Annotated in this window: 54 protein-coding genes and 1 tRNA gene (1 of these 55 only partly in view); 20 read left to right on the top strand and 35 right to left on the bottom strand. The window is 61.4% G+C overall.

Annotated elements, in window-relative coordinates:
- Window positions 1-34: 34 nt before the first annotated feature.
- From ACKLNI_RS04250 to dddP, 5 genes are all read right to left on the bottom strand, one after another.
- A complete protein-coding gene (locus tag ACKLNI_RS04250) occupies window positions 35-736 on the bottom strand; it encodes an SDR family oxidoreductase (RefSeq protein ID WP_413717785.1) in 702 nt (233 codons plus the stop codon).
- Between the two features lie 27 nt (window positions 737-763).
- Window positions 764-1,303 carry a helix-turn-helix transcriptional regulator gene (locus tag ACKLNI_RS04255; protein ID WP_413717787.1) on the bottom strand — a complete coding sequence of 180 codons (540 nt, stop codon included), beginning with the start codon at window positions 1,301-1,303 and terminating at the stop codon, window positions 764-766.
- 11 nt (window positions 1,304-1,314) lie between these two features.
- Window positions 1,315-1,839 (bottom strand): cytochrome b/b6 domain-containing protein, encoded by a 525-nt coding sequence (locus tag ACKLNI_RS04260; RefSeq protein ID WP_413717788.1) that lies wholly within the window; start codon window positions 1,837-1,839, stop codon window positions 1,315-1,317.
- A gap of 65 nt (window positions 1,840-1,904) precedes the next feature.
- Window positions 1,905-2,159 carry a PepSY domain-containing protein gene (locus ACKLNI_RS04265; RefSeq protein ID WP_413717789.1) on the bottom strand — a complete coding sequence of 85 codons (255 nt, stop codon included), beginning with the start codon at window positions 2,157-2,159 and terminating at the stop codon, window positions 1,905-1,907.
- A 189-nt stretch (window positions 2,160-2,348) separates the two neighbouring features.
- On the bottom strand, window positions 2,349-3,689 hold the full coding sequence (gene dddP / locus ACKLNI_RS04270; protein WP_413717790.1) for a dimethylsulfonioproprionate lyase DddP: 1,341 nt from the start codon (window positions 3,687-3,689) through the stop codon (window positions 2,349-2,351).
- A 108-nt stretch (window positions 3,690-3,797) separates the two neighbouring features.
- Here dddP and ACKLNI_RS04275 point away from each other — a divergent pair, with 108 nt between their 5' ends.
- Complete coding sequence (locus ACKLNI_RS04275; protein ID WP_413717792.1) at window positions 3,798-4,598, top strand: heme-dependent oxidative N-demethylase family protein; 801 nt, start codon at window positions 3,798-3,800, stop codon at window positions 4,596-4,598.
- 1 nt (window position 4,599) lies between these two features.
- Here the strand turns inward: ACKLNI_RS04275 and ACKLNI_RS04280 are convergent, their stop codons facing one another.
- The gene (locus tag ACKLNI_RS04280) at window positions 4,600-5,028 is read right to left on the bottom strand and encodes a hypothetical protein (protein WP_413717794.1); all 429 of its coding nucleotides are present in this window, start codon (window positions 5,026-5,028) and stop codon (window positions 4,600-4,602) included.
- A gap of 216 nt (window positions 5,029-5,244) precedes the next feature.
- On the bottom strand, window positions 5,245-7,860 hold the full coding sequence (clpB, locus tag ACKLNI_RS04285) for an ATP-dependent chaperone ClpB (RefSeq protein WP_413717795.1): 2,616 nt from the start codon (window positions 7,858-7,860) through the stop codon (window positions 5,245-5,247).
- 181 nt (window positions 7,861-8,041) lie between these two features.
- Here clpB and pyrF point away from each other — a divergent pair, with 181 nt between their 5' ends.
- Both pyrF and ACKLNI_RS04295 read left to right on the top strand, forming a co-directional pair.
- A complete protein-coding gene (gene pyrF / locus ACKLNI_RS04290; protein ID WP_413717796.1) occupies window positions 8,042-8,761 on the top strand; it encodes an orotidine-5'-phosphate decarboxylase in 720 nt (239 codons plus the stop codon).
- A gap of 206 nt (window positions 8,762-8,967) precedes the next feature.
- Window positions 8,968-9,606 (top strand): Hint domain-containing protein, encoded by a 639-nt coding sequence (locus ACKLNI_RS04295; protein WP_413717797.1) that lies wholly within the window; start codon window positions 8,968-8,970, stop codon window positions 9,604-9,606.
- Here ACKLNI_RS04295 and ACKLNI_RS04300 read toward each other — a convergent pair.
- The 9 genes from ACKLNI_RS04300 to ACKLNI_RS04340 form a co-directional block, all read right to left on the bottom strand.
- The gene (locus ACKLNI_RS04300) at window positions 9,585-10,667 is read right to left on the bottom strand and encodes an NAD(P)/FAD-dependent oxidoreductase (protein ID WP_413717798.1); all 1,083 of its coding nucleotides are present in this window, start codon (window positions 10,665-10,667) and stop codon (window positions 9,585-9,587) included. The two genes, ACKLNI_RS04295 and ACKLNI_RS04300, sit on opposite strands and share 22 nt — an antisense overlap.
- Entirely contained in the window at window positions 10,667-11,590 is a 924-nt protein-coding gene (locus ACKLNI_RS04305; protein ID WP_413717799.1) for an aldo/keto reductase, read from the bottom strand. The genes ACKLNI_RS04300 and ACKLNI_RS04305 overlap by 1 nt, the downstream gene beginning before the upstream one ends.
- Window positions 11,591-11,688: 98 nt before the next feature.
- Entirely contained in the window at window positions 11,689-12,771 is a 1,083-nt protein-coding gene (locus ACKLNI_RS04310; RefSeq protein WP_413717800.1) for a BMP family ABC transporter substrate-binding protein, read from the bottom strand.
- A 36-nt stretch (window positions 12,772-12,807) separates the two neighbouring features.
- Window positions 12,808-13,740 (bottom strand): ABC transporter permease, encoded by a 933-nt coding sequence (locus tag ACKLNI_RS04315; protein WP_413717801.1) that lies wholly within the window; start codon window positions 13,738-13,740, stop codon window positions 12,808-12,810.
- Window positions 13,740-14,825, bottom strand: a complete 1,086-nt coding sequence (locus ACKLNI_RS04320; protein WP_413717802.1) for an ABC transporter permease — start codon at window positions 14,823-14,825, stop codon at window positions 13,740-13,742. Before ACKLNI_RS04320 ends, ACKLNI_RS04315 begins: the two co-directional genes overlap by 1 nt.
- Window positions 14,822-16,357, bottom strand: a complete 1,536-nt coding sequence (locus ACKLNI_RS04325) for an ABC transporter ATP-binding protein (protein ID WP_413717803.1) — start codon at window positions 16,355-16,357, stop codon at window positions 14,822-14,824. Before ACKLNI_RS04325 ends, ACKLNI_RS04320 begins: the two co-directional genes overlap by 4 nt.
- Window positions 16,354-17,298, bottom strand: coding sequence for a xanthine dehydrogenase accessory protein XdhC (gene xdhC / locus ACKLNI_RS04330; protein ID WP_413717804.1), 945 nt, complete (start codon window positions 17,296-17,298; stop codon window positions 16,354-16,356). The genes ACKLNI_RS04325 and xdhC overlap by 4 nt, the downstream gene beginning before the upstream one ends.
- On the bottom strand, window positions 17,295-19,637 hold the full coding sequence (gene xdhB, locus ACKLNI_RS04335; protein WP_413717805.1) for a xanthine dehydrogenase molybdopterin binding subunit: 2,343 nt from the start codon (window positions 19,635-19,637) through the stop codon (window positions 17,295-17,297). The genes xdhC and xdhB overlap by 4 nt, the downstream gene beginning before the upstream one ends.
- Window positions 19,634-20,989, bottom strand: coding sequence for a xanthine dehydrogenase small subunit (locus ACKLNI_RS04340; protein WP_413717966.1), 1,356 nt, complete (start codon window positions 20,987-20,989; stop codon window positions 19,634-19,636). Before ACKLNI_RS04340 ends, xdhB begins: the two co-directional genes overlap by 4 nt.
- A gap of 205 nt (window positions 20,990-21,194) precedes the next feature.
- Between ACKLNI_RS04340 and yghX the strand changes: the two genes are divergently transcribed.
- Both yghX and ACKLNI_RS04350 read left to right on the top strand, forming a co-directional pair.
- Window positions 21,195-22,082, top strand: coding sequence for a YghX family hydrolase (yghX, locus tag ACKLNI_RS04345; RefSeq protein ID WP_413717806.1), 888 nt, complete (start codon window positions 21,195-21,197; stop codon window positions 22,080-22,082).
- A gap of 105 nt (window positions 22,083-22,187) precedes the next feature.
- Entirely contained in the window at window positions 22,188-22,691 is a 504-nt protein-coding gene (locus ACKLNI_RS04350; protein WP_413717807.1) for a DUF6647 family protein, read from the top strand.
- A 5-nt stretch (window positions 22,692-22,696) separates the two neighbouring features.
- Here the strand turns inward: ACKLNI_RS04350 and map are convergent, their stop codons facing one another.
- On the bottom strand, window positions 22,697-23,563 hold the full coding sequence (gene map, locus ACKLNI_RS04355; protein ID WP_413717808.1) for a type I methionyl aminopeptidase: 867 nt from the start codon (window positions 23,561-23,563) through the stop codon (window positions 22,697-22,699).
- Between the two features lie 17 nt (window positions 23,564-23,580).
- Complete coding sequence (sfsA, locus tag ACKLNI_RS04360) at window positions 23,581-24,288, bottom strand: DNA/RNA nuclease SfsA (RefSeq protein ID WP_413717809.1); 708 nt, start codon at window positions 24,286-24,288, stop codon at window positions 23,581-23,583.
- Window positions 24,289-24,334: 46 nt separating this feature from the next.
- Between sfsA and ACKLNI_RS04365 the strand changes: the two genes are divergently transcribed.
- From ACKLNI_RS04365 to ACKLNI_RS04375, 3 genes are read left to right on the top strand one after another with little or no spacing between them, the layout of a single operon-like run.
- Window positions 24,335-25,066: a competence/damage-inducible protein A gene (locus ACKLNI_RS04365; protein ID WP_413717810.1), complete on the top strand. Its 732-nt coding sequence runs from the start codon at window positions 24,335-24,337 to the stop codon at window positions 25,064-25,066.
- Window positions 25,063-25,794 (top strand): GNAT family N-acetyltransferase, encoded by a 732-nt coding sequence (locus ACKLNI_RS04370; RefSeq protein ID WP_413717811.1) that lies wholly within the window; start codon window positions 25,063-25,065, stop codon window positions 25,792-25,794. Before ACKLNI_RS04365 ends, ACKLNI_RS04370 begins: the two co-directional genes overlap by 4 nt.
- On the top strand, window positions 25,791-26,717 hold the full coding sequence (locus ACKLNI_RS04375; RefSeq protein WP_413717812.1) for an OmpA family protein: 927 nt from the start codon (window positions 25,791-25,793) through the stop codon (window positions 26,715-26,717). The genes ACKLNI_RS04370 and ACKLNI_RS04375 overlap by 4 nt, the downstream gene beginning before the upstream one ends.
- A gap of 6 nt (window positions 26,718-26,723) precedes the next feature.
- Here ACKLNI_RS04375 and ACKLNI_RS04380 read toward each other — a convergent pair whose 3' ends face one another.
- The gene (locus tag ACKLNI_RS04380; protein WP_413717813.1) at window positions 26,724-27,227 is read right to left on the bottom strand and encodes a TetR/AcrR family transcriptional regulator; all 504 of its coding nucleotides are present in this window, start codon (window positions 27,225-27,227) and stop codon (window positions 26,724-26,726) included.
- A gap of 109 nt (window positions 27,228-27,336) precedes the next feature.
- Here ACKLNI_RS04380 and ACKLNI_RS04385 point away from each other — a divergent pair, with 109 nt between their 5' ends.
- Complete coding sequence (locus ACKLNI_RS04385; protein WP_413717814.1) at window positions 27,337-27,726, top strand: hypothetical protein; 390 nt, start codon at window positions 27,337-27,339, stop codon at window positions 27,724-27,726.
- Window positions 27,727-27,801: 75 nt separating this feature from the next.
- Here ACKLNI_RS04385 and ACKLNI_RS04390 read toward each other — a convergent pair whose 3' ends face one another.
- From ACKLNI_RS04390 to ACKLNI_RS04420, 7 genes are all read right to left on the bottom strand, one after another.
- Complete coding sequence (locus tag ACKLNI_RS04390) at window positions 27,802-28,707, bottom strand: LysR family transcriptional regulator (RefSeq protein ID WP_413717815.1); 906 nt, start codon at window positions 28,705-28,707, stop codon at window positions 27,802-27,804.
- A 146-nt stretch (window positions 28,708-28,853) separates the two neighbouring features.
- Window positions 28,854-30,170 carry a serine hydroxymethyltransferase gene (locus ACKLNI_RS04395; RefSeq protein WP_413717816.1) on the bottom strand — a complete coding sequence of 439 codons (1,317 nt, stop codon included), beginning with the start codon at window positions 30,168-30,170 and terminating at the stop codon, window positions 28,854-28,856.
- A gap of 56 nt (window positions 30,171-30,226) precedes the next feature.
- Window positions 30,227-32,245 carry an FAD-dependent oxidoreductase gene (locus ACKLNI_RS04400; RefSeq protein WP_413717817.1) on the bottom strand — a complete coding sequence of 673 codons (2,019 nt, stop codon included), beginning with the start codon at window positions 32,243-32,245 and terminating at the stop codon, window positions 30,227-30,229.
- 156 nt (window positions 32,246-32,401) lie between these two features.
- Window positions 32,402-36,934: a glutamate synthase large subunit gene (gene gltB, locus ACKLNI_RS04405; RefSeq protein WP_413717818.1), complete on the bottom strand. Its 4,533-nt coding sequence runs from the start codon at window positions 36,932-36,934 to the stop codon at window positions 32,402-32,404.
- On the bottom strand, window positions 36,931-37,359 hold the full coding sequence (locus ACKLNI_RS04410; RefSeq protein WP_413717819.1) for a GFA family protein: 429 nt from the start codon (window positions 37,357-37,359) through the stop codon (window positions 36,931-36,933). The genes gltB and ACKLNI_RS04410 overlap by 4 nt, the downstream gene beginning before the upstream one ends.
- Window positions 37,359-38,069 (bottom strand): hypothetical protein, encoded by a 711-nt coding sequence (locus tag ACKLNI_RS04415; protein WP_413717820.1) that lies wholly within the window; start codon window positions 38,067-38,069, stop codon window positions 37,359-37,361. The genes ACKLNI_RS04410 and ACKLNI_RS04415 overlap by 1 nt, the downstream gene beginning before the upstream one ends.
- 86 nt (window positions 38,070-38,155) lie before the next feature.
- The gene (locus ACKLNI_RS04420) at window positions 38,156-39,574 is read right to left on the bottom strand and encodes an NAD(P)-dependent oxidoreductase (RefSeq protein WP_413717821.1); all 1,419 of its coding nucleotides are present in this window, start codon (window positions 39,572-39,574) and stop codon (window positions 38,156-38,158) included.
- Between the two features lie 212 nt (window positions 39,575-39,786).
- Here ACKLNI_RS04420 and ACKLNI_RS04425 point away from each other — a divergent pair, with 212 nt between their 5' ends.
- Window positions 39,787-40,590 carry an undecaprenyl-diphosphate phosphatase gene (locus ACKLNI_RS04425; RefSeq protein ID WP_413717822.1) on the top strand — a complete coding sequence of 268 codons (804 nt, stop codon included), beginning with the start codon at window positions 39,787-39,789 and terminating at the stop codon, window positions 40,588-40,590.
- Here the strand turns inward: ACKLNI_RS04425 and ACKLNI_RS04430 are convergent.
- A complete protein-coding gene (locus ACKLNI_RS04430) occupies window positions 40,587-41,567 on the bottom strand; it encodes a complex I NDUFA9 subunit family protein (RefSeq protein WP_413717823.1) in 981 nt (326 codons plus the stop codon). The genes ACKLNI_RS04425 and ACKLNI_RS04430 overlap by 4 nt on opposite strands.
- Before the next feature lie 129 nt (window positions 41,568-41,696).
- Here ACKLNI_RS04430 and ACKLNI_RS04435 point away from each other — a divergent pair.
- The 7 genes from ACKLNI_RS04435 to ACKLNI_RS04465 all read left to right on the top strand — a co-directional run bounded on the left by ACKLNI_RS04435 (window position 41,697) and on the right by ACKLNI_RS04465 (window position 45,617).
- Window positions 41,697-41,783: transfer RNA gene (locus ACKLNI_RS04435), tRNA-Leu, on the top strand.
- A 26-nt stretch (window positions 41,784-41,809) separates the two neighbouring features.
- Window positions 41,810-42,421: a ribonuclease D gene (locus tag ACKLNI_RS04440; protein ID WP_413717824.1), complete on the top strand. Its 612-nt coding sequence runs from the start codon at window positions 41,810-41,812 to the stop codon at window positions 42,419-42,421.
- Window positions 42,422-42,435: 14 nt separating this feature from the next.
- Window positions 42,436-43,050, top strand: coding sequence for an LPS export ABC transporter periplasmic protein LptC (lptC, locus tag ACKLNI_RS04445; RefSeq protein WP_413717825.1), 615 nt, complete (start codon window positions 42,436-42,438; stop codon window positions 43,048-43,050).
- The gene (gene lptA / locus ACKLNI_RS04450) at window positions 43,047-43,556 is read left to right on the top strand and encodes a lipopolysaccharide transport periplasmic protein LptA (protein ID WP_413717826.1); all 510 of its coding nucleotides are present in this window, start codon (window positions 43,047-43,049) and stop codon (window positions 43,554-43,556) included. The genes lptC and lptA overlap by 4 nt, the downstream gene beginning before the upstream one ends.
- Entirely contained in the window at window positions 43,556-44,314 is a 759-nt protein-coding gene (gene lptB, locus ACKLNI_RS04455) for an LPS export ABC transporter ATP-binding protein (RefSeq protein WP_413717827.1), read from the top strand. The genes lptA and lptB overlap by 1 nt, the downstream gene beginning before the upstream one ends.
- Before the next feature lie 219 nt (window positions 44,315-44,533).
- Complete coding sequence (gene hpf / locus ACKLNI_RS04460) at window positions 44,534-45,103, top strand: ribosome hibernation-promoting factor, HPF/YfiA family (RefSeq protein WP_413717828.1); 570 nt, start codon at window positions 44,534-44,536, stop codon at window positions 45,101-45,103.
- A gap of 49 nt (window positions 45,104-45,152) precedes the next feature.
- On the top strand, window positions 45,153-45,617 hold the full coding sequence (locus ACKLNI_RS04465; RefSeq protein ID WP_413717829.1) for a PTS sugar transporter subunit IIA: 465 nt from the start codon (window positions 45,153-45,155) through the stop codon (window positions 45,615-45,617).
- On the opposite strand, the gene ACKLNI_RS04470 is transcribed toward ACKLNI_RS04465, so the two are convergent.
- The 7 genes from ACKLNI_RS04470 to cysQ all read right to left on the bottom strand — a co-directional run bounded on the left by ACKLNI_RS04470 (window position 45,605) and on the right by cysQ (window position 54,013).
- Window positions 45,605-47,050 carry a nodulation protein NodH gene (locus ACKLNI_RS04470; RefSeq protein WP_413717830.1) on the bottom strand — a complete coding sequence of 482 codons (1,446 nt, stop codon included), beginning with the start codon at window positions 47,048-47,050 and terminating at the stop codon, window positions 45,605-45,607. The genes ACKLNI_RS04465 and ACKLNI_RS04470 overlap by 13 nt on opposite strands.
- Before the next feature lies 1 nt (window position 47,051).
- Window positions 47,052-48,749, bottom strand: a complete 1,698-nt coding sequence (locus ACKLNI_RS04475) for a DUF5927 domain-containing protein (RefSeq protein ID WP_413717832.1) — start codon at window positions 48,747-48,749, stop codon at window positions 47,052-47,054.
- Window positions 48,746-49,756, bottom strand: a complete 1,011-nt coding sequence (locus tag ACKLNI_RS04480; RefSeq protein WP_413717833.1) for a glycosyltransferase family 2 protein — start codon at window positions 49,754-49,756, stop codon at window positions 48,746-48,748. The genes ACKLNI_RS04475 and ACKLNI_RS04480 overlap by 4 nt, the downstream gene beginning before the upstream one ends.
- A gap of 44 nt (window positions 49,757-49,800) precedes the next feature.
- Window positions 49,801-50,964: a glycosyltransferase family 4 protein gene (locus ACKLNI_RS04485; protein ID WP_413717834.1), complete on the bottom strand. Its 1,164-nt coding sequence runs from the start codon at window positions 50,962-50,964 to the stop codon at window positions 49,801-49,803.
- Window positions 50,965-51,002: 38 nt separating this feature from the next.
- Window positions 51,003-51,899 (bottom strand): UTP--glucose-1-phosphate uridylyltransferase GalU, encoded by an 897-nt coding sequence (galU, locus tag ACKLNI_RS04490; protein ID WP_413717835.1) that lies wholly within the window; start codon window positions 51,897-51,899, stop codon window positions 51,003-51,005.
- 75 nt (window positions 51,900-51,974) lie between these two features.
- Window positions 51,975-53,216, bottom strand: coding sequence for a glycosyltransferase family 2 protein (locus ACKLNI_RS04495; RefSeq protein WP_413717836.1), 1,242 nt, complete (start codon window positions 53,214-53,216; stop codon window positions 51,975-51,977).
- A complete protein-coding gene (cysQ, locus tag ACKLNI_RS04500; protein WP_413717967.1) occupies window positions 53,216-54,013 on the bottom strand; it encodes a 3'(2'),5'-bisphosphate nucleotidase CysQ in 798 nt (265 codons plus the stop codon). Before cysQ ends, ACKLNI_RS04495 begins: the two co-directional genes overlap by 1 nt.
- A 50-nt stretch (window positions 54,014-54,063) precedes the next feature.
- Here cysQ and ACKLNI_RS04505 point away from each other — a divergent pair, with 50 nt between their 5' ends.
- On the top strand, window positions 54,064-54,954 hold the full coding sequence (locus ACKLNI_RS04505) for an ABC transporter permease (RefSeq protein ID WP_413717837.1): 891 nt from the start codon (window positions 54,064-54,066) through the stop codon (window positions 54,952-54,954).
- Window positions 54,954-55,607 carry a peptide-binding protein gene (locus ACKLNI_RS04510; RefSeq protein WP_413717839.1) on the top strand — a complete coding sequence of 218 codons (654 nt, stop codon included), beginning with the start codon at window positions 54,954-54,956 and terminating at the stop codon, window positions 55,605-55,607. Before ACKLNI_RS04505 ends, ACKLNI_RS04510 begins: the two co-directional genes overlap by 1 nt.
- Here the strand turns inward: ACKLNI_RS04510 and ACKLNI_RS04515 are convergent.
- On the bottom strand, window positions 55,579-56,196 hold the full coding sequence (locus ACKLNI_RS04515) for an alpha-ketoglutarate-dependent dioxygenase AlkB (RefSeq protein WP_413717840.1): 618 nt from the start codon (window positions 56,194-56,196) through the stop codon (window positions 55,579-55,581). The genes ACKLNI_RS04510 and ACKLNI_RS04515 overlap by 29 nt on opposite strands.
- A gap of 185 nt (window positions 56,197-56,381) precedes the next feature.
- Here ACKLNI_RS04515 and dnaK point away from each other — a divergent pair, with 185 nt between their 5' ends.
- A protein-coding gene (gene dnaK / locus ACKLNI_RS04520) for a molecular chaperone DnaK (RefSeq protein WP_413717841.1) crosses the window boundary here: on the top strand, window positions 56,382-56,553 show its start. 1,745 nt of this gene lie beyond the right edge of the window; the window shows 172 of its 1,917 coding nt (coding positions 1-172); the start codon lies at window positions 56,382-56,384; the stop codon falls past the right edge of the window.

Below are 56,553 nucleotides of genomic sequence, written 5' to 3' on the forward strand. Positions count from 1 at the left end.
CCCCCCCTCGGTCGGCGCCGAAGGCGGCGAAACCTCAGACCGAACGCGTCAGCCCGCCGTCGATCCGCCAGTTCTGGCCCGTGACATAGCCGCCATCCTCCGACGCCAGCCACGAGACAAGCGACGAAACCTCGCCCGCGCGCCCGTAGCGCCCAAGTGGAATGCGCGACCGGCGCTCCTCGGTCTCGGGCAGGCTGTCGATGAAGCCGGGCAGGATATTGTTCATCCGGATATTGTCCGCCGCGTAACGGTCGGCGAACAGCTTGGTGAAGGAGGCCAGGCCAGCGCGGAACACGCCCGAGGTCGGGAACAGCGGATCCGGCTCGAATACCGCGAAAGTCGAGACGTTGATGATCGAACCGCCGCCGGCCGCCTGCATGTGCGGCGTGACCAGCCGCGTAGGCCGGATCACGTTCATCAGATAGACCTCCATGCCCCGGTGCCAGTCGTCGTCGCTGATCTCCAGGATCGGGCCTTTGGGTCCGTGGCCGGCGGAATTGACCAGGACGTCGATCCGGCCCCAGCGCTCCACCGCGCCGTCCATCAGCCGCTTCAGATCGGCCTCTTCGAGGTTCGACCCCGTCACCCCGAAACCGCCCAGTTCCACGCCCAGCGCCTCGCCCTTGCCGGAAGAGGACAGTATCCCGACCTTGAAGCCGTCCGCCGCAAGCCTCCGCGCCGCGTCCGCTCCCATCCCGCTGCCGCCAGCAGTCACCAGTGCAACCTTGTGTGCCATGCCATTCCTCCGATTGACGGGACAGGTCTAGCCGGTTGCGGTCTCTTCGGAAACCTGCGGAACGTTCTCCAGCCTCTTGCCCAGCAACCGGTCAATCAGAACGCTCAGAAGTTCGGTCCGGCTGTGCACACCGGCCTTTCGGAAGATGGCATTGAAATGCGCCTTGATCGTTCCCTCGGCGCTGCCGCGAATCCCCGCGATATCCTGCGTGCCTAGTCCCTTGACCAGAAGCATCGCGATATCCGTCTCGGCCGGAGACAGATCCCATTCGGCGAACTGCTCGACAATGACCGCGTGCACTTCGCCGCTCGCATCCGCAAGGCTTTTCTCCAGCGACGCCTTCCGGTGCCAGAGGTCGCGCAGCAACCGCGCCTCGAACCAGATCGCTGCCAACAGGCTCAGTGTCGCGGCAGTCTCGATCAGCAGGTGAATGTCGATCTGGCCACCGCCGCCTTCTTCCATGAAATCCTGCGCGGCATCGGCAACGAAGAACACCGCGCAGACAAGTTGCACCGCCATCAGGGCCAAAAGACCGGTCGGCAGCTTTATGGAATCAGTCTTTCTCATACCCCAAGGTGTCAGCCTTCGGGTAACTCCTTGCAACCCGTCACCATGGCACGCGGCAAATTCACGCTGGTGCGCCAGCTTTCAAAGAAGACGGCGGCGATATGGAGGACAACAGAGATTTCCGCCCAGGCCACTGAGGCTTCATGCAGTTCTTCCGGCCATTCGACACCCCAGAACGCATCTGTCGTCATCAGGTATCCGGATACGCCGATGACCAGCATCGACAGAAGAAGATTGTAGATCATCAGCGCGCCGAGCGGCGTGTGTCCAACATGAATGCGGCGCAGCCCGGTCAACATCTCGCGAAGCTGACCCATGGCGCCTGCGATGCTTGGCGGAAAGGATGCAAAGCGGGCGTATCGCGTTCCGATGACGCCCCAGAGAATACGAGAGGCAACCAGGGCGACCACGACGTACCCAACCCATTGGTGGAGCTTCCCGTCGTCGTCGATGAACAGGGCATTGGCCGCGAAGGCCGCGACAAGCGACCAGTGAAACAGACGGACGAAAGGGTCCCAGACCTTGAGGCGTTGCATGGGAAATCTCCTTTTTTTGGGGGAGCCGCAGGCCATGGGATGGGGTGGCCTGCGGCATTTCGAAATCAGTCGTCCTTTTCAATATCGACGATCTCGAACTCGGCGTTCAGGAAGACTTCGTAGCGCTGGCCGTCCTTCTTGGCGTAGGCCTCGTACATGCCGTCTTCGAGCTTGATCTTGGCGACCTCGTAGCCTTCGGCGGTCAGCAGGGTGCGAATCTGTGCAGTGTTCTCATCCGTCAGTTCAACGACACCGGCGGCGTGCGCAGCGCCCGAAAGAGCGACGGCAATGGCGAGAGGGGCAACTATGGTCTTCAGCATTGGGGGTCTCCTTTGACATGAAGCCGGGCTTTCGGGATGGCGCCCGGCGACATGCACATTCGGGAAAACCCGGAGCATTGAAACTAATCCCAAGGTCAATCGTCCGGTCGGTTTCCGAGAGTTTATGCCAATATACCTTGGGATTAGTCCAAACTGGCAAGCCCTTGCCCAGCGTCGGCAAAGCGGCGCTCAACCACCCATCAACACGGCGTCGAAAGGATAGGTCGTCAGATTTTCGTATCCCGTCCCGGTTACGAGAACCTGATCTTCGAGCTTGACCGAAAAGTCGCCGCCCTCCTCGCTCAACAGCACTTCGACACAAAGAACCATGCCCGGCTCAAGTTCATAGTCGAAGGCTCCCGGCACCATCTGGTCGGGATAGGCCACCAGCGGCCATTCGTCACAAAGTCCGACGCCGTGCATCAGGCAACCGTATTTCAGGTTCTGGAACTTGTCGTGCAAGCGGTGGCAGTTCCGGCTGATATCCTCGATCCGGGCCCCTGGACGGATCATCTCCATATTGGTCCGGATGTGTTCGATCCCATGCAGCATGGCGTCGATCATGTCCTGGCGGGGCTTGCGGTCACCAATCCACCAAGTACGGCTGATATCGACGCAGATGCCATAACTGCCGATCAGGTCGGTATCGAAGGCGACGATCTCATTGTTCTGCACGATCCGCCCGCCGCACTCCTGAAACCAGGGATTGGTGCGCGGACCCGATGTCAGGAGCCGCGTCTCGATCCATTCGCCGCCGCGCCGGATATTCTCGGCATGCAGAACCGCCCAGATGTCATCTTCGCTGACAGTGCCGCCGGGGACCGTGGCGCGGGCGAAATTCTCCATGGCGCGCACTGAGGTCTCGCAGGCGTGCGACGCGCAGCGCATGGCCCTGATCTCGTCCGGCCCCTTGACCGAACGGGACTTCTCGGTGACCTCCTCGCCCTCCATGATCTGGAACCCGGCCTCGGACAACGCGCGATAGGCATGCATCATGGGTTTGTCGACCGCGAGGCGCATGTTGCCGCCGCCGTGCTCGGCGATCAGGTCACGGATCTGCGCGGCAAAGACCTTCGCGGCATCGAACGCCTTGTCGCCGCGGTCGAAGTAGAAGAAATCCGCGCCCGACCGCGCCTCGCGCACCAGCGGGTTGAACGACGCCAGGAAAGGCGAGTTCTTGTAGTCCCAGATCACCATGTAGCCATCGGCGCACAAGAGCACCGCCCGGAACGGGTTATGGGTGTTCCAGAGCTGCATGTTGGTCGAATCCGTCGCGTAGCGGATGTTCAGCGGGTCGAACATGAGAAGCCCGCCATAATCCCGCGCGACGACGTGGGCGGTCAGCCGCGCCCAGCGATAGCGGCGCATTTCCTGCAGGTCAGGCAACTCCAGCCCGGCCCCGGCCCATTCGCGGTAGGCCAGCTGCGTCGGCCCGATCTCGATCCGGTCGGCGTCGTTCGGGGTATTGTCGCCCAACACGGCACCACGCGTCGGGTCGATCTTGCGGCGTTCGCTGTAATGCTCGTTCATCTGACGCGGGCCTCCCTGCACAGCGTCCGCCACAACACAGGGTTCGTCCGGCAGATTTGCGACACGAGATATATTCCCTTGCGACAGTTGAGACGCTAACCCGGTTCCATGGATGAGACTGTTCTTCACGACCGGCTGGCCCTTGCCCCCTGGATGGACCCGGTTCTCTGGCGCCTGCCGGGAGTCAAACCTCTGGACCCGGACGAGTGGCTGATCCGCGATGAGGCATTCGGAGGTCAGATGGCTCTACGCGATCATTTGATCGCAACCATGCCCGAAGCCGTGCACGCGATGACCGCTCGCGCGCTGGAGCCTGCGCGGGAATGTCTGGACTTGGTTCTGGAGGCGCTGGCCCGCGACCAAGGCTACCACCTGGAGGGCGAAACGGTGACGCGCCCCGACGGCGTCTTGGTCGGCATCGATCTGGATGCGCCGCTGCTGACCCTCGGTCGGCTTATCCAAGCCGATGTTTGCTTGATGCAGGAGGGATCGGCCGAACATGTCCTGACCGGCGCGATACTGTGTTTTCCTGGTTCATGGACATTGGCCGAAAAGATGGGCCGCCCGTTGATGGCGATCCACGGGCCTGTGGCCAAGTATGACGATGGAATAGGTCAGCGCGTGCAACGGCTGTTCTTTGGCATCCGGCCTGACAAGCTGCTTGTCCGCGCAAATGCGCACCGGGTCCATCAGCCAGTCTTGTTCCATCCACGCAGCGAAACCGATCCGCCGTCTGTCCGGCACGAACCGCCCGGTGGTCTCTACCTGAGATCCGAGCGTCAGGCCCTGCGGAAGCTTCCGCAAACCGGGGCCGTGATCTTCACGATCCACACGACGATGATCCCGTTGGAACGCCTGACTGATGCCCAAAGGGCAGCGATGGCCGATACCTATCTGGGCGACCCCTAGATCAGAGCACCGAAAACAGCCGCGCGCCGCCCTCGGTCGAGGCCAGAGCCATGAACAGACCGGTCAGCGCCATGGTATGCGCCGTGGTCCGCAAGTTTTCGCCACCGAGTATGTTCAGGCAAAGCAGCGCCAGCCCGACCGGCAGGGTAAAGACCATGACGATCGCGTTCATGACGTAAACCGTCAGCCGTGCCGTGAAATCCTGGTGCTCGGCCCGCTTTCTGGGTTCGAAAACGTCCTCGATTGCGGAATCGTGCGACAGCGCGATGCTCTCGGCCCCGAAAATATGACTCTTGTGACGGCGAAGTCTTTCCTCTGCCGGCTCAAGGTCCGGGAGAAGTTCTCTGCCGTGCGCGAATTCTTCCTCTCCCCCGGCCACCGGGGCGACCCGCGAGATTTTCAGGCCTGCAATTCGATGTACCTTGCTCATGTGTGCTTGCGCCCATTCTGATTTGCCTGCCCCCTCCACAAATCGGACGCTCTGCCATGATTGTGAATACAATACGGCGGCATTGTGCCAACGCGCGTCACAATTGCCCAATGGCAGAACTTTGCTCAGAGAACCGCGCCGGCCCGTCGACAATCGAATTTGTCGGCTTGAACTGTTTCCGAAAATGAAAAGCCCCGCCGAAGCGGGGCTTTTCCATTAGTGAACCACGGCATCCTGTGGCGGCTGCCGGTTGGACGAGGAGACGCGATCTCCGATGAGCAAGCCATCGGCCCCTGCGGTGACATGAACCGTCCCGCCATCGCTCACTTCGCCGGCCAGCAGCATCTCGGCCAACTGGTCCTGAAGCGAGCGCTGGATCACCCGCTTCAGCGGACGTGCGCCATAGACCGGATCGTAGCCCTCGTCGGCCAGCCACTTCATCGCAGCCTCGTCCAGCTCAAGCGAGATGTTCCGCTTGGCCAGGCGCTTCTTCAGTCGCGCAAGCTGGATATCGACGATGCCGCCCATGTCGCCCCGCGTCAGCCTGTCGAAGACGATCATGTCGTCCAGACGGTTCAGGAACTCGGGCCGGAAATGCGCGCGCACCGCTTCCATCACGTTGCGTTTGGCTTCACCTGCGTCCGCGCCTTCCGGCAACTGGCTCAGCGCCTGCGACCCGAGGTTCGACGTCAGGATGATCAGCGTCTGCTTGAAGTCGACGCGGTGTCCCTGACCGTCGGTCAGCACGCCATCGTCCAGAACCTGAAGCAAGACGTTGAACACTTCGGGGTGCGCCTTCTCGACCTCGTCGAACAGCACGACCTGATAAGGCCTGCGCCGAACGGCTTCGGTCAGAACGCCGCCTTCGTCATAGCCGACATAGCCCGGAGGCGCGCCGATCAGACGGGCGACCGAGTGCTTCTCCATGAACTCGCTCATGTCGATCCGCACCATCGCGCTTTCGTCGTCGAACAGGTACTCGGCCAGCGCCTTGGTCAGCTCGGTCTTGCCGACGCCGGTTGGTCCAAGGAAAAGGAACGAGCCGAGCGGCCGGTTCTCGTCCTGCAGACCCGCCCGCGCGCGGCGTACCGCGTTCGAGACGGCCACGACGGCCTGACGCTGTCCGATGACGCGCTTGCCCAGTTCGTCTTCCATGCGAAGAAGCTTTTCGCGCTCGCCTTCCAGCATCTTGGAGGTCGGGATACCCGTCCAGCGCTCGACCACCTCGGCGATCTGCTCGGGACCAACCGCTTCTTCGACCATGACGTCGCCTTCGGCTTCCTCGGCTGATTGAAGCTGTTTTTCCAGTCCAGGGATCACACCATAGGACAACTCACCCGCACGCTGCAGATCACCTGCGCGCTTGGCCTGCTCCAGCTCGGCGCGGGCGTGATCCAGCTTTTCCTTGAGATCACGGGCCGATTCCAGCTTGTCACGCTCGGACTGCCACTGAGCAGTCATTTCGGCAGATCGCTGTTGGAGGTTCGACAGTTCCTTTTCCAGCTTCTCCAGCCGGTCCTTCGAGGCCTTGTCGTCCTCTTTCTTCAGCGCCTCGGCTTCGATCTGCTTCTGCAGGATCTCGCGGTCCAGCGCGTCCAGTTCCTCCGGTTTGGAGTCTACTTCCATGCGCAAACGCGACGCGGCCTCGTCCATCAGGTCGATGGCCTTGTCGGGCAGGAACCGGTCGGTGATATAGCGGTGCGACAGCGTTGCCGCCGCCACCAGCGCTGCATCCGAGATGCGCACGCCGTGGTGCAGTTCGTACTTTTCCTTGATGCCGCGCAGGATCGAGATCGTGTCGGTCTCGCTCGGCTCGTTCACCATCACAGGCTGGAACCGCCTGGCAAGGGCCGCGTCCTTCTCGACGTGCTTGCGATACTCGTCCAGCGTCGTGGCGCCTACGCAGTGCAGTTCACCCCGCGCCAGCGCCGGCTTCAAAAGGTTCGAGGCATCCATGGCGCCTTCGCTTTTGCCCGCGCCGACCAGCGTGTGCATCTCGTCGATGAACAGGATGATCTCGCCCGCGGCCGCTGTCACTTCGGACAGAACGGCTTTCAGACGCTCTTCGAACTCGCCGCGATACTTCGCGCCCGCGATCAGGGAGCCCATGTCCAGCGCCAGAAGCTTCTTGTTGCGCAAGGACTCCGGGACGTCGCCGTTGACGATCCGCAGCGCCAGTCCTTCGGCGATGGCGGTCTTGCCGACGCCCGGCTCGCCGATCAGAACCGGGTTGTTCTTGGTGCGCCGCGACAGAACCTGCATCGTGCGCCGGATCTCGTCGTCACGCCCGATGATCGGGTCGATCTTGCCCTCGCGCGCCGCCTCGGTCAGGTCGCGGGCGTATTTCTTCAGCGCGTCATAGCCTTCCTCGGCCGACGCGGTGTCAGCAGTCCGGCCTTTGCGCACATCGTTGATCGCGGCGTTAAGGCCCTGCGCCGTGACAGCACCAGCATCCAGCGCATCCTTGGCCTTGGACTTCACCACGGCCAGCGCCGTCAGAATTCGTTCAACCGGCACGAAACTGTCGCCGGCCTTTTTCGCGATCTTCTGAGCCTCGTCCAGCACCTTGGCGGTCTGCTGGTCCATATAGGTCTGGCCCGCATCGCCGCTGACCTGCGGAATCTTCGCCAGAGCCTGGTCCACAGACTCGACCACGCGCTCGGGCGATCCACCAGCGCGTTTGATCAGGTTGCTTGCCAGCCCCTGTTCATCGTCCATCAAAGCTTTCAGCAGGTGTTCGGGCGCCAGTTTCTGGTGGCTCTCCCGCATTGCGATCGTCTGGGCTGCCTGCAGGAAACCGCGCGACCGCTCGGTGAACTTCTCCAAGTCCATCGTATTCTCCTTTCATAAGCGCCCGCATCCCGTGGCACCCGCTTGGCGGCATGCCCCTCTCGGGCCTTGGGCTATATCTGGGTGCTGCACTTCGGCTCTGCAAGGGCCTCGGCATGCCACGCTTGCATCCGGATTTGCACCAGAGTACCCCGCTGGCCAGACAGCACAGGAGAGGCCCGACATGACCGCAGACGACCGACTGATCGTGGCTCTGGATGTCCCCAACGCTTTGGACGGCCTGGCCCTGACCGAGCGGCTGGGCGACACCGTTTCCTTCTACAAGATCGGCCTTGGAATGCTGACCGGCGGCGGCCTGGCCCTGGCACAGGAACTGAAGGAGGAGCATGGCAAGCGCATCTTCCTCGACATGAAACTGTTCGACATCGGCGCCACCATCGAGGCCGCCGTTCGCGGGTTGGCCCGGTTCGACCTCGATTTCCTGACCGTTCACGGCGATCCCTATGTCGTGCGCGCGGCGCGGGAGGGCGCGGGCGACAGCGACCTGAAGATCCTTGCGGTGACGATCCTGACGTCGCTCGACCGCGAGGATCTCGACGGTGCCCAGATCCGGGCTGGAGATATCCCAGGGATCGTGACGGAACGCGCTGCCCGCGCGTTCGAGGCCGGCGCCCACGGGGTGATCAGTTCGCCGCAGGAAGCCCACCTGATCCGCGCCCTGCCTCAGGCCGAGGGAAAACTGATCGTAACCCCAGGCGTACGCCCTGCAGGGGCCGATCACGGCGACCAGAAGCGCGTCATGACACCGGCCCAGGCCATCGCCGCAGGGGCCGACCACGTGGTCGTTGGCCGGCCGATCCACAAGGCGCCCGACCCAAGGCTTGCGGTGCAGGGCATCGTCGCCGAACTGAACTCTCCACAGGCCAACTTCGCCAACGGATAATGTGGTGAATTCTCGCTGATTGATCACCGCCTTTGTCGCGGATATCTGCCCAATGAGGCGTTTTCTTCAAAATTGTATACGGATTGGCAGCAATTAACCGTCAAAATGTGGCGGTATCGCGGATTCTCCACGCCCACTCCCTAATGTGGTCACATTTGATTGTTGGCTTGGTGTAACTGTCCGATGCGCTGCCACAGGGTCTGCCAATGACACTCGCCAAGACGATCACCGATGGAACCGTTGTCAAAGCCGGGGTGCGAGGTCTGTGCGCCGGAGCAAACGTGCGAACGCCCTGCGGCCCGCGCCGGATCGAATTCGTGCGCAAGGGCGACCTGATCGTCACCCGCGACAATGGCCTGCAACCGGTCCGCATGATCTGGACGCGCACAATCACCGCTACCGAGATGGCTGCGGACCCGTCACTTTCGCCCGTTGTCCTGAAGCCGCGCGCCATAGGCCCGATGATGCCGCAAAAGGAACTGGCCGTGGGCCGCGCCCATCGCCTGCTGATCCCCGGATGGCGCCTGGAGGACGAAGACGATGCGACAAGCTGCCTTGTCCCCGCACGCGACGTTGCCGGTATCAACGACAACGCCTTCGTCGAACGGCAGGAAGCAGACGTTACCTATTACAACATCGTCTTCGACGAACCGCAGGTGTTCTGCGCCAACGGCCTTCCGATCGAAAGCTTCTCACCTGATGACGAGACGATGTCGGAAACCCCGGACACCGTGCTGCAGCAGCTGCGGGAGACCTTCCCCGATCGGTCTCCCGGTTTCGCCGACTATCCCGCGCCACGCTACAAGAAGCGCGAAAGGGTCAGCTACACGCCCGATTTCGCCTGACCGAACCGGGCTGGCGAAAGCGCCTCCAGCACCGAATCGGGCAACTTAGGGTTCAGCCCCAGAACCGTGTCGGCCAGAAGTCGCGAGGCGGCGGGCGCGGTCTGAAACCCGTAGCCGCCCTGTCCCGCCATCCAGAAAAACCCCTCCGCCACCGGGTCAGCCCCGATTACAAGCGTCCGGTCCGGTGCAAAGGTGCGCAGCCCGGCCCAATTCGACTGAACCCGCGTGACCGGCTCGGTCACATGCGCCTCATAGCGCGCCAGCCCTTCCGCGAGCACCATGTCGTCCGCCCATGCGTCCATCGGCTCGCTCGGGTCCTCCTCTGCGGGCGAGACGATCCAGCCGCCCGCATCCGGCTTGGCGTACCAGCTTTCGCCAGGACCGAAGAGCATGGGCCAGTCCCGCACGTCATGGCCCCCGGGCGCGGGCAGGCGCGCCATCGACCGCCGATAGGGCTTAAGCCCTAGCTGCTGCACGCCGGCCAAAGCCGCCACGCGGTCGGCCCAGGCTCCGGCGGCGTTGACGACCACATCGAAACCGGCCAAGCCCTCCCGGGTCTCGACCTGCCAGCCGCCTTCCCGACGCGAAAGTCCGACGACTTCTGCCGACTTGACGATGCGTCCGCCCGCCTCCGTCACACTGCGCGCGAAAAGGTCCAGCACGCGCCCCGTGTCGATGTCGCTGGCGCCTTCGTGTATCGCGGCCCGCAGGATGGATGGAGACAGGATCGGCACGCGCGCACGCGCCTCGGCCAGAGAAAGCTCCTCCATGCCCATGTCCGTCAAATCAGTCTCGAATAAGGGGATTTCAGCCTCCAGCGCGACAAGCATGATCCCGCGCGGAGACAACACGCCCGAGGTTTCGAACCAGTCCTTCGAAGCACGGTTCAGGGCCCGGACAGCAGCGTTGCCGTAGTTCTCCTCGTACATCGCCGCGGACCGGCCGCTGGTGTGATAGCCCAGGTGCGCCTCTGCCTCGAAAACCGTGACCTTGGCATCAGGAGCAAGCCGGGCGGCCGCCGACAGCCCGGCAATACCACCGCCGATGACGGCGACGCGCATCACGCTTCTTCGGTGCGGTCGTTATAGGGCGGAGGCGTAGGTGTCAGGGCCGAGATCCTTGCATAGAGCTCGTCGCTCATGTCGAAACCGATCGCGTTGAGCGATGGACGCAACTGCTCGACCGAGCGCCCCGAGATGATGGGCCCCCAGACACCCGGATTCCGTGCCACCCAGGCGACGGCCAGGGTAGCGGCATCGGTGCCCAATTCCGCCGCGAGATCGTTCAACCCCCGCGCCGCCTCGAACATCCAGGCATCGGAATAGCGGCGCGCGTACATCTGGTCATCGCGAATTCGACCGCCATCGCCCCGCGCGTACTTGCCGGTCAGCAACCCGCCGCCCAAAGGCGAATAGGGGCAGACGGCAAAACCCTCGCTGGCCGCCATCGGCAGCAACTCGATCTCGGCGGTGCGTTTGACGAGGTTGTACATCGGCTGAAGCACGTGGATGTCAAATCCCATGCTCCGCGCGATACCGCGCGCCTTCATCGTGGCCCAGGCCGAATGGTTCGACAGACCCACATGGCGCACCGCGCCCGCTTCCACGTAAGGGCGCACCGCCTCCAGCGAGACCTCAAGCGGCGTCACAGGGTCCGGCTGATGGATGTAGAGCAGGTCCACGGTCTCTTGTCCCAGCCGCTTCCGGCTTTCGGTGAACTCGCGGTCGATGACCTCTTTCGTGGCGGTCTTGCCGTTGGCCGCCTTTGTCGCGATGAACACATTGTCACGTTCGCCGCCCACCAGACGGCCGAGAATCTGCTCGGACGCACCGCTGGTATAGGCCCATGCCGTATCGAAGAAATTGATGCCTGCCTCGCGGCAGGCGGCGTACATGGCGCCGCTCTCGGTCTCGTCCGCCTTGCCGCCGAACTGCATGGTTCCAAAACTGAACCGGCTGACATTTTGCCCGCTGATCGTCTTCATATCCCCTCCCGATGTCTCTTTCTGCAACTAGGCACATCCAAACCCGGAAAAGTCAAAGGCCGCCCGACGGCGGCCTTCGCTCAGTTTGGTATCGGGTATCAGTTCGGGATGTCGCCCGTCAGACCTTCGACATAGAAGTTCATGCCCGCAAGCGTGCCGTCATCCGCGATTTCGCCCTCGGCCAACCAGGCTGACCCGTCCTGCTTGTTCAAGGGGCCAGTGAACGGATGGTAGGAGCCATTGGCTATCGCCTCCTTCATCGCCAAAGCTTCCGCTTTGACATCGTCTGGCACCGCACTGGAGATCTCACCGATTCCAACCATGCCAGGACCGATCCCGTCCCAAGTAGCCTTGCTTTCCCAAGTACCGTCCATAACCGCCTGCACACGGGCAATGTAATAAGGCGCCCAGTCGTCGATGATTGAGGAGACCCTCGGCATAGGCGCATACTCGGACATGTCCGAGGCCTGTCCAAATGTGATGACATTCCCCTTTGCCTGAGCTGCAGCATGAGGCGCAGTAGTGTCGGTGTGCTGGAGAATAACGTCCGCACCCTGTTCAATTAGAGCATTTGCGGCGTCGGCTTCCTTACCCGGATCAAGCCAAGTAAATGCCCAAATCACCGCGAACTCGACATCTGGGTTCGCCTTCTTGGCGTGGATATAAGCACTGTTGATGCCCCGGATCACCTCCGGAATCGGGAAGGACGCAATGTAACCGATCTTGTTGGTCTTCGTCATCTTTCCGGCAATATGGCCCTGGATTGCGCGACCCTCGTAAAAACGTGCCGAATAATTCGACACGTTGTCGGCCAACTTGTATCCAGTTGCGTGCTCAAACTTCACATCGGGAAATTTGGCTGCAACATTTATGGTCGGATCCATGTAGCCGAAGGATGTGGTGAAGATGATATCGGCACCTTGAAGCGCCATCTGCGTCATGGCCCGCTCAGAATCGGCTCCCTCCTGCACGCTCTCTTGATAGACAAGTTCCACCTTGTCTCCAAAATGCTCGGCCATCTGGGTGGCCGAATGGTGGTGCGCCTGGGTCCAGCCCCCATCGTTGATCGGACCGACATAGATGAAACCGACCTTGACCGGCCCGTCACCGTGGCTTCCGCCGAAGGCGGCGGTCGCCATGGCAGCGGCAGCGACCGTGGCCAGGAATGTACGTTTTTTCATGTTTCAGGTTCTCCCCATTGGTAAACACAGACAGCCTCAATTTGAGGCATGGAAGGATCGTCCAAGCGATGCCGGCGCGTTAGCCGCGGCCCGGCGCTTGTCGGACGAGATGATGACCAGCACAAGGATGGTTATCAGGTACGGCGACATGGACAAGAGTTCGACGGGAATGGCAAACCCCGCCGCTTGCAGGTTCAACTGCAAGACGGTGACACCGCCGAAAAGATAGGCGCCCAGCAAAACCCGCCACGCCTTCCACGACGCGAAGACGACGATCGCCAGAGCAATCCAGCCACGCCCCGCGGTGATGCCTTCGGTCCATTGCGGCACGATCACCAAGCTCATGAAAGCGCCGCCGAGTCCGGCGCAAGCTCCCCCAAAAGCAATTGCGGCAAAGCGCGTGCCGATTACCGAATAGCCAAGAGCGTGGGCAGCATCGTGGTTCTCCCCGATAGCCCGAAGGATCAAGCCTGAACGAGAAAACCGCAGGAACCACCAGACTCCCAAAACCAGAGCGAGAGACACATAGACCATCCCATTCTGATGAAACAAGATTGGGCCGATAATCGGCAGTTCACTCAATCCAAGAAACTCCAAACGTTGCAGTGAGGGCGGGCGCATCCCGACGTATTCTTGCCCCATCAGCGAGGACACGCCCAGACCGAAAAGGGTCAGGCCAAGACCCGTCGCCACCTGGTTTGACAGCAGAAGCTGGGTCAGCACGCCGAACAGAAGCGCAAGTATCGCCGCCCCTGCCGCCGCCGCGACGAAGCCCAGGGCGGGCGAGCCGCTTTCCACGGCGACGATGAAGCCACTGATCGCGCCCACGATCATCATGCCTTCGACGCCAAGGTTAAGAACGCCCGAGCGCTCCACCACCAGTTCGCCCATCGCCGCCAGCAGGATCGGAGTCGAGGCGACCATCAGCGAGGCAAGCAAAAGGACGGGATTGATTGATCCGAAATCCATTATGCGTGGGCCTCCCGCCCGAGTTTGATGCGGAAGTTCGTCAGCACATCGAATGCCAGCAGGAAAAACAGCAGCATGCCCTGGAACGCCTGGATTGCTGCAGCGGGCAGGCCCAGCGTCGCCTGGGCCGCTTCGCCACCGATATAAGTCAGGGCCATCAAGAGACCCGCCAGAAGAATGCCGACAGGATGCAAACGGCCCAGAAAGGCCACGATGATCGCGGTGAAGCCGTAGCCGACGTTGAAATCGATGCTGATCTGTCCGGCCGGTCCCGCCACCTCGAACACGCCCGCCAGCCCCGCCAGCGCGCCGGAGAGGCCCAGACAGAACAGGATCAGCCGCGTCGGGTTCACGCCCGCGAAACGCGCCGCGCGGGGGCTTTGGCCCGCCAGCCGGATGTTGAACCCCATGATGTGGCGCGACAGCAGGATGTACCCCAGGATCACCGCGATAAACGCTGCGACGACGCCCCAGTGCATGCCCCAGCCCGCGATCAGTTCATTGTTCGCGGCGCTGTCATACTGCCGCAGGTTCCGCGACCCCGGAAATCCGGCACCGTCGGGGTTCCGCAAGGGCCCCAGCGCCGTCCAGGCCAGGATCTGCTCGGCCACGTAGACCAAAAGCAGCGAGACAAGGATCTCGTTGGTGTTGAACTTCGTCCGAAGGATGCCCGGGATCATCGCCCACAGGTACCCGCCAAGCGCACCCGCAAGGATCATCAGCGGAAAGATTAGCCAGCGCGCCTCCATCGGATAGAACGCCAGCCCCACCGCCGCGCCACAGATCGCGCCGATGATATACTGGCCCTCGGCGCCGATGTTCCAGATACCCGCCCGGAAGCCCATCGCCAGGCCGACCGCGATCAGGATCAGCGGCCCGGCCTTCACCAGAAGCTGGCCGCGATAGTAAAAGGCGAATTCGCCAAAGACCGGATCCCAGAAGATGGTGCGAATGGCCACCAAGGGGTCCGTGCCCAGCGCCCCGAACAGAAGCCCCCCTGCGATCATCGTCGTCAGAACGGCGACCACCGGCGTCGCCCAGGACCATGCGCGGGACGGCTGCGGGCGTTTCTCCAGCCGGATCATGACGTGGCCTCCTCGTGGATATGCGCCACTTCCATGCCGTGGGCGCCGCCCAGCATCAGGCCGATCTCGTCGATCGTCAGGCCCGCTGCGGGGCGCGGATCACTGAGCCGCCCCTCGTTCAGCGCGGCGAAGCGGGTGGAAATCTCCATCAGTTCGTCAAGGTCCTGGCTGATCACGATGACCGCGGCCCCATCCGCCGCAAGATCGAGAAGCGCCTGCCGGATCGCTGCCGCTGCGCTGGCGTCCACGCCCCATGTCGGCTGGTTGACGACCAGAACATCGGGTTTCTGAAGGATCTCGCGCCCGATCACGAATTTCTGCAGGTTGCCGCCCGACAGCGACCGCGCCGCGTTGCCCGGGCCGGGAGTGCGCACGTCGAACGCGGAAATCACCTCTTCGGCAAAGCCCTTCGCCTTGCCCCAGTCGACAAACCCGTTGGAAACGATGCCCTTCCTGACCCATCCCGAAAGAACCGCGTTCTCGGTCAGGCTCATGTCCGGCGCTGCGGCATGTCCCAAGCGTTCCTCCGGCGCGGCCAAAAGACCAAGCGCACGCCGATCGTTCGGGCCAAGCGCACCGACACCCCGACCGTTCAGCTGCACCGCGTCCGGCGCGGTGCGCGTCTCGCCCGAGAGCACGGCCAGCAATTCGTCCTGGCCGTTTCCGGCAACCCCACCGATGCCCAGAACCTCGCCCTTCCGCACCTCGATCGAGACGTTCTTCAAAGATGTCCCGAACGGGTTCGACGAGGCGGCCGAAAGACCCGAGATCGACAAGGCCACTTCGCCCAGTTGATGGGCGGCGGCGGTCGGAGTTTTGAGTTCGATGCCGACCATCATCTCGGCCAGTTCGCGTGCCGACTTCTCGCGCGGGTTACAGGACCCGACAACCTTGCCCAGCCGCAGGATCGTCGCGCCCTGGCAAAGGGCGCGAATTTCCTCGAGTTTGTGACTGATATAAAGGATCGACGTGCCTTCGTCCTGAAGCTTCCTCAGCGTCTCGAACAGGATGTCCACCTCCTGTGGCGTCAGAACACTGGTCGGCTCGTCCATGATCAGAAGCTTCGGGTCCTGCAGCAGGCATCGGATGATCTCGACACGCTGCCGCTCGCCCGCCGACAGATCGCCGACAAGCCGCGACGGGTCCAACGGCAGGCCATATGTTTCGCTGACCTCGCGAATGCTCTTCGCCAGCTCCCGCATGGGCGGCGGGTTCTCCATTCCCAATGCCACATTCTCGGCTACGTCCAGCGCCTCGAACAGGCTGAAATGCTGGAACACCATCGCGATGCCCGTCTGCCGCGCTTCGTGCGGGCTGCCGGGTGCATAAGGCGCGCCACCAAAGCTCATACGCCCTTCGTCCGGCTTCACAAGGCCATAGACCATCTTCACAAGAGTGGACTTGCCAGCGCCGTTCTCGCCCAGAAGCGCATGAACCTCGCCGGGTCCCACGGAAAACGATACGTCGTCATTGGCGACAACGCCGGGGTAAGCCTTCCGCAAGCCCTCGACGGCAAGGAGCGGCGCGCTCATGCCCTGTTCCCGATCATTGTTTGTCCCCCTGTTTCGTTCCGAACGATATCAGCCGCCACACCCAGTGCAATCGCCTGCGGGTGCTTTCCCAGCGCCGGCTCTCCGATCGGACAGACAATTCGCGCTATCTGCGCTTCGGAATGCCCCAACGCCGACAGCCGGGAGCGGAACCGCGCCCATTTCGTCGCCGACCCGATCAGGCCGAGAGACCGGAAAGGCCGGGCGAGAATACGATGGCAAAGCTCGAGATCGATGGCATGCGAGTATGTCAGCACCAGATGCTCCGCATGAGCAGGCGAAAGCGTCACTAAATCAGGCGGATTCGCAGCGATCAGTGTTTCTACGCCTGCCGGAATTTGCTCGGGAAACCGGTCATGGCCGCTGTCGGCCCAGCGAATTTCCAGATCAGGCAGCGGGGCCAGAACCTGAACGATGGCCCGGCCCACATGCCCCGCGCCCCAAACCCAGATCTGCCGGCTGGCCTGCTGCACCGGCTCGACCATCCAGCCGCCGATCACACCGGCCTCGGGTCGCTGCCCAAGGCCCCGGGCATCGGCCAGCACCCGCGACACCGCAAGGGGCATTGCCCCGGAACGGCCCGGAAGCGGCCTTGCCACGACGTCGCCCGTTATGTCCGCAACCCGCGCCGCATTCCAAACCTCGGTCAGCACGGCAACCGAACCGCCGCAGCACTGGCCAAGCGCCGGCCCAAGCGGCATCCGGTCCAGCCGGTCCGTTCCCGTCGACAGAACCTCGCGTGCGCGCGCGATCGCTTCGAACTCCAGCGCCCCACCGCCAATCGTGCCTTCCACGGCATCCGCCGTCACCAGCATGGACGCCCCGACTTCGCGCGGAACCGACCCCCGGGTCTCCGCCACGACGATCCGGGCAACCCGACCAACCTTGGTCAAATCGGCAATCCGGTCCAGCTGGAAACTCATGCCCTGACCCGCCGGATCGCTTCGAGCACATGTTCCGCAGTCGCCGGCGCCTCTAGGTCGGGATAGCCACCGCCGCAAGATGCAACGGCGTCGGACAGCGCCATCAGCGCCGAAATCCCCAGCATGAAGGGCGGTTCCCCTACCGCCTTCGACCGATAAATCGTGTCCTCCCGGTTCTCGCCGTCCCAGAGCGCGACGTTGAACACCTCTGGCCGGTCGGAACAGGCGGGTATCTTGTAGGTCGAAGGCGCATGGGTGCGCAGACGACCCTTGTCATCCCAGACCAGTTCCTCGGTCGTCAGCCAGCCGGCACCCTGCACATAGCCGCCTTCAATCTGGCCGATGTCGATCGCCGGGTTCAGCGACGCACCGCAGTCATGCAGGATGTCGGCCCTGAGTATCCTGTTCTCGCCGGTCAGCGTGTCGATCACCACTTCGGTCACCGCCGCGCCATAGGCGAAATAGAAGAACGGCCGGCCCTCGCCCTTGATCCGGTCCCAGACGATCTTGGGCGTGGCATAAAAACCCGTCGAAGACAGGCTGATCCGCGCCATGTAGGCGTCGCGCACGACATCCTCGAAGGTCAGGCTTTCGCCGCCCACATGCACCATCCCATCCTCGAACCGAACACTTGCGGCGTCGGTTTGCGCGCGACCCGCCACGAACTCGGCCAGACGGTCGCGGATCGTGTCACAGGCGGCCTTCACCGCCATGCCGTTCAGGTCCGAACCCGAAGAGGCCGCAGTCGCGGACGTGTTCGGTACCTTGGCTGTATCCGTCGCGGTGATCTTGACCCTCGAGACGTCGACACCGAACCGCGCGGCCGCCACCTGCGCCACCTTCTGGAACAGTCCTTGTCCCATCTCGGTGCCGCCGTGGTTCATATGAATCGACCCGTCCTGGTACACATGCACCAGCGCACCGGCCTGGTTCAGATGGGTCAGCGTGAACGAGATCCCGAACTTCACCGGAGTGAAGGCGATGCCTTTCTTCAGGATGTCATTCCGGGCGTTCCACTCTGAAACTTCTGCTTTTCGCCTGTAATAGTCACTGTTTTCCACCAGCTGGTCGGTCAGCTCGTGCAGAATGAAGTCTTCGACCGGCATGTGGTAGGGCGTTGTCTGCGGACCGATCTCTTCAGGCTTCGGAGAGTGCTTTCCGCCATAGCGATGCCCCGTCCCGGCACCCATCTTCTCGGCCCCGCGATAGTAATTCAGGCGCCGCACCTCCAGCGGATCGCGCCCGACGGCGTGGGCAACGTGGTCCAGAACGCGCTCGATCCCCAGCATCCCCTGCGGCCCGCCAAATCCGCGATAGGCCGTCGCGGACTGTGTATTGGTTTTCAGGCGATGCGATTCGATCCGCATGTTCGGAATATGGTAGGCGTTGTCAGCGTGCAGCATCGCCCGGTCGGCCACAGGCAAAGACAGGTCCATCGACCAGCCGCAACGGCAAAGCTGAAGGAATTCGACCCCAGCAATCTGCCCCTCGCCATCGAACCCGACACGATAGTCGATGCGGAAATCATGACGCTTGCCGGTGATAACCATATCGTCGTCGCGGTCATAGCGCATCGAGGCGGGACGCCCTGTCAAAGCCGCCACCACCGCGCAGGACACCGCCAGCGCATTGCCCTGGCTTTCCTTCCCGCCGAACCCGCCGCCCATGCGGCGCACCTCGACCCGCACGGCGTTCATATGAGTGCCCAGCGCCTCGGCCACCTTGTGCTGTATCTCGGTCGGATGCTGGGACGAGGAATGGACGATCATGTCGCCGCCTTCCTGCGGCAGAGCAACGGCAGCCTGGCTTTCCAGATAGAAATGCTCCTGCCCGCCCATGTCGATCGAACCTGCAATCACATTTTGCGAGGTATCGATGGCCGACGCCGCATCACCCTTCTGATAAATGCGCGGACCTTCCTCGAACCGGCTGTTCGCGGCCAGCGCCTCGTCCAGGGTCAGGATCGCAGGCAGTTCCTCGTACCGGATCTTCGCCAGCCGGGCAGCCTTGCGCGCCTGAAGATGCGTCTCGGCGGCCACCAAGAATACCGGCTGGCCAACGTAATGCACCGTTCCCTCCGCCAGCATCGGTTCAGGCGAGGGCGAGGGCGAGACGTCATTCTCGTGCGGCAGATCGTCGGCGGTCAGAACCGCGACGACCCCCGGCGCGGCGCGAACGGCCTCGAGGTCCATCGAGACGATCCGCCCGTGCGCCACTTCACTCAGCCCGAAGGCCAGGTGCAGCGCGTTTGCGGGAAGGGGGATGTCATCGACATACCGTGCCTGCCCGGTGACATGCAGCGGCGCGGCGTCGTGCGGCAGGGGTTTCGTGACGCTCATGCCCGAACCTCCCGTACACTGACGCTGCGGCCAGAAAGCTCGTGGAAATACCGAACCAGCATGTTCCCCGCCGTCTCCAGCCGGTACCCGGCGCTGGCCCGCATGTCCGTCATGGGTGTGAAATCGTCACTAAACCTGGGCAAAACGGCCTCTATGGTCGCCTGTGTCCAGGGTTTGCCGATCAGGCCCTCTTCGACAGAAGCGGCGCGCCTTGGGATACCCGCCATGCCACCGAAGGCGATCCGCGCGGCCTTTACCACACTATCCGCGACGGTCACGTTGAAAGCACCGCAAACGGCCGAGATATCCTGATCGAACCGCTTCGACAGCTTGTAGACCCGCAACGCAGACGCGCTCTTGGGCATCGTCACCGCCTCGACGAACTCCCCCGGCTGGCGGTCCTGCTTGCCATACTCCAGGAAGTACGCCTCGATCGGCATCTCGCGACGAGCGGCTCCCTTCCTTAGATGCAGCGTTGCGCCTAGCGCGATCAGCGCCGGCGGGTTGTCCCCGATGGGTGAACCGTTGGCAATGTTGCCGCCGATGGTCGCCGCCTGCCGCACCTGCTCCGATCCGTAACGGCGCACCATCTCGGCATAAGACGGATGGTGCTCCCGCAAGACCGGTAGAAGCTCGGCCATGGTGACACCTGCGCCGATCCGCAGAGTTTCACCTGCGTCTTCGATGACCTGAAGCTCCTGGCAGCGGTTCAGAAAGGCCATCTCGCCCAGATCCCGCAACCCCTTCGTCACCCAAAGCCCGACATCCGTAGCGCCCGCGATCAGCGTTGCCTCCGGATGCGCCTCGTACCAGGCCGCCAGTTCATCCAACGAGGACGGCGCAAAGGAAACAGTCTCTGTTTCAGGCGTTTCGTCCACCATCCAGGCAGGAATCGCCTCCGAAGACGCTGCCTCTGCAGCCCGGACAATCGGCGCATAGCCGGTGCATCGGCACAGGTTTCCGGCCAGAACATCGTCATGGTCCGTACGCCCGTTCAGATGACCCACAGCCATCGACACCACGAATCCCGGCGTGCAGAATCCGCACTGGCTGCCGTGTTTCTCGACCATTGCCGCCTGAACGGGATGAAGTTCGCCCCCCGGCCCGGAGATACCTTCGACTGTCCGGACCGCGCGACCATGCAACTGGGGCAGGAAAAGAATGCAGGCGTTCAGGGCCTTCGCCCCCCCGGCATCGGTCACCATCACCGTACAGGCGCCACAGTCGCCCTCGTTGCAACCTTCCTTCGTTCCTGTCAGCCCGCGATCTTCGCGTAGCCAGTCCAGCAGCGTTCGTGTCGGCGGGGTGTCCACCTCCACAGTTTCCCCATTCAGAGAAAACCTGACTTTCATGAAGAGTCCTGCCGCCTTACCCGAAAGGATCAGCCCAATGCGCGCCGTCGATGCGGCGTAGAGAGCGCGCAGCCTTTTTCTGAACACCAATCAAAGCGCGAAGCGGAAAACTTTTCAAGTCTTTCCGAACACGCGCGAAAACGTGATCGGAGAATCGTCATAACGCGCTACCCTCTGACTCACGCATTCAAAGGAGACGCTTTCAATGAACCGAATGACCGCCAAGGACTTCGACCAGGAACTTCTGGACCTTTACGACTACTATGCTCACGGCAAGATCACGAAACGCCAGTTTCTGGATCGCGCCGGCAAGTTCGCCGTCGGTGGGGTGACGGCGATGGCGCTGCTGGAGATGCTCAGCCCGAACTATGCGCTGGCCCAGCAGATCAGCTTCAACGACCCCGATATCGTGCCGGAGTACATCACCTACCCATCTCCGGGCGGGACCGGCGACGTCAGGGGATATCTCGTGAAGCCGGCGAATGCGCCCGAGAAACTTCCGGCCGTTCTCGTCATCCACGAGAACCGTGGCCTGAATCCGTATATTGAAGATGTGGCGCGCCGCGTCGCCAAGGCCGGCTTCATGGCGCTGGCCCCTGATGGGCTAACGTCGGTCGGCGGCTATCCCGGCAATGATGCCGAAGGGCGCGAACTGCAGCGTACCGTGGACGGTGAGCAATTGATGAATGACTTCTTCAACGGCTTCGAACACCTTCTGAATCGTGACGATTCAACGGGAAAATGCGGCGCGGTCGGATTCTGCTATGGCGGCGGCGTCTGCAACGCGCTGGCCGTGGCCTTCCCCGAGATGTCGGCCTCGGTGCCATTCTATGGCCGTCAGGCCGCCGCCGAGGATGTACCTAAGATCCAGGCTCCGCTTCTTCTCCAATACGCCGCCCTCGACGAACGGATCAACGAAGGCTGGCCAGCCTACGAAGCGGCTCTCAAGGCCAATAACAAGACCTTCGAGGCTAATATCTATCCGAACGTGAACCACGGCTTCCACAACGATTCCACCCCGCGCTACGACGAAGCCGCGGCGAACCTGGCATGGGATCGGACCATTGCCTGGTTCAACCAGTACCTGACCTGACCGCATTCGCCCGTGCCGGGCTCCCCGGCACGGACCTGCGGACGCCTTTGTCACATTGACGGGAACGCGACGGATCGGCACGCTGAGACATCAGCAGGGGTCAGGATGCGAATAACGCCCATCTCATTTCTTTGCGCGGCTTGTATCTTCGCCTCGGGCGCAGTCGCGCAGACCCCGGAGAACTGCGAGGAATGGCCAGAGGTTCCGGACAAGCTCATCACCGACCTCACGGCCTGGATCGCCATTCACACGATGTACGACGTCAGCGAGTTGTATCGCTCGCCACCCGAGATCGCGTTCTGCAGCGTCGGTGACTGGATCGAGTACGAAGAGACCGACCTGCGGGTCGAACCGGAACTTAGGGCAGCCTACAACCATCCTTCCGACACCGTGTATCTCGTCCTGCCTTGGTCGGCGGACAATCCCTATGACAGGTCAGTACTGCTGCATGAGCTGATTCACGATGTGCAACTGGCCAACCGCGACTGGCCCTGCGTCGGAGCGCCGGAGCTGGAAGCCTATACGCTTCAGGCCGAATACCTGAGTGGCTACGGGATCGACGCCGGCTTTGACTGGCGATCGATCTTCCTTTTGTCACTCTGCCCCTAGCGCGCTTAGCCCCAGGTCGGGTGAAACTTGCCCGCGGGCGACAGGGTGAAGATCTCGACGCCCGTCTCGGTCACGCCGACCGAATGCTCGAACTGCGCGGACAATGACTTGTCCCGCGTCACGGCTGTCCAGTCATCGGCCAGAACCTTGGTTTCGGGACGACCGAGATTCACCATCGGCTCGATGGTGAAGAACATGCCCGGCTCCAGAACCGCCCCGGTGCCGGGACGCCCATAGTGCAGCACGTTCGGCGGCGCGTGGAACACACGACCCAGTCCGTGTCCGCAAAAATCGCGAACCACGCTCATCCGTTGCGCCTCGACATAGGCCTGGATGGCATGGCCGATATCGCCAAAGGTATTTCCCGGCCTGACCGCCTCGATTCCCTTGAAAAGCGCGTCGTGCGTCACCTGGATCAGCCGCTCGGCCTTCCGGGACAGCTTGCCGGCGACGTACATCCGGCTTGTGTCTCCAAACCAGCCGTCGACGATGACGGTGACATCGACGTTCAGGATATCGCCATCCTGCAGCCGCTTCTCGCCGGGAATGCCATGGCAGACGACGTGGTTCACGCTAATGCAACTGGCGTGCTGATAGCCCTTGTACCCGATCGTCGCGCTGACCGCTTCGGCGTCCTTCACCATCCGCTCGATCTCGGCGTCGATCTCGCCGGTCGAGACTCCGGGTACGATCATCGCGGCGATATCGTCCAGGATGCGCGCAGCCAGTTCGCCGGCGCGATGCATGCCAGCGAAATCCTCGGGTTCATAAATGCGGATGCCGTCCTTGGTCAGTCGGCCCTTGGTGCGATCGTCCACGCAGGTTCCTTTCTTTCCGACCGCGATATAGGCCGTTCTGACCCAAATCGCCATAGTGCGTGACCAGCTATCTACCCATGAAACGGCATCTCTGGCCCCAAGGTCACAGCCTCGGTCGTGATATGGGTGCCGAAGACCATCACCTCGACCCCCGCGTCCCGCGCCCGGTCAAAGGCGACGCCGTAGCCGGGGTCAAGATCGCGCGCCAACGAGAAACGCGCGCAATCGGTCCTTTGCACGAGATAGAGCATGACCGCGCGATGCCCCGCCGCCACCATATCGGCCAATTCGTCCAGATGCCGGGCCCCGCGTGCGGTCACGCAATCGGGGAACTCGGCCAGGTCGCCGTCGCGCCGCAGATGCGCGTTCTTCACCTCGACATAGACAGCTGCATGCTCCCCGCCGCTCAACAGGAAATCGACCCGGCTTTTCTGGCCATACTTCACCTCTGCCTGCACGGTCTCATAGGCACCCAGCCCCGGCACTTGCCGCGCCTCCAACGCCTCGCGCACCACCCGGTTCGGGACACCAGTATCGATACCGGCCAGATGACCGCCCTCCAGTTCGGCCAGTCTCCAGCCGTATTTCAACTTTTTTCGCGGATCGTCGTTCGGCTCCAGCCAGATGCGCATGCCGGAGGCGTCCAGCCCAAGCATCGCGCCCGGGTTCGGACAATGCGCAGTAACCTCGCGCCCGCTGCCCTCCAGAACAACGTCGGCGAGAAATCTTTTATAGCGCCGGACCAGCCGCGCCGGGACCAAAGGGGTTGGAAACCGCATGATCGCCGCCCTATACCGCAATGACAAAGGGAACAAGGATGCGAACATGACGAATCCCACCGCGGCCATGCTTGTGATCGGCGACGAGATCCTCTCGGGCCGGACCCGGGATGCGAACATGCATCACCTTGCCGGCTGTCTGACCGAGGCCGGGATCGACCTCAAGGAGGTTCGGATCGTCTCGGATGATCGCGACGCCATCATCGCGGCGGTCAAGGCGCTTTCGGAAACATACGAGCAGGTTTTCACCTCGGGCGGCATCGGCCCGACCCATGATGACATCACCGCCGATTGTATCGCCGCCGCCTTCGGCGCAGGGATCGGCGTGCGCGACGACGCGCGAGCGATCCTCCAGGCGCATTACGACCGGCAGGGGCTGGAATTCAACGAGGCGCGTATGCGCATGGCCCGCATCCCCGACGGCGCGACCCTGATCGAGAACCCGGTGTCGGCCGCACCCGGCTTCACAATCGCCAATGTTCACGTCATGGCGGGCGTGCCCAGCGTGTTTCAGGCCATGGTCGCCTCGGTCCTGCCCACCCTGACCGGTGGAGAACCGCTGACCTCGGCAACCGTCAGGATCGACCGTGGCGAAGGCGATATCGCCGGTCCGCTGACGGCCCTCGCGGCCGAGCTTCCCGAAGTCAGCTTTGGTTCGTACCCATTCATCCGCGACGGCAGGTACGGCGCGAACATCGTCGTCCGCGGCACTCCCGCTGCAGCAGTGGAAGCAGCCGTCGAGCGGCTCTGCGCACTCTTTCCGGAAGCCATCCGGTGAAGACACCGGAGCCCCACCAGTTGTTCGGCGTGCTCGACGCCACTTGGCCCCCCGCCCGGTTCATTTCACTTGGTCCCTGGACCTTGCGCGAGGGAAAGGGCGGCGGGCAGCGCGTATCGGCGGCAACTGCGAGTTCCCCTTTGTCAGAGACTGATATCGTCCTTGCCGAAGCAGGGATGCGCGACCTCGGGCAACCTGCGATCTTCATGATCCGCCCGGAGGACACCGCTCTCGATGACTGGCTCTCCGCCCGGAGCTATCGAGTCGTCGACCCGGTTACCGTTTATGCCGCGCCAACCGAAATCCTTGCGCGGGAACTGCCCCTCACCACCACCACACCGATCTGGCCGCCTCTGGCGATTCAGCGCGAGATATGGCGGCAAGGCGGCGTGAACGACGCGCGGATTGCCGTCATGGAGCGTGCCGAAACCGCCAAGACCGCCCTGCTTGGCCGCACCGGTGACAGCCCTGCTGGCGTTGCCTATGTGGGCATCAAGGACGGGATCGCCATGCTTCACGCTTTGGAAGTGACGCCCGCGCATCGTCGAGCGGGGCTTGGAACCGCGCTGCTGCACGGTGCCGCGAACTGGGCGCGGACTCAGGGCGCCGCTTGGCTAACGCTGATCGTGACGCAGTCGAACGCACCGGCGAACGGCTTGTACCGCAGACTGTCGATGACACCCGTCACCGGGTATCATTACCGCCGTCTTCCGGAAGACACGGCATGAGAGCACTGGCCGCCCTTATCGTCCTGCTGATCCCCGCCGCCGCCGCTGCACTGGATCTGACCGTTCCGGGCGCGGTCAGCGTTCGCAGTGAAACGCTCCCGGCCGGGCGGATTCTGCTTCCCGAGGCGCCTTGGTCGCCCGATGCCGGGCCCATCGTTGCCGAAGGGCGGATCACCCGCGAAGTCCTACGGGTCCCGAACACGGCGCGCACGTCGCTGCAGCTGGTTGATGGCTTGCGTCAAGTACTTGAAGAAGAGGGATATTCCGAAGTTTTCGGGTGCACCGATTCCAACTGCGGCGGTTTCGACTTCCGGTTCCAGCTGGATATCCTTGGCGAACCCGACATGTTCGTCGATCTGGGTGATTATGTGTATCTGCTGATGCGAACCGCCGACTCCGAGGTTCAGCCTCATACAGTCGCGCTCGTGGCATCGCGCTCACAGTCGACCGGTTTCGTACATGTCACGACAGTGTCAGAGGCTGAGGCCATGCCCCTTCCCGAGACCCAGCCCGAAGAACCAAGCCCACCCGCAGAAGAGAAAGATGATCTGATCGGCAGACTGATCGAAAAGGGTCACACGGTCCTGCCGGGTCTAGATTTCGGCAGCGGGTCGGCCGATCTTGGTGACGGTTCTTACCCATCGCTGGAACTCTTGGCCGAATGGCTTTCTGAAAACCCGACCGCCCGGGTAGTTCTGGTGGGGCACACCGATTCCGTCGGCTCTCTCGAAGCGAACACGGCCCTTTCGCGCCAGCGCGCCGGATCGGTGGCCCGGTTCCTTGTCGAACGACTGGGCGCCGAAAGCAGGCAAATACAATCCTCCGGTGCGGGCTTCCTGTCACCGGTTGCTTCGAACCTCACCGAGGATGGTCGGGCGGCGAACCGGCGGGTAGAGGTCGTGCTCCTGTCGCTGGACGAATGACGCACCTCAGTCGAACGGGTAAAGAGCTTCGATAGCAACATCCGCGATCTGCGGCAGACCGGCCGCATCCATCACGTGAATGCCTTCGATGACGGTCAGCATGGCCATGGCCGCTCCTCGAGGATCGGGTTCATCCGCCGGCATGCGGTCTGCCAGCCACGCGACATAACCTTCGATGATACCCGCAGCCATCTCGCGATGGGCTTGCTCGCCAAGGGCGGCCGTCGCCACCACCTCGCGCCACAACCGGATATAGGCCGCAACAACCGGCGAGCGCACAACGGCAAGTACCTCGTTCAGAAGCATTTTCTTGTCCGACGTTTGCCGCAGGGGCAATGCGGCATCCAGCTTGACGGTCAGGTCAGCGGCAATTGTCACCAGAAGCTCGGCCACAAGCCGATCCTTCGATCCAAAATGGTAGATCAGCATCCTGTCGCTTGTACCAGCCGCCTTCGCCAAGGGCCGCAGGCTGGCCGATGTCAGCCCGTGGTCAAGCACATGCGCGGCCATGGACCGCAACTGTCTTTTCCTGGTGTCTTCCGAGCGCGACATGAATCGGTTGTAGCGTCTGCTACAAAATTGTAAATGTAGCGAGTGCTACAGATTCGGGGGAAGCACTGTGTTTGACGTCATTCCATTCTTCGGGGCCGCGCTGGCCCTCGGATATCTTCTCTACTCGGCGACCAACGAAACGATACGCATCGCGTGGCAGGTCCCTGCCGCTGTCTGCGGTCTTTTTCTCGCTTGGTCGCTTTTTGCCGTAGTGACAGAGGGGCCGCTGGGCTTCTGGGCGATCCACACCGGAAGCGCATGGGCGAACCAGGTCTGGTTCGATCTGCTGATCGCGATCACTCTGGTCTGGACGGTCCTGCTTCCAAAGGCTCGCAACCTGGGCATGCGCCCCCTGCCATGGGCAATCCTGATCCTTTGCACGGGATGCATCGGCGCCTCGGCGATGTTCGCGCGCGTCCTCTGGCTCGAAAAGCGCGGCGAAAGCGTCCCGGCATGAAAAAAGGGCGCCCGATCCTGGGCGCCCTGTAGTTGTTTGAACCGAGGGAAAGTCACTCGAACGACGAACCGAATTTCACCATGCGTCCGGGCCCTTGTCCGCGAAGGAATGAACCAGGAAGTCGATAAAGGCGCGAACCTTCGGCTGGGTGAAGCGACCCGGCGGATAGACCGCGAAGATGCCCTGGGTCTCGATCGGAAGCTCAGGGATGGCTTCCTGGACAAGGCCCTGCTCCATTGCCTCGGCGTAAAGGAACGACGGCAGGTAGGCGATGCCGAGGCCCGCGATCGCCGCATTCAGCAGCGACTGACCATCGTTCACCGTCAGCCAGCCGGCCGTGCGCACCTGGCGCTTTTCGCCCGAAGGCGCGGTCAGCTTCCAGACGTTGCCGGAGGAGTTGTTCGAGTAATGCAGAAGCTTGTGCTCGTTAAGATCGTCGATCTTCTGCGGGCGCCCGTACTTCTTGAAGTAGTCCGGGCTGGCGATCATGCGGCGGTTCGTCTCGCACAGCTTGCGCGCACGCAGCGTCGAGTCTTCCAGTTCGCCGATCCGGATCGCAAGGTCGAACCCTTCAGAGATCAGCTCCACATAGCGGTTGTTCAGTACCATGTTCACCGTGATGTCCGGGAATTCCTGCAGGAATTCACCAAGAACGGGCGACAGGTGATTTACGCCGAAATCCGTGGCCACCGAGATGCGCAAGAGCCCCGAGGGCGCGGATTGCATCGAGGTCACAAGCGCATCGGCTTCGCCGGCATCGTTAAGTACGCGGCGGGCGCGATCATAATACGCCAGTCCGATCTCCGTCGGAGATACGCGGCGCGTGGTGCGGTTCAACAGCCGTGCGCCAAGACGGGCTTCCAGCGAAGAGACGTGCTTTGACACGGCAGACTTCGAAATACCCATCTTCTTGGCAGCATCTGTGAACCCACCCTGATCCACGACGGTTGCGAACGCTTCCATTTCCGTCAGTCGGTCCATCAGGTCTCTTTTCCCTCGTCAGTGCCCCCGAGGCCTGCCTGTTGTGCAGGTGAAATCGGGCAAGATTGCGGAAAGACCCCGACAATTACCCGGTTTTATCGGGATTGTTTTGAGGGTGGATACGAGCGGAATACATCTTAAGCGGGTCAGCCGTGGACGAAATGCACCCTGTCATAGTGCTTTCGCAGGGCGGCTACTTCGCCCGCCATCGCCCCCGGATCGTTCGAGCGCAACGCCCGCGCCACCAGCCGCGCGATCTGATCCACGGTATCACGCGTCACACCCCAACGCACCAACTCTGGCGTTCCGATTCTGAGCCCGTTCAGATCACCCTCCACCGGATCGATCGGCAATCCGATCCCGCAGGCAAGGAACCCGGCCCTGTAAAGCTTCTTCGACGCCGCCTGCCCGCCACCATAGGCAGCGGCCTCTACCGCAAACTGATGCGATGCCGTGAATCCCCGTGCACCCGCGAAAACGGGAACACCCTCGGCATCCAGCGTTTCGGCAAAGACGCGCGCCGTCTCGATCATCTCCTCGGCATAGGCTCTGCCGAAACTCAGCCAGTCCAGCATCGTCAGCGCCAGGGCCGCCGATTTGGCCGCGTCGAAGTTCGCCGTCATCCCGGGAAAGGCAATCGCGTCCAGCCGCTCGGCCATTTCCGCATCATTCGTCACGATCAGTCCGCCAGCCGGTCCGCCAAGGCTCTTGTAAGTGCTCATCGTCATCAGATGCGCCCCCTCGGCCAAGGGGTCGCGCCAGGCCTTGCCGGCGATGATCCCGCATTGATGCGCCGCATCGAACAACAGCTTCGCGCCAACCTCGTCGGCAATGGCGCGCAGATCGGCCACGGGATGTTCGAACAGATTCAGGCTGGACCCGACTGTGATCAGGTCTGGCCGTATCTCACGGGCAAGCCGCCGGACACCGTCCACATCCACCGTATAGTCAGCGGCATTGACCGGGGCATCCATGGTCTTCAGCCCGAAAAGCCCGGCGCATCCGGCCTTGTGATGGGTCACGTGCCCACCAACGCTGGCCGAAGGTGCGATGATGGTGTCGCCCGGCCTGCAGGTCGCCATGAACGCATAAAGATTCGCCATCGCCCCCGAGGGCACCCGGATCTCGGCGAATTTCGCGTCGAACACCTCGGCAGCCAGTTCCGCTGCGATCACCTCGATCTCTTCGATTGCCTCCAGCCCCATCTCGTACTTGTCGCCCGGATAGCCAAGCGAGGGGCGAGAGCCCAATCCTTCGGCCAGGACCGCCTCGGCGCGCGGCGCCATGACATTCGTTGCAGGGTTCAGATTGAAACAGTCGCGCTCGTGAATCCGCCGGTTCTCGGCGATCAGCTCCGCGACCCGCCCGGCTATCGCGTCCGGCGACGAACGAGCGGTTTTGCGGGCAATATCCATAACCCGCGTTTCACAGGCGGCGGGAACCCAGGAACGATGATCCAGCATGGCAAGTCTCCTTGTCGCCATTCTGGACAGCCTCGTTCGCCGGGTGCAATCGGGAATTACAATCCCGCGGCCAGCCGCGCGCCCTGATCTATGGCCCGCTTGGCGTCCAGTTCCGCCGCCACGTCCGCACCGCCGATGACATGGGTCGCGATACCGGCCGCGTCCAGCGCATCGGCCAGCCGCCGATCGCTCACCTGCCCGGCGCACAGCACCACCGTATCGCAGGGAACGATTTCAGGCGTGCCGTCCTGACGAACGATATGCAAACCTTCGGAGTCGATCTTCACATAGGTCACGCCACCCACCATCGTGACGCCCTTCATCTGCAGGGACGCGCGATGAATCCAACCCGTCGTCTTGCCCAGACGCTTGCCCGGTCGCTCGCTTTTCCGCTGGAATAGTGACACTTTTCGGACCGCAGGTGCCGGTTGGGGACCCTCTGGCGCCAGCCCCGAGCGATGCGCCTCGGGATCGGTCACACCCCATTCCTTCATCCAGTCCGGCAAGTGTACGGTCGGGCTGTGATCCGTGGTCAGAAACTCCGAGACGTCGAAGCCGATCCCGCCGGCACCGATCACCGCCACTTGCTCGCCGGCAATTTCGCGGCCTGTCAGAATGTCGATATAGCTGACCACATGCGCGCTGCCTTCGACCGGGATTTCCGGATCGCGGGGCAGTACGCCTGTTGCGACGATGACCTCGTCGAAGGCACCCAGCTCCCCGGCCGAAACCTCGGTCTTCAGCCGCAGATCGATCCCGCGTTCCGCCACCATTGTCTCGTACCAGTCGATCAGCCCGTGAAACTCTTCCTTGCCGGGAACCATCTTAGCCATGTTCAGCTGACCGCCGATCCGGTCGGCCCTGTCGAACAGCGTCACCGAGTGCCCCCGCTCCGCCGCCACAAGCGCCGCCGACAACCCGGCGGGCCCCGCCCCGACAACCGCGATGGTCTTGAGGACACCAGCAGGCGCATAGACAAGTTCCGTCTCATGTGCCGCCCGGGGGTTCACAAGGCAGCTGGCCACTTTCATCTCGAAGGTATGGTCAAGGCAAGCCTGGTTGCACGCGATGCAGGGCGCGATGGTGTCCGCCCGGCCCGCCTGCGCCTTTGCCACGAAGTCCGGATCGGCAAGAAAGGGGCGCGCCATCGACACCATGTCGGCGCAGCCCTCGGCCAGCACAGCCTCTGCGACCTCCGGCGTGTTGATCCTGTTCGATGTGATCACAGGAATCGAAACCTCTCCCATCAGCTTTTTCGTCACCCAGGAGAAGGCTCGCCGCGGCACGCTCGTCGCGATGGTCGGAATCCGCGCCTCGTGCCAGCCTATGCCGGTATTCAGGATGGATGCGCCCGCCTTTTCAATGGCTTGCGCCAATGTGATCACTTCGTCCCAGGTCTGACCATTGGGCACCAGGTCGATCAGGCTGATCCTGTAGATCACGATGAAATCGGTGCCCACGGCCTCCCGCACCCGGCGCACGACCTCCACGGGCAGGCGCATCCGGTTCTCCAGCGATCCGCCCCAGCGGTCCGTCCGCTTGTTGGTAAGGGCAACCAGGAACTGGTTCAGGAAATACCCCTCCGAGCCCATCACCTCGACACCGTCATAGCCCGCCTCACGCGCGCGGCGCGCGGCCTCGGCGATATCCGCGATCTGCTTCTCGATCCCGTCCTCGTCCAGTTCTCTCGGAGCGAAGGGCGAAATCGGCGACTTCACCGGCGAAGGCGCGACGCATTCCGGCGAGTAGGCATAGCGCCCGGCATGCAGGATCTGCATCGCGATCCGCCCGCCGGCCTCGTGCACGCGCCCTGTCACGACACGATGGTTCGCGATGTCCTTGTCGGAAAACAGCCCTGCCGCACCGGGCAGAACGCCGCCCTCGCGGTTCGGCGCCATGCCCCCAGTCACCATCAGGCCCACACCACCCCGGGCCCGCGCGGCATAGAACTCGGCCACGCGCTCGAAATCTCCGACCTCTTCCAGGCCGGTATGCATGGAACCCATCACAACCCGGTTCGGCAGCACGACATGCCCAAGATCCAGCGGCTGGAAAAGATGCGGATAGTCGGTCATCAGGGCCTCCCGGTCATTGATGGCACCCTGCCCCAAGGACCCGACCCTGTCATCCGGAACGCCGCGTCAGTCCTTCTTTCTGGCGCAAATACGGCGGGGAGCGCGAGGGGCAGCGCCCCTCGCACGGATCGGCCCCGCAAGGGGCCGAAACAGTCACTATTCCGCTGGAATCGCCCGATCCAGTTCGACCGGAACCTTGAGCTTGTTCAGCATCTCCCTGGGCACGACCTGAAGGAACTTTCCCTTCTCCTCGTCCCAGTGCTGCAGCAGCGCGGCGGCCTTCCGGCTGTTGGTCTCCGACAGGTGCATCTCCAGAAGCGTTTCGAGCTCGGTCATGTAATGACCCTCGTTCACACTCGTCACCACCAGGCTTTCGAGGTTCATCAGGTCAAGCGCCGTGCCATCGGCATCGTAAAGATACGCCATGCCCCCGGTCATGCCGGCTCCGAAGTTGGCGCCGATCTTGCCCAGAATCACGGCCACGCCGCCCGTCATGTACTCGCAGCCGTTCGAGCCGCAGCCTTCGACGACGACCTTGGCGCCCGAGTTCCGCACCGCGAAACGCTCCCCGGCACGACCTGCGGCGAACAGGTAACCGTCGGTCGCACCGTAAAGGACGGTGTTCCCGATGATGACGTTGTCCTCGGCCACCAGAGGGCTGACCATGGGCGGACGCACGACGATCGTGCCGCCCGAAAGGCCCTTGCCCACATAATCGTTGGCGTCACCCGAGACTTCCAGCCGCAGACCCGGCGCCGCGAAGGCGCCCAGCGACTGGCCGGCCGAACCCTGCAGCTTCACCGTAAGGTGATCGCGCTGCAGGCTGTTCCGCATCCCGAAACGCCGCACGATGTGGCTGGACGTGCGCGTGCCGATGGTCCGGTGCGTGTTCTGTACAGCATAGGACAGCTGCATCTTCTCACCATCCTCAAGGAAGCGTGCGGCATCCTTGACGATCTCGGCATCCAGAGTGTCCGGTACGGAGTTCCGCGCTTTTTCGCGGTCATAGACGATGCGGTCCGCACCATCGACCGTGATCAACAGCGGGTTCAGGTCGAGATCGTCCAGATGCGCCGAACCGCGGCTCACCTGGCTCAACAGGTCAGCGCGACCGATGACCTCGTCCAGCGACCTGGCACCGATCTTGGCAAGGATCTCGCGAACCTCCTGCGCGTAGAAGGTGATCAGGTTCACCACCTTGTCAGCGTTTCCGGTGAACTTCTCGCGCAGTCGCTCGTCCTGCGTGCAAACGCCGACCGGGCAGGTGTTCGACTGGCACTGGCGCACCATGATGCACCCCATCGCAATCAGCGCGGCGGTGCCGATGCCGTATTCCTCGGCACCCATCATTGCAGCCATCACGATGTCGCGCCCGGTCCGCAGACCGCCGTCAGTCCGCAGGGTGATCCGGTCGCGCAGGTTGTTCATCGACAGAACCTGATGCGCTTCGGTCAGACCCATCTCCCACGGCAGACCTGCGTACTTGATGCTGGTCGCGGGCGACGCACCCGTGCCGCCATTGTGGCCCGAGATCAGGATCACGTCAGCCTTTGCCTTGGCCACGCCCGCCGCAATGGTGCCGACGCCCGACGAGGCAACCAGCTTCACCGTGACCTTGGCGCGCGGGTTGATCTGCTTCAGGTCGTAGATCAGCTGCGCCAGGTCCTCGATGGAGTAGATGTCGTGGTGCGGCGGCGGCGAAATCAGCGTCACGCCCGGCGTGGAGTGGCGCAGGCGCGCGATCAACTCGGTGACCTTCATGCCCGGCAACTGGCCGCCCTCGCCGGGCTTGGCGCCTTGGGCAACCTTTATTTCCAGTTCCTCGCACTGGTTCAGGTATTCGGCGGTCACGCCGAACCGGCCCGACGCCACCTGCTTGATCTTGGCAGACGGGTTGTCGCCATTCGGCTCCGGGTGGAAATGCGCCGGATCCTCGCCGCCCTCGCCCGAGTCGGACTTGGCGCCGATCCGGTTCATCGCGACGTTCAGCGTCTTGTGCGCCTCGGGCGAAAGCGCCCCCAACGACATGCCCGGGGTCACGAACCGCTTGCGGATCGAGGTGATGCTCTCCACTTCTTCCAGCGGAACCGGCTTGCCCAGCGGCTTGATGTCCAGAAGATCGCGCAGATGGATCGGCGGCATCGACCGCATCTTGGCCGAGTACTGCTGCCACATGGCATAGGACGCCTTGTTGCAGGCCGCCTGCAGCATGTGCATCGACTGCGCTTCCCATGCATGGGTCTCGCCCGAGCGGCGCGCCTTGTAGAACCCGCCAATCGGCAGAACGCTGTCGCCGGCGAACCCGCGCGCATGAACCTCTTCGGCCTTCTTCTGAAGACCCTGAACGCCAATGCCCGAGATACGGCTGTGCATTCCAGGGAAGTATTCGTGGACCATCGCGCGCGACAGGCCGACGGCTTCGAAGTTCAGACCGCCCCGATAGGACGAGATCACCGAAATACCCATCTTCGACATGATCTTCAGAAGGCCCGCATCGATGGCCGCGCGATACCGCGCCACCGCCTCGGTCAGCGTGCCGTTGATCAGTCCACGCTTGATACGGTCGGCGATCGAGTCCTCCGCCAGGTAGGCGTTCACGGTCGTCGCGCCGCAGCCCACAAGAACCGCGAAGTAATGCGGATCGATGCATTCAGCAGACCGGACGTTGAGACTGCAGAACGTCCTCAGACCCTTGCGGGTCAGCCAGCTGTGGACGGCGGATGTGGCAAGGATCATTGGCATGGCCACCTGCCCTTCGCCCTGATGCTGGTCCGTCAGGATGAGATGGCCGGCGCCCGAACGCACTGCGTCCTCGGCTTCCGAGCGAACGCGCTCCAGCGCCTTCTGCAATGCGCCCTGCCCCTTTCCCACGGGGAAGGTGCAGTCGATTTCGACCATGTCATCGTTGAAATACTCGACCAGCCGCTCGAACTGGGCATTCGCCACGAAGGGGCTGTCCAGAACGATGATCTCGGTCTGGGACGAATCCTGGTCCAGCACGTTCTTCAGGTTGCCGAAGCGCGTCTTCAGGCTCATCACACGGTATTCGCGCAAACTGTCGATCGGCGGGTTCGTCACCTGGCTGAAGTTCTGCCGGAAGAAATGGCTCAGCGGCCGGTACTTCTCCGACAGCACCGCTGACGGCGTATCATCGCCCATGGACGCCAGCGTTTCCTTGCCGTCCTCGGCCATAGGCGCAAGGATCTGCTCCAGCTCCTCGATCGAATAGCCGGCCGCGATCTGCCGGCGGCGCAGTTCGCCATCTTCGAACAGGGGCTTTTCGGTCAGGCCCGACAGCTCGTCGTCCAGTTCCGTGATCTTGCCGACCCACTCGCCGAACGGCAGGCTTGCGGCCAGCGCGTCCTTGATCTCGGTGTCGTGGAACAGCTTGCCCTCTTTCATGTCGACCGCGATCATCTGCCCGGGGCCAAGCGCGCCCTTTTCGATCACCCGCGCCTCGTCGGTCGGCACCATCCCGGTTTCCGATCCGGCGATCAGCAGACCGTCGCCCGTCACCGTGTACCGCATCGGGCGCAACCCGTTCCGGTCCAGCCCGGCGCAAACCCAGCGGCCATCCGTCATCGCCAAAGCCGCGGGACCATCCCAAGGCTCCATCACAGCGTTGCAGTAGGAATACATGTCGCGCCACGCCTCGGGCAGCTCGACCGCCTGCTTCGACCAAGACTCGGGCACAAGCATCGTCTTGGCCATCGGCGCATTCCGCCCGGCCCGGACCAGCACTTCGAACACCGCATCCAGCGCCGCCGAATCCGACGCGCCGTTCGCGATGATCGGCTTGATATCCTCCGCCGTGTCCCCGAACGTCGCCGACGCCATCCGGATCTCGTGCGATTTCATCCAGTTGACGTTGCCCTTCAGCGTGTTGATCTCGCCGTTGTGCGCCAGCATGCGGAACGGCTGCGCCAGCCACCACTGTGGGAAAGTGTTGGTCGAATACCGCTGGTGATAGATCGCGAAGGCGCTCTCGAACCGTTCGTCCTTCAGATCGGGATAGAACTCGGCCACCTGCTCGGCCAGCATCATGCCCTTGTAGATGATCGACCGGCAGGACAGGGAGCACAGGTAAAGCGTCGGCACCTGCGCCGCGGCGGCGGCTTTCTCGATCCGGCGGCGGATCACGTACAGCTCGCGCTCGAACGTCTCTTCGTCCACGCCCTTGGAATTCGAAATCAGGATCTGCTCGATCTCGGGCCGCGTCGCATTGGCCTTCTCGCCCAGAACGGACGTGTCCACCGGCACGTGACGCCAGCCATAGATGTAATAGCCCATCCGCAGGATCTCGGTCTCGACGATCGTGCGGCAGGTCTCCTGCGCTCCGAAATCGGTGCGCGGCAGGAACACCTGACCCACTGCCATCATCTGATCCTTACGCGGCTCGTGGCCGGTGCGCTTCACCTGGTCATAGAAGAAGGGAACGGGGATCTGTACGTGGATGCCGGCGCCGTCGCCGGTCTTGCCGTCGGCATCGACCGCGCCACGGTGCCAGACCGCCTTCAAAGCGTCGATCCCGTTCTCGACCACCTTGCGCGACGGCTTGCCGTCGATCGAGACAACCAGGCCCACACCACAGGAGGAATGCTCCGTATCCTCGGTATAGAGACTGTTTTTCGCCATCCACGCCCGGCGTGCTTCCTCGGCGGCAGCCCAGTTTTCATCATACTTGGTCATGATTTCTCTCCCGCAAGGTAGTCCTGCAATTTCGCCATCTTTTCGGCTTCCGTCGATTGTGAAGCGCCGGGGAACGGCGCCAGCCATCCCGGTCGGTAATCCACGAAAATTTCACGCGTCACGGTCAAACCCGACTGGTCGTCCAGCGTGCCCGCCGCAACGCTGCTGATCGGCTTGCCCTTCATCTTCCACCAGAGCGTCGAGCCGCAGGTGCCGCAGGTCACCCGCTCGCCCCAGTCGCTGGCAAAATGGCTGACCGTCGCCTCCTGCCCCTCGACCTGGGCGTCCCTGACATTCACCGAGTACAACGGTCCGCCGCCCGTCCAGCGCTGGCATTGCGTGCAATGGCAGGCCAGAATCTCGTCCTCGACCTCGGCGCTGTATCGCACGGCGCCGCACAGACATTGCCCGGTTCGGCGCGCCATCAGCTCTCCTCCCCGCAGTCGAACATCGTGATGTTCAGCATGAAACCCTGATCGCCCGCGCGCAGAATGCGCACCGGCTCTCCCGGAATCTCTTCGGCGAAACCATCTATCTCCAGCTTCGACGGCCCGGTGAACAGGGTCTGGGTCGCCAGGTCCAGATACATCTCGCCCGAAATCTCCCAGACCATCGTTCCCAGGTCCAAAGCCCCGACGACGGCGATGCTCTCGATGTCACCGCCTTCAATACTCTGCACGTTCCCGGTCATTGCGGCCGACCCGGTGAACTCGGCTTCGCGCGGTGCGACCATTTGAAGATCGACAAGCGCCGTCTGGTCGACCTGGTCCACGCCATCGGTCAGAAGGTTTGTCAGCGAGAACGGATCGCGGTTGTCGGTCAGCTCCAGAAGGAAGCGCATTCCCTCGGCGTTCCAGCTGCTGACGAACTCGAAATCCGCGTCCGCGAACTCAACGTCCGTCAGTTCGCCGTCCTCGATCATCTCGCTCCGATAGATCAAGCCGTCCGGCGTCTGGCAGCGCAGCACATGTTCGGCCACGCAGCCGCGCTTCTGGACGCTGTAAAGCGGTTCACACTGGTCGCGCGGCACAAGCTGACCGCTCTCGTCCGCAAATGCGGCGAGCGGCATCAGCACCAGACCGAGCGCAACCGTGCTCCTCAAGCCTTCATCCTTCGTTACCAGATAGGTCAGCATCACTGTCTGACCGGTTTCCAAATTCCTGCACCTCAGTGCGCACTTGCCATACGCTTTGCCGACACTTTGCCGACGCTGCGCCGACCCTATTCCGCGGCAACAGCATTCGGCGCCAGGGCATCCGTCAGGATGGCCTCGGCGGCTTCGCGCCCGTCGCGGATCGCCCAGACGACCAGCGACGCGCCACGCACGATGTCACCCACGGCATAAACGCCCTCAAGGCTGGTGGCATGGGTGCGGAAATCCGCCTTGATCGTGCCCCAGCGGGTCACTTCAAGCCCCTCGACACCCCAAAGCTTCGGCAGGTCTTCCGGCTCGAAGCCCAGCGCCTTGATCACAAGGTCCGCCTCTTCGACGTAATCCGACCCTTCGATCAGTTCTGGCATCTGACGGCCCGTCGCATCGGGAGCACCCAGACGCATGCGCTGTGCCATCACGCCATTCTCGCTGATCCCGGCAGGCGCTGTCAGCCAGACGAATTCCACACCCTCTTCCTCGGCATTGGCCACCTCGCGCTGCGAGCCGGGCATGTTGGCGCGGTCGCGGCGATAAAGGCATTTCACGCTGGTCGCGCCCTGCCGGATCGCGGTGCGCACGCAGTCCATGGCGGTGTCGCCCCCACCGATCACGACCACGCGCTTGCCCTCGGCGTTCAGTTCGCCACTCTCGAACTCGGGAACCTGGTCCCCGAAACTCTTGCGGTTGGACGCTGTCAGGTAGTCGATCGCGCGCACGGCCTTTCCTCCGTCCGGCCCGGGCAGGTCGCGGCTTTTGTACACGCCCGTGGCGATCAACACCGCGTCGTGTTTCTTGCGAATATCCTCGAAGGAAATGTCCTCGCCGACGTTGCAGTTCAGAACAAACGTCACGCCGCCCTGTTCCAGCTGTTCGATCCGCTGCATGACGACAGGCTTCTCCAGCTTGAAGCCAGGAATGCCATAGGTCAGCAGCCCGCCGGCGCGGTCATAGCGGTCATAGACCGTCACCTGCACACCAGCCCGGCGCAGCGCGTCCGCGGCGGCAAGGCCGCCCGGCCCGGCGCCGATGATACCCACGCTTTCCTCGCGCTCCTTCGCCGGCTTGATCGGCTTGACCCAGCCCTTCTCCCAGGCGGTATCGGTGATGTATTTCTCGACCGAACCGATGGTGACTGTCCCATGTCCGGACTGCTCGATGACACAGTTGCCTTCGCACAGGCGGTCCTGCGGGCAAATCCGGCCACAGATCTCGGGAAAGGTATTGGTGGCCTGGCTGATCTCATAGGCCTCCTGAAGACGGCCTTCGGCGGTCAGCAACAGCCAGTCGGGAATGTTGTTGTGCAACGGACAATGCGACTGGCAGTAGGGCACGCCACACTGCGAACAGCGCGAAGCCTGCTCCTTCGCCTTGGCGTCGGCATACTCCGCGTAAATCTCGTCGAAATCTTCTTTCCGCACACTCGCGTCACGTTTCACGGGCATGTCACGTGGCACGGTTACGAATTTCAACATCGGATTCTCTGCCATGGGCCTCTCCATCTTCGAAACGCCCTATTATGACGGAACGCACAGAAAGAAAAGTCACTTATGCTGACCTATTTTCGATTATTTCGATGCCGCCGCGCAGCATCGAGGTCTCGTTTGGAGATTTTTAGGTCCGGTTTGTTACCTATTATCGATCTTTCCATTGAGTCACAGATGGTTAGATTGGCGCGGAATTTACCAAAAAAGCAGTCCGCATGCCCATCCTACACCTTGTAATTGTCGCGCTTATTCAGGGCATTACGGAATTTCTTCCGATTTCCTCGTCTGGGCATTTGATTCTTCTGCCGAATCTTACCGGACTCGCTGATCAGGGTCAGGCAATTGATGTGGCCGTGCATGTCGGCACCCTTGGCGCTGTCATCCTTTACTTCTGGAGCGATGTCCGACGTGTCCTCGCAGGTTTGCCAAAGGTCGCGCGGCGCCAGATCGACGACCAGAACGCATGGCTTGCACTCTGCCTGATCATCGCGACGATTCCGGTGATCATCGCCGGCCTCGCCATCAAACTGATCGGCTTGGATGACGCACTGCGCTCAATCACGGTCGTCGCTTGGGCAACGATCATATTCGGCCTGGTTCTGCTGTGGGCAGATCGCACTGGCGCTCACGACCGGGAAGCAGAGGCCTGGACGCTGAAGCACGCTCTGGTGATGGGACTATGGCAAGTGATCGCTCTGGTCCCCGGCACGTCACGTTCCGGAATCACGATCACCGGCGCAAGACATCTGGGCTACAAGAGGCACGACGCTGCACGTCTCGCCATGCTCATGTCGATTCCAACGATTCTAGCCTCTGGCGTACTTCTATCCGCCGAAGTCGCAGCCCAGATGGACGTGGCGCTTGCGCGCGATGCCGCGATCGGCGCAGCATTCGCTTTCGTTGCGGCCTTGGGCGCACTTCACTTCATGATGCGTCTGCTTAGATCGGTCAGCTTCACGCCCTACGTGATCTACAGGATCATCCTCGGCGCGATTCTTCTGGCGATCGCCTACACCTAACCGCGCAGGTTCTTCGCGCTGCGCGTCAGGTCGGAATACTGACCGTCCGGCCGGAACATCCACAGATAGGACGGCAGCACGGCGGCAAGCGAAGTCGGCCGGATGCCAAGGTCTGCAAGCGTCCTTGCGCCATCCGACACGATGTTGTCCCGCGCCAGCTGCCGAACCTGATCGACGGTCACCGGCGAAGGCGCAAGGCCTCCGGTCAGAAAGCTCAGCGCCCCGAAGACGCGGCCCATCGCTCGACCGACCCAGAATGGCAGGCCTATCACAAGGCGGCGGCGACGCACGACACCAAGCATCGTGTGCATCAGCTCGCGGAACGTCGCGACGTCGGGACCACCCAGCTCATAGATCCCGGACTCCGCTTTTCCGAGAACCGCCATCTCCGCCGCCGCGGCAACGTCATCGACATAGACCGGCTGGAACTTCGTCTGGGCCCCGAACAGCGGGATTGCCGGAGCCATTCGCGACATGCCGGCAAAGCGGTTGAAGAACTCATCCTCGGGCCCGAACACGATCGAGGGGCGAAGAATAACGGCCGAAGGAAACGCCGCCAGAACATCCTCTTCGCCCTGACCCTTGGATCGGGCATATACGCTGTCGCTGTCGATGTCCGCGCCAATCGCCGAGACATGAACAAGACGGCCCACGCCCTGCTCAGCCGCAATCCGGGCAATTCGACCTGCACCTTCATGTTGCACCGCGTCAAAGGTATTCCTGCCCGATTCGGCCAGAATGCCCACGCAGTTCACAACAGCGTCCGCCCCCGACATGACTTCGCGCACGCTGTCGTCGTCGCGAATGTTGCAAAAAACGGGCTCGACTTGCCCGACGACACCGTAAGGTTTCACAAACATCGCCTCATTCGGACGACGCACGGCAACGCGCACGCGCCAGCCCTGCCGCGCCATACGCTGGGCAATATATCGTCCGACAAACCCAGAGCCGCCGTAGATCGTAACAAGTTTCGACATGAGACTAGGCCTCGTTTTTCCCGGTTCGGGTGTAGCCGCCGCATCGCCGGCGGGCAAGGCGCAAATCGACGCGCGATTGCCCGTTGACAGGCTCCTGTCCTGCGCTTATGTCCCCCGCTCACGACACCTGCCCAGGTGGCGGAATTGGTAGACGCGCTAGCTTCAGGTGCTAGTGTCCGTACGGACGTGGAGGTTCGAGTCCTCTCCTGGGCACCAATCCTCCGAAGGCTTCGGAGAATTGCATGACCAACCATCTTCATCACCGCGATCTTCCCGACGACCTTGGCTTCGGCTCATCGGTCGCGATCGACTGCGAGACGATGGGGCTTAACCCTCATCGTGACAGACTCTGCCTTGTTCAGCTGTCCTTCGGCGACGGCGACGCGCATATGGTTCAGATCGAAAGGGGACAAGACAGCGCGCCCAATCTTGAACGGCTGCTGGCGGACAAATCGATCCTGAAACTCTTCCACTTCGGCCGTTTCGATATCGCCGCACTCTACAATGCCTTCGGAGCGCTCGCCGAACCGGTATACTGCACCAAAATCGCGTCCAAGCTGGTACGTACCTATACTGACCGCCACGGCCTCAAGAATCTCCTGGAAGAGTTGCTGAACGTCGACATCTCGAAGCTTCAGCAAATGAGCGATTGGGGCGCGCCTCGCCTTACCAATGCACAGCTTGACTATGCGGCATCTGATGTTCTGTACCTGCACCGTCTGAAAGAACGACTTGATGAGCGGCTGGAACGGGAAGGCCGAACCGACCTTGCCCAGGCGGCATTCGATTTTCTTCCCACGCGCGCTCGGCTGGATCTTGCCGGCTGGCCCGAGATTGATATCTTCGCGCACTGACCAGGAAGGCCTATATGGCTGCAATGGATCGCGCCGACAAATACTCCAGGCTTGTGCTCTGGCTCAAGGTGGCTCTGCCACTTGCCGCGCTCGCAATCCTGTCGACACTTTTCTTCGTCGCCGAAACCCTGGATCCCGAGGCGGCCGTTCCCTATGCGAAAGTGGATGTGGAACGCATTCTTGCGGAACAGGGCATGACTCGCCCAACCTTTGGCGGTGTGACCACTGAAGGAGTCGAGATCGCCCTGTCAGCCGAATCAATCCGGCCCGGAGCAGACCGGAGATCGCGACTGATCGGCAAAACACTAAAGGCAGCCCTGACCATCCCGGATCGCGGCGAGATCACGATACAAAGTCCGGAAGGAATGATCGATGCCGATACCGGTCAGGCCATCCTGCAGGGTGGCGCACTTCTGGAAAGCTCTACAGGCTACCGGATCGAGACCGAATCCATCGCAACATCGTTCCGAGAGGCGAAGGCGTGGTCTGACAACGAAGTCCGGATCACGGGGCCTGCGGGCGACATCACCGCAGGAGCGATGGAACTTCGGCGCCAACCCGGAGAAGAATCTGGCTACCTTCTTGTTTTCAAGGAGGGTGTACGCTTGCTATACGATCCTAAGTCATGAAAAAAATCTTTAGCTCACTTCTCGCCTTTCCGTTTGTCGTGATGACCGCGACTGGGCTTCTGTCGCAAGGTGCCGGCATCGCAATGGGGACGACTAGCTTCGACGCCGGTCAACCGGTCGAAGTCTCCGCCGACACTCTCAGCGTCGACCAGGGAACAGGCCAGGCTGTCTTCGACGGGAATGTTCTGGTGGTACAGGGTGACGTACGCATGACCGCCGGCCGTATCCTTGTTGTCTACGCTACGGCCAACGGCGGCTCGGCAAGCGGAATTGACCGGTTGGAAGCCGAAGGCGGAGTTACCTTCGTCACCGCCACGGACGCTGCCGAAGCGCAACAGGCAACGTATTCAGTTGCGACCGGGACGGTCACCCTGTCGGGCGAGGTGCTGCTGACGCAGGGACAGAACGCGATTTCCGGGGATCGGCTTGTCATCGACCTCGCTTCCGGTACAGGCCAAATGGAGGGCCGCGTCAGAACCGTTTTCGGAACCGGAGGCGGAAACTGATGGCTGCGCCAACCTTAAGTGTCGAGAACGGCGATCAGGGTCTGAAAGTCAGGAACCTGCGCAAGTCTTATCGCAAGCGCCCGGTGATCCGCGATGTCAGCCTGGAACTCATGCGGGGCGAGGTCGTTGCCCTTCTCGGCCCAAACGGCTCCGGCAAGACAACCTGCTTTTACGCGATCGCCGGTCTGGTGATGCCAGATGGCGGCCAGGTCATGATCGACGGGCACGATGTGACCAACTATCCGATGTACCGGCGCGCCAAGCTGGGAATTGGCTATCTGCCGCAGGAAAGGTCAATTTTTCAGGGCCTCAATGTCGAGGACAATATCCTGGCGATCCTCGAAATCGTCGAGAAGGACAGAACGCGCCGCCGCGAACGCTTGGAAGAACTTCTGAACGAGTTTTCGATTTCGCACCTGCGCCGCACCCCGTCCGTAGCTTTGTCTGGCGGTGAACGCCGGCGTTGCGAAATTGCCAGAAGCCTTGCCGCCAACCCCAAGTACCTTCTTCTGGACGAACCCTTTCCGGGTATCGACCCAATCGCCGTAGGCGACATCCGCGACCTTGTTATTGATCTCAAGGAGCGCGGGATCGGCGTTCTGATCACCGACCATAACGTCCGTGAAACTCTGGAAATCGTCGATCGCGCCTACATCCTGCACGATGGTGGCGTCCTGATGAGTGGAACCGCCGATGAGGTGGTGAATGACGAGAAGGTCCGCAGGGTCTATCTTGGGCAAAGCTTCCGCATCTCGTAAGCAACTCGAGTTACATGCAAACGACTCATTGACTTCGGACCGCCGTTTTGCCCCAATGAAGTCAATGAAAACGAACGAAGTCTTTATGACTGACACGGTCCAAAGAAACCGCTTTGATTGCCGAGAGGCAGTTTATCAGGCACCCACATCCATCATCATTAACGGTCGTGCACCAAGTGCGGGTCGAGTCGTTCCGCTCGCCTAGAAGGGAGAACAGCCATGCAGTACCAGATCACCGGAAAACAGATCGACATTGGCGAAGCGCTGCAAACACATGTCCGCGACAGCCTCAACGAAGTAGTCGCGAAATATGCAGGCCGTCCCACCGACGCCAATATCGTTTTCTCGAAAAGTGGTCACGAGCATGTCTGTGAAGCGACCGTTCACCTTTCCACAGGACTCACTGCCCAGGCCAAGGCCCACGCGAACGAGATCTATGCCGCCTTCGACGCCTGCGCCGAAAAAATGGAAAAACAACTGCGGCGTTATAAGCGCAGATTGAAGGATCATCATCGCGAGCGCGCCCAACCTGTTGAACTTCTTCAGGCATCCTCCTATATCCTCGCCTCAACGGAAGGACCGGAAGAATCGGAACCCGAAACACTCCAGCCCATGATCATTGCCGAGATGGAGACGAAGATCCCTTCTTTGTCCGTCGGTGAAGCTGTCATGCAAATGGAGATCGCAGGGGCGCCGGTTCTGGTCTTTCGTAACGAAAAGCAGGGGTCCGGCGTGAACATCGTGTATCGCCGGGATGACGGGAACATAGGCTGGATCGACCCGAACTGATCTGTTGGGGTCCGGGACTGGTCGGAACTATCGGCGGGATACGATAGATATGGATTTGACAAAGATCTTGCGACCGGACGCAGTGCGTGCGGTCGTCGCGACGAGCAGCAAGAAACGCCTGTTCCAGGAATTGGGCGAGCTTGCAGCATCAGTCTATGGGCTGAAGTCAACCGATGTGTCCAGCGCATTGCAGGAACGCGAAAGCCTTGGCCCCACTGGCGTCGGGCAGGGTATCGCGCTTCCGCATGCTCGGCTTGAGGGTCTTGAAAAAGTTGTCGGCCTGTTCATCAGGCTCGAGAAACCCTTGGAGTTCGACTCGGTCGACCGCAAACCGGTCGATCTGGTCTTCGCTCTGCTTGCTCCGCAGGATGCTGGCGTGGAACACCTGAAGGCCTTGGCCCTTGTGTCGCGGACCATGCGCGATCAGGGACTGTGCGCCAAGCTCCGCGCCAACTCGGACACGGCCACTCTCCACACGATTCTGACGGAAACTCCAAGCGTTCAGGCTGCCTGAGTCATCGGCGTCCAAGCCTCGAATCCGAAGAACACATAGTCACGGCGATATGCTGCCTGGCATGCCGCATCTATTTCTGCTGTTCGGATGCTTTCCAAAGGGAATTGTGCCTCCAGATGGAAAGCGCCGCCCGGCCAAGAGGCATCCGCGCATCCGACAAGCTCGGCAAGTTGCTCCAACTCCGTCGAAACCGTGTTCTCACGGACTACCCTGTCAGGCACGGCGAAACGCGAGATGGCCTCCAGGAAGCTCAACTGCGAAGCCCAGCTGTAGTCCACCCTCACAGATGTCTGACCGCCCAAGTTTCCGCCAAGAAAATTCAGGAACGCCAGAAACGAGTCCCTTTGCCGATCAATCGTCCAGTCCTCGCCAGGCCCGTCCACTGGCAACTGCACGTTGTAGCGCGAAACAAGCGCCTCACGGATCTCGCCATAACCATCGATCCCGGATGGAAGCACGAATTTGCAGAAGGCATCGTAGGCACGCGGCAGGGGATGCCGCAGAATGGTAAAGGATCGATGCCCGGGATGCTGCCGCATCCAGCGCCGCACCTCCTTTTGAGTCATGCCTCGATCAACGCTTCCCTCCGGATCCAGCCTTTGCATCCAACTCGGGGCAGGGTCGGGTCCGGCACCTCTGATCGGCATATATAAAAGAGGCACCGTTCGGCAGGCATGAAAGAGCCGAAGCCCAGGGCCTCGCTCGGGCTCATGACTGGGAATATAGCCGAGGTCTGGCAAAGCGAGCTGCCGCAGCGCATCCTCGGCCGCCGCTGCGTTGGTCAGCCGCTCGGAAACCGGCTTTGGGTTCTGCACCTTGGCGCGCACCTTGGTCTGATCCGGAACCCCACCTGATCCCAGAAAACGTCCAAGGCCGGCGATCACTTGAGGATCGGACAAGTCTGAATAGTCCAGCTGGAAAGCCGTTTGTCCGGTAACCTGGAGAGCGTGGCGAATCCGTTCCTGATAGGCAGTCAGCGTATTCAGGAACTCTGCGTACTCAGCTGCATCGAAAACGACCTTGGCAGAACGCGCTGCCTGCATGTCGCCCAGCCACCACTGCCCTGTCTGGCGGGCGATCTTGAGCGACACATAGCTGTCGACGGGCCGCCGCGTCAGGACGATCTTCGCACAGCTCGGGTCAGCCAGAACATGGTCGATCACCCGCGGATCGTGATCATAGAACAAGCGGAACCCCGGAAGTCCGACGGCCTGCTTGCACATGGCATCGATGACACACACCGGATCGCGGTCGCGGGCCTCCAAGGAAAGATCGAACTGCTGCGACTGCTTGGGGTTCCCGAAGAAATGTGGATTGAACAACTCGCCGTAGGACTGAATTCCCGGCATAGCGGCCAATTGCTCTTCAAGAAGGTTCGAGCCGGTGCGCATCCCCGCGAGCACTACGAAATAGTCGTGGTAACCCTTCGGCATGCTAGCGGAGCCTGATCACGTTGGCCCGCTTCTCATGCTCGTCCGGAAGTGCAAGGCCGGACAACTCTCCCGCCAGATACGGGTTCATTCCGGCATTCCGCAAAGACTGACAAAGCTCCTTGAGTCCCGTCAGATCGCTGAAGCGGGGCAGGCTCGACAGCATCCGATTGTCCGTACCGGTCAGATCGTCAAGGATACGCTGAAACGGCTCGGACGGGCGCTGCAGAACATCCGCCAATGTCCAGATATGGCTTTTTGCAAAGCTGCGCCTTTCCTTGAACCGCTCAATGAACCGCGACTCTTCAGCCTGCAGGCGTGCCGCTTCGGCTCGTACTTCTGAGGCCTGTCTTCCCGAATGCAGCAACGGGATGATCCATGCGCCGGAGATCACGAACACGGTCGCGTTCCTGTCCCGGGCAAGCATTTGACCAATCTTCAGGTTGTCCCGCGGAGATAGCAGAAAGGACTGATGCTCACCCTGAGTGTTCCAGATCAGGTTCCGTAGAAAAGCCTCGGGATCATAGTCACGCAGAGCTGCGCTGTCAGGTAATGCACCTGCCCACATAGTCTCGTTGCCAGAGAATTCGGCCCGGTCCGGAGCGAACAAGTGCCCGTGCGTCCGGCTGCCGGTCTGGCTTTCCACCCACCCGGCGAAGCTTTTGAAAACATCGTCAAACCCGTGGAAAACCGCGTAGGGCGCTGCGGTTACGCCGTTCTCGAACCCCTCGCGCGGATATCGCCCGGCCATTGCAAGTCCGGCTCGTCCGCTTGTCCTCTGGTGAACCGCCTCTCCAAATATCCGATCGGCAAAGGAGCCTGGAACGCCGCTGGACATTGGTTTCGGCACCGGCTCCGAAGACAGGAAAGTCCCGTACAGGCGCTTCGCGCCGGGCCAGATTTTACGGGCGAAATACGCCGGGCTGTCCGCCAGCATACCAAGATGGTCGTCATAAAAGACGTGCGGCTTTCCCTGGAAGTCGAACTTGGACAATGTCAGCGAACGGCTCTCGATCCTGGTTCCATGCCGCCGGACCAGGGTCTGGAAATAGCTCTCGTCCGGAATCCAAACTCTTTGGAAGTAGCGGTCCAGGACAGGGCGTTCGGGGTCGTCGAGAATCTTTTCCAAGGTTTCCCGCGAAAGACACCACCACTGCGAACCAAGATGCGGTGTCACACCCAACGGTACGGCCCGTTTCCAGCCTATGCTCCGCTGAAGTTCGACCCAAGCGTCGAACAAACGTCGGTTCCGCTTCCATGCGAAAGGGAAACTCAACGTGAACCTTTCTTCACTCAACCCGCCGGCCGTCCACGGAACGTCTTCCACCGTTACGCTTTCGATGAAGTCGGTGCCCTGGTGACGGGAAAGAAAAGACTTCAACTCGGCAATGGGCTTGATCGGCAGGCAGGCACCCGAGATCAGCACCACGTGCCGGATTCCTGGATTCTGTGCGAGCAATTGCTCTGAGGCGCCTCGCGAGGCCGCCACCAAAGACCAGGTCCCCCAATCACACCTGAACCTTTCGGCCAACGATATTCTAGGCTCGGAGGCGATCCTGCCGACAAGCCTGTCGAATTCCCTCCCGGGCGTACGCTTGTCGACATGGATCACAACCGGACACCCCTCCGCCGCGATTCCATGGGCGACATCTGCCGCGCGGTTCAGCGCTGTATGGGCAAGCATGACGAAACCGACCGTCATGCCCAGTTGCCTTTCGACATAAGTCCCAGCATCTCCAGCTGGCGCCAGCCCATGTATTTTTCGGACCATGCCGACCAGAGGCCGGGCTCGCTTTCCGCTGTCTGGTGATAGGCGGCGTACTCCCGCCCCCCGGCAAAATGCTCGCGCCGTTCGACTTCTTCCGCCGCCTTGGCAACAAAACTATCAAGGAACTTGGCATGCAGCAGGCAGCCCGACGCTTTTTCTCCTCCGGCCTCGTCATAGACGTTGTTCAATCCACGCGGCAAAAGCATGTGCGTCGAGCTGACATAGGTGAATCTACGGTCCCAGCGCACCAGCGGAGTCTTATTCAACGACGGCGCTTGTTCTGGCGTTTCAGCAAAATAGACCCGCGCTCTCGGACCTCCTTGAATCCAAAGGTTACGGTATTTCGGATTGCGTGAGATCATGTAGTTCCCGGGATCGAACCACTCAGCCAGCTCAAACGGATTCTGCCCTTCTCGATAGCGTATCCCCGCAAGGGGCTTGTCCGGATACATGTCCAGAAGCATGGTTCCGAAACTACGGATGCCGGATTGATCCAACCAGTCACAGAGGGCCGGAAGCGGACGCGTATCGCAGAACGGATAAACAAGGAATTCGTCCGGATCGAGCGTCAATGTCCAATGTCCGTGACCGTGACGGAGCTTAAGCCAGTTCAACCAGTCGGTACCGAAGCGGCTCTTCCGATAACTGGCGTCGGTCCGCCATAGAGAAACGTCGGCTTCGCCCGCAAGGAACTCGGCACTGCCGTCGTCAGAGCCGTTGTCGACGAAGAGGAAGTGATCCACCCCCAGACGGCGATAATACTTCAGAAAGTAGCGCAGTCTTGGTCGCTCATTGCGAATGGTCGAGAAAGCAAGGATTGCGTTTGGTGAAAGCCGCCCAGTTCGATTTGCGACAGGTATCAGCTCGCGGCGCTTCCGAATGGCGCGCGCCAGCCAACGTCTGCGCTCAAGGCGTAACCTGTATGCCGAAATGACGCCCAAGCTCTCCTGTCCACCCCAGGTCGCCGGCGTTTAGTGACCGGCGTTCAGATCAATCCGAAGACTCGGTCAAAGTGCTTTTCCCAGGTCGGAAGCCGGAAGGCCCGCAAGGCAGCATGACGCCGGGACTGCTCTGCCAAATCTTCGCTGGCCAAATCTCTGATGGCCTTGAACCATTGATACATGTCGTCGGTATCTGCGTAAACGGCCATGTCGCCCAGATGGATTTCGGTAGTCCGCAATGGTGCGGAAATCGTCGGAATCCCCATCGTCGCCGCTTCGAAGGGCGGCAGGCCGAATCCTTCGACATGACTTGGAAACAAAAGCGCGGTGGCCCCAGCCAGTTGCCGTTTCATTTCCTTGTCCGGCAACGGACCCAACTCGAAAACCGTCCGGCCCATCATCGGCGAACGATCAAGCCTGTCGAACACTTCCTCGTTGCGCCAGCCGCGGGCTCCAATGATCCGAAGCTCCGGAATCCGGCTCTCATCCATCTTTCGATGCATCCGCTCCCAGATATCCAGAAGAAAACCGTGGTTCTTGCGCGGTTCAATCGTTCCTATGACCACGAAGTAGGGCTTGTCCGATTTTACCGGATCGACGGGCGGAGCACCGATATCGACCCCCAGTGGTGAAACGATCACAGGCACGCGGTGACCGGTACCAACCATCCGGCGCTCGACGCTCTCGCGCACCTCGTCCGATGGGACAATGATGTGGTTCGCGAAATTGATCACGGTTGTGAGGCGCTCGACAAACTTGGCGCGGGAAGCCTCGGTTTGAAACTGGGGATGGTCGATCGGAATAGTGTCGTGGATCATGACGATTTTGGTATGATCCGGCATTTCCATCATCGCCCGCATGGTCTGAGGATTCAGGTTCGTATGCCCGACATTGATGTAGGCAAGCCCATTGGGCATCCGCCACATGATCTTTCGGATCGAAAGAGTCGCCGCGCGAGAGGACGCAATGGCTCGGATGGTAGACGCCTGGTCCGCCCCATCGAGGTCGGTCCGGTCCAGATAGTCCGGCAGGCGGGGCAGCCTGTCCGGCTCGAACATCAGAAACCCGCGGGGCGTCCGGATGATTGCCCATCCACTCCGCCGGATCACTTCGTCCAGATAGGCGCGCTCAACGCGGTCGATACCCGTGGCGGGTCCACGCCCCAAACGGGAAAACGATCTGCTGAGATCAAGTACAGGAGTGGCCACGTACCGTGCTCGTCGTTCTTATTGGTGTCCGGACCTGTTTACTCGGCAACGCGCAGAAGTGGAACGGTATCTCTCAAGAAAGCTGCAAACTCGTCCTGAAGCTCGGGGCGTGCCAAGGCGAAACTGACCGTCGCCTGGAGAAACCCTGCCTTTGAACCGCAATCGAAACGTTGACCGCTGAACCGCAAACCGTGAACCGGCCGCCCATCCTCGATCTCCTTCGCGATTGCATCGGTTAGTTGAATTTCCCCGCCCGCACCCAGTTGGGCATTGTTCAGATTGTTCAGAACGTCGGGCGCCAGGATATAACGGCCAATCACAGCAAGGTTCGATGGAGCCTCGGACATTTTCGGCTTTTCGACCATACCCCGCACGGACACAAGATTCCCCCGTTCCGAGTTTACATCGAGAATGCCGTAGGATGATGCCTTCTCCCGAGGCACTTCCATCGCCGCAACCATCGAACCGCCGGTTTCTTCGTAGGCCTCGATCATTTGTTGCAGGCAAGGCGTATCGGCAGCGATCACGTCATCGGGAAGGATGACCGCAAAGGGCTCATCATTCGCAATCAGGCGACGGGCGCACCAGACAGCATGCCCAAGGCCCATTGCCTTGTGCTGACGGATATAAGCAATGGCGCCGGACTCCATGTTCGACGCCCGCAACGCTTCCAGAAGTTGGGTTTTTCCGCTTTTTAGCAGCGCCGCCTCAAGCTGCGGAGCGTGGTCGAAATAGTCCTCGAGAGCACCCTTTCCGCGAGACGTGACGAAAATGAACTCCGTGATACCGGCTGCCCTTGCCTCGTCGATCGCATACTGGATCAACGGTCTATCGACCAGCGTCATGATTTCTTTAGGGACGGATTTGGTTGCTGGCAGAAAGCGCGTACCCAACCCCGCTACGGGGAAAATCGCCTTGGTCACCCTGCGTTTCATAAAATACTTCGCCCTTCCTCTGGACACACACAAAAACACTCGTTGTCAGCGCCTGCGGACCTGACCGGGCTGACATTACTTACCATCGTCCAAACCGCGTCTCTTTGCAACGCGGGCTATCTCTTCATCTGCCCGTCTTGCAAATCTGCACCACCTGAAACGCCTTCCGGTTGATTCTGTTTCCCGAAACTGTCCACCGGCATGCAACCAGACACCGCGTTCGGTGTATCGCACAGTATGTCGCCATGAAGTTAAGGAGAAACTGAAGACGCTTGCGCGCGCAGCCCGTCGGGCGAGATCTGTTGCATGGCGAAGCGCCGACGCTCGGCCGAACCGGCGGGATACCAAAACCTGGTGACCCGCTGGCAAAGGGCTTACCTTCAGGAAGATTTCAGGACCGGTCGGCAAACGCGGCAAACACTCAAGACTACACGAAATTCCTTCACTCCAGCCAATCCTCAGCGAATGCATCAGCCGTCCGATGTCCCCCGGTTCGAGGTCGCCGCGGATCATGTGACCGACGGCTCTCTTGCGTTCATCTTTCGCCGTGAACTCCAGAAACTCCTCCACGGGTTCGCGGGAATGCCGCCTCAGGAAAATGGCAGTACTGCGCCCCACGTCGAACAGTGTTCGGGGCGCACGGCGCGCGGTTCGAAGGCACGAGGGCTCCAATGAGTGGTGCACCTCAGCCAATGGCGTGACCACGGATCGATGGCCCGCGTCGGAGAGCCGAAGCGAAATATCACTGTCTTCGAGGAAATAGTGATAGTTCGAATCAAACCCTCCCAACGCGCGCAACACATCGCTTCGAATCGCCATGTTGGTACCGATCAGCTTGACCGCTCGACCCTCAGGCAGGTCAGGCACAAACGGAGATTCTCCATCGGCCCTTTCGTCGTGTGTCCTGGCCTCGCGATCAATCGAGTGAAAACGTGACTGAAATCGAATTCCGTCTGGCCCCCGCACGAAACCCACCGACGCTGTAGCACCGCTTTCCAGAAGGCTGGAGTCATGATGGGTAAGCCAGGTTGGTTCAGGTACCGCGTCGTCATCGATGAACGCGAGCACGTCGCCCGCAGCGGCGGCAACCCCGGCATTTCGTGCTGCGCTCAGGTTGGGCTGATCGAACCGCACAAAGCGCAACCAGCCCCACTCGGCCCCCGACAACGCGTCGTCGGCCAAGGCATCGCCGACAACGACAACCTCGAAATTCGGGTAATCCAACTGCCGGATGGCCCTTAGAGTTCGAAGCAAGGAACGCGGACGTTCGCGCGTGGCGACGATGATACTGAAGCGTTGTGACGCTTCGGGCCACATCACTCCGCAGCCAGTTCCACACCGGGTGCGAAGGCAAGAAAATGCCCGTTTCTGAATCCCGGTTTGCCATAGCGCAGCGGTCGCCGCGTCTCTCGGTCGAATACCTCACCTCCGGCGGCCCTAAGCACGGCATGTCCTGCCGCGGTGTCCCACTCCATAGTCGGCCCGAGGCGGGGATAGAAATCCGCTTCGGCGGATGCCACGAGACAAAATTTCAGGGAAGAACCGGCGCTCACCGCATCGGCGACCCGATAGAGAGAAATATAATCGTCTGTTGCCTGATCCCTGTGCGACTTCGACGCAACGACACGAAGTGCGTCGTTGTCGGGCTCCGATACGTGAAGCGCAACGGTTCGGCCGGGTTCGTCCAGATCGAAGGCACCCACCTCTTCAAGCGCACCGCCCTCGGCCGCAGTCATGAACAGGCGCTCTTTGGCCGGGGCGTAAACCACGCCAAGCGTTGGCACGCCATCCTCGACCAGGGCGATATTCACCGTGAAATCGCCGCGCCGCTTGATGAACTCCTTGGTTCCGTCCAAGGGATCAACAATCAGAAACGTCGTGACATCCAGATTGTGGGTCGCGGCTTGCTCTTCCGTGACAAGCGGCAGGTTCGGAAACTCTTTCGACAAACCGGCTGAAATCAGCCTGTCAGCGGCTTCATCCGCCTCGGTGACCGGACTTGCGTCCGATTTCGACCGCACCCCCAGATCTTCCCGGCGATAAACTTCCATTATCGAGTTGCCTGCTTCGATCGACAGGCGACGCATCGCCGATAAAAGTGCTTTTCGGTCAATACTGGCCATTTTCGGACACCATTCTCTATCAAAAAGCTTGTCGCAGGCTTATGATGGCTCCAAGCGGCCATGACAAGGTTCGCATCTTCAGAGGCAAGACAGGTTTCGGGCCGTTCACGATGTTTGACGTTCAGAAAAGACAATCTCTCGGTTCGGCTGCACTAACGATGCTGGACCTGATCTATCACAACACGGTCCGCACGGTCCGTAAGTCACATCGAGATGCGATTTTCGCGATCCTCGTCAATATCCTTCAAACCCTGATCATGGTCATCGCATTCTACGCGCTTTTCGAGCTTCTCGGAATGCGCGGCGCAGCGATACGCGGAGATTTCCTTCTATATGTGATGTCCGGGATTTTCGTCTTCATGGTGCACGTCAAGGCGCTGATGGCCGTTGCCAGCGCCGAGGGTCCGGCGTCTCCGATGATGCAGCATCTTCCCATGTCGACTACCGTATCGATCTGGGCCGCAGCGTTCAGCGCCCTCTACATTCAGGTGATATCGCTGGGCGCGGTGCTTTTCGCGTATCATCTTGTGTGGGCCCCAATAGAGGTGCATCAGCCAATGGGTGCGCTGGCCATGCTGTTGTTGGCGTGGTTCTTTGGCGTTGCCGTGGGATCGATCTTTCTGGCGATCAAACCGTGGATGCCAGGAACCACCGGGATCATTCAGCAAATCTATACCCGGGTGAACATGTTCGCCTCCGGCAAGATGTTCGTGGCAAACACCTTGCCCGCCACCATGGTCGCAATGTTCGCCTGGAACCCGCTGTTCCACATCATCGATCAGGGCCGGGGCTATATCTTCATCAACTACAACCCGATGAAAACATCACTCATGTACCCGGTCTATGTTTCTATTGTGTTGCTTGTGATCGGGCTGATCGGCGAAAGCTTCACGCGCAAACGCGTGTCGCTCAGCTGGACCGCCGGAAGGTGATGCGGGCCCTTGCCATCTTGCTTCTTACAGCGCTTCCGGCGGCGGCGACAGTCGACGGCTGGCCCGCAATCTATGACGTAACAGGCGTCGCCACGGACGACGTTCTCAATGTGCGAAGCGCACCCGGCGCTGGCTCCGATATCGTTGGCACCCTGGCTCATGACGCGAAGGGCATCGAGGTGATCCGCCCGAATGACGATCTAACATGGGGCCTTGTGAATTCAAGCGAAGGGTCCGGCTGGGTATCGCTCAATTTCCTGGAGCGGGCAGTTCAGTACTGGGACGGTCAGTTCCCCAAGATCAGGCAATGCTTCGGGACCGAACCCTTCTGGTCACTGGAAGTCGGCCAGCCAGAGGTGAGACTGAACATGCCGGGCGCCGAGCCGAGGGACGGTCTTGTGTCATCCATGCATTCTTCCAGATCACGCCGCGACCGCTTCGCGTTCAGCGGAGCGTTCTTTCGAACCGAAAACGGTTCGTTGGACGTCCAACTTTCGGTACGGATGGAGTCCTGTAATGATGGAATGTCGGATCGGGAATACGGCATCGCCGTTGACATGCTTCTGACATCGCCAGAGGCGTCAATGGACCAAAGCGCACTTGGGCTCTACTCGGGCTGCTGCTCTATCCAGCCACTCTCAGCGTCACGTTGAGCCGACCGCCGTCCGGAAGAAGATCGGACGAACCAAACCTGATCCGGTCGATCCCGTGATAGACCATCCGCCCCTCGCCTGACAGAACCGCAACATCCCCGGATTTCAGCCAGACGCTTTTGGTCGGCCCGCGCGGTTCGGCACTTCCCACCCGAAACAGCGCGTCATCACCCAGCGAAATCGACACGACCGGCCACTTTGTATCGGCCTCATCCCTATCCTGATGCATGCCCATCTTCGCCCCCTTCCCGTAGAAGTTCACTAGGCAAGAATCCGGTATCCGATTCACGCCCGAGAACCGCCGCCAAACCGCGAGCACACCTTCGGGAATCTCAGGCCAGTCCCTGCCATCGGGCTGATGAGGATCATATCGGTAGCCCGAACGATCCGTTACCCAGCCCAGCGCACCGGCCGCACTCATGCGCACGCTCATCTTTCGGCCACCGGGTGTCTGGTACTGCCGAAATGGCGCATTTCCCGCCAAAAGGCGCAGGTCCTTCACCATCTGTTCTTGAGCAGGTCGATCCAGTGCACCGGCACAAACGGCGACCCCGTTCAACTCCAACTTGTCGGAAAACAGATCGCCCATTCGGAAAACTCCCTGTCTTTGAGTCTTTTCAAGTGTTCACGGCGCTTGCAGGCCCGAAACCCCCTCCTTATATACCCCCCGAAGCCGTGATCGTCCCTCCTGGGTCGTCACATATTCCTTGGGATGGGACCGAGGTGCCAAAACGGGCCTTCGTCCCGAACATCGCCTAAAGAGAGGAAAAGAGCATGGGTAAAGTCATCGGTATCGACCTCGGGACGACGAACAGCTGCGTCGCCATCATGGATGGGTCTCAGCCCCGGGTGATCGAGAATGCCGAAGGTGCCCGGACGACCCCGTCCATTGTCGCCTTCACCGACAGCGAGCGCCTTGTCGGACAGCCGGCCAAGCGTCAGGCCG

The sequence above is a fragment of the Silicimonas lutimaris genome, assembly GCF_047314965.1.
GTDB lineage: Bacteria > Pseudomonadota > Alphaproteobacteria > Rhodobacterales > Rhodobacteraceae > JAVJUV01.

Coding starts and splice junctions, on each gene's coding strand:
- ACKLNI_RS04250 (WP_413717785.1), bottom strand. CDS start 736: ATGGCACACAAGGTTGCACTGGTGACTGCTGGCGGCAGCGGGATGGGA.
- ACKLNI_RS04255 (WP_413717787.1), bottom strand. CDS start 1,303: ATGAGAAAGACTGATTCCATAAAGCTGCCGACCGGTCTTTTGGCCCTG.
- ACKLNI_RS04260 (WP_413717788.1), bottom strand. CDS start 1,839: ATGCAACGCCTCAAGGTCTGGGACCCTTTCGTCCGTCTGTTTCACTGG.
- ACKLNI_RS04265 (WP_413717789.1), bottom strand. CDS start 2,159: ATGCTGAAGACCATAGTTGCCCCTCTCGCCATTGCCGTCGCTCTTTCG.
- dddP (WP_413717790.1), bottom strand. CDS start 3,689: ATGAACGAGCATTACAGCGAACGCCGCAAGATCGACCCGACGCGTGGT.
- ACKLNI_RS04275 (WP_413717792.1), top strand. CDS start 3,798: ATGGATGAGACTGTTCTTCACGACCGGCTGGCCCTTGCCCCCTGGATG.
- ACKLNI_RS04280 (WP_413717794.1), bottom strand. CDS start 5,028: ATGAGCAAGGTACATCGAATTGCAGGCCTGAAAATCTCGCGGGTCGCC.
- clpB (WP_413717795.1), bottom strand. CDS start 7,860: ATGGACTTGGAGAAGTTCACCGAGCGGTCGCGCGGTTTCCTGCAGGCA.
- pyrF (WP_413717796.1), top strand. CDS start 8,042: ATGACCGCAGACGACCGACTGATCGTGGCTCTGGATGTCCCCAACGCT.
- ACKLNI_RS04295 (WP_413717797.1), top strand. CDS start 8,968: ATGACACTCGCCAAGACGATCACCGATGGAACCGTTGTCAAAGCCGGG.
- ACKLNI_RS04300 (WP_413717798.1), bottom strand. CDS start 10,667: ATGCGCGTCGCCGTCATCGGCGGTGGTATTGCCGGGCTGTCGGCGGCC.
- ACKLNI_RS04305 (WP_413717799.1), bottom strand. CDS start 11,590: ATGAAGACGATCAGCGGGCAAAATGTCAGCCGGTTCAGTTTTGGAACC.
- ACKLNI_RS04310 (WP_413717800.1), bottom strand. CDS start 12,771: ATGAAAAAACGTACATTCCTGGCCACGGTCGCTGCCGCTGCCATGGCG.
- ACKLNI_RS04315 (WP_413717801.1), bottom strand. CDS start 13,740: ATGGATTTCGGATCAATCAATCCCGTCCTTTTGCTTGCCTCGCTGATG.
- ACKLNI_RS04320 (WP_413717802.1), bottom strand. CDS start 14,825: ATGATCCGGCTGGAGAAACGCCCGCAGCCGTCCCGCGCATGGTCCTGG.
- ACKLNI_RS04325 (WP_413717803.1), bottom strand. CDS start 16,357: ATGAGCGCGCCGCTCCTTGCCGTCGAGGGCTTGCGGAAGGCTTACCCC.
- xdhC (WP_413717804.1), bottom strand. CDS start 17,298: ATGAGTTTCCAGCTGGACCGGATTGCCGATTTGACCAAGGTTGGTCGG.
- xdhB (WP_413717805.1), bottom strand. CDS start 19,637: ATGAGCGTCACGAAACCCCTGCCGCACGACGCCGCGCCGCTGCATGTC.
- ACKLNI_RS04340 (WP_413717966.1), bottom strand. CDS start 20,989: ATGAAAGTCAGGTTTTCTCTGAATGGGGAAACTGTGGAGGTGGACACC.
- yghX (WP_413717806.1), top strand. CDS start 21,195: ATGAACCGAATGACCGCCAAGGACTTCGACCAGGAACTTCTGGACCTT.
- ACKLNI_RS04350 (WP_413717807.1), top strand. CDS start 22,188: ATGCGAATAACGCCCATCTCATTTCTTTGCGCGGCTTGTATCTTCGCC.
- map (WP_413717808.1), bottom strand. CDS start 23,563: ATGGCGATTTGGGTCAGAACGGCCTATATCGCGGTCGGAAAGAAAGGA.
- sfsA (WP_413717809.1), bottom strand. CDS start 24,288: ATGCGGTTTCCAACCCCTTTGGTCCCGGCGCGGCTGGTCCGGCGCTAT.
- ACKLNI_RS04365 (WP_413717810.1), top strand. CDS start 24,335: ATGACGAATCCCACCGCGGCCATGCTTGTGATCGGCGACGAGATCCTC.
- ACKLNI_RS04375 (WP_413717812.1), top strand. CDS start 25,791: ATGAGAGCACTGGCCGCCCTTATCGTCCTGCTGATCCCCGCCGCCGCC.
- ACKLNI_RS04380 (WP_413717813.1), bottom strand. CDS start 27,227: ATGGCCGCGCATGTGCTTGACCACGGGCTGACATCGGCCAGCCTGCGG.
- ACKLNI_RS04390 (WP_413717815.1), bottom strand. CDS start 28,707: ATGGACCGACTGACGGAAATGGAAGCGTTCGCAACCGTCGTGGATCAG.
- ACKLNI_RS04395 (WP_413717816.1), bottom strand. CDS start 30,170: ATGCTGGATCATCGTTCCTGGGTTCCCGCCGCCTGTGAAACGCGGGTT.
- ACKLNI_RS04400 (WP_413717817.1), bottom strand. CDS start 32,245: ATGACCGACTATCCGCATCTTTTCCAGCCGCTGGATCTTGGGCATGTC.
- gltB (WP_413717818.1), bottom strand. CDS start 36,934: ATGACCAAGTATGATGAAAACTGGGCTGCCGCCGAGGAAGCACGCCGG.
- ACKLNI_RS04410 (WP_413717819.1), bottom strand. CDS start 37,359: ATGGCGCGCCGAACCGGGCAATGTCTGTGCGGCGCCGTGCGATACAGC.
- ACKLNI_RS04415 (WP_413717820.1), bottom strand. CDS start 38,069: ATGCTGACCTATCTGGTAACGAAGGATGAAGGCTTGAGGAGCACGGTT.
- ACKLNI_RS04420 (WP_413717821.1), bottom strand. CDS start 39,574: ATGGCAGAGAATCCGATGTTGAAATTCGTAACCGTGCCACGTGACATG.
- ACKLNI_RS04425 (WP_413717822.1), top strand. CDS start 39,787: ATGCCCATCCTACACCTTGTAATTGTCGCGCTTATTCAGGGCATTACG.
- ACKLNI_RS04430 (WP_413717823.1), bottom strand. CDS start 41,567: ATGTCGAAACTTGTTACGATCTACGGCGGCTCTGGGTTTGTCGGACGA.
- ACKLNI_RS04440 (WP_413717824.1), top strand. CDS start 41,810: ATGACCAACCATCTTCATCACCGCGATCTTCCCGACGACCTTGGCTTC.
- lptC (WP_413717825.1), top strand. CDS start 42,436: ATGGCTGCAATGGATCGCGCCGACAAATACTCCAGGCTTGTGCTCTGG.
- lptA (WP_413717826.1), top strand. CDS start 43,047: ATGAAAAAAATCTTTAGCTCACTTCTCGCCTTTCCGTTTGTCGTGATG.
- lptB (WP_413717827.1), top strand. CDS start 43,556: ATGGCTGCGCCAACCTTAAGTGTCGAGAACGGCGATCAGGGTCTGAAA.
- hpf (WP_413717828.1), top strand. CDS start 44,534: ATGCAGTACCAGATCACCGGAAAACAGATCGACATTGGCGAAGCGCTG.
- ACKLNI_RS04465 (WP_413717829.1), top strand. CDS start 45,153: ATGGATTTGACAAAGATCTTGCGACCGGACGCAGTGCGTGCGGTCGTC.
- ACKLNI_RS04470 (WP_413717830.1), bottom strand. CDS start 47,050: ATGCCGAAGGGTTACCACGACTATTTCGTAGTGCTCGCGGGGATGCGC.
- ACKLNI_RS04475 (WP_413717832.1), bottom strand. CDS start 48,749: ATGACGGTCGGTTTCGTCATGCTTGCCCATACAGCGCTGAACCGCGCG.
- galU (WP_413717835.1), bottom strand. CDS start 51,899: ATGAAACGCAGGGTGACCAAGGCGATTTTCCCCGTAGCGGGGTTGGGT.
- ACKLNI_RS04495 (WP_413717836.1), bottom strand. CDS start 53,216: ATGTGGCCCGAAGCGTCACAACGCTTCAGTATCATCGTCGCCACGCGC.
- ACKLNI_RS04505 (WP_413717837.1), top strand. CDS start 54,064: ATGATGGCTCCAAGCGGCCATGACAAGGTTCGCATCTTCAGAGGCAAG.
- ACKLNI_RS04510 (WP_413717839.1), top strand. CDS start 54,954: ATGCGGGCCCTTGCCATCTTGCTTCTTACAGCGCTTCCGGCGGCGGCG.
- ACKLNI_RS04515 (WP_413717840.1), bottom strand. CDS start 56,196: ATGGGCGATCTGTTTTCCGACAAGTTGGAGTTGAACGGGGTCGCCGTT.